The 57,671-nt window shown below is 52.6% G+C and carries 53 protein-coding genes (1 of these 53 running past the window's edge); 50 read left to right on the top strand and 3 right to left on the bottom strand.

What is annotated here, in order from left to right; all coding sequences use genetic code 11:
- The 10 genes from spoVG to spoVT form a co-directional block, all read left to right on the top strand.
- Positions 1–256 carry the 3' portion of a septation regulator SpoVG gene (spoVG, locus tag EV294_RS27895; RefSeq protein ID WP_012772036.1) on the top strand. The gene continues 29 nt to the left of window position 1, outside the view, so 256 of the gene's 285 nt are visible here — the last part of the coding sequence; the start codon falls outside the window, past its left edge; its stop codon occupies positions 254–256.
- Between the two features lie 253 nt (positions 257–509).
- Entirely contained in the window at positions 510–1,910 is a 1,401-nt protein-coding gene (glmU, locus tag EV294_RS27890) for a bifunctional UDP-N-acetylglucosamine diphosphorylase/glucosamine-1-phosphate N-acetyltransferase GlmU (RefSeq protein ID WP_132312967.1), read from the top strand.
- Positions 1,911–1,970: 60 nt separating this feature from the next.
- On the top strand, positions 1,971–2,624 hold the full coding sequence (locus EV294_RS27885) for a 50S ribosomal protein L25 (RefSeq protein WP_132312965.1): 654 nt from the start codon (positions 1,971–1,973) through the stop codon (positions 2,622–2,624).
- 126 nt (positions 2,625–2,750) lie between these two features.
- Positions 2,751–3,311, top strand: coding sequence for an aminoacyl-tRNA hydrolase (gene pth / locus EV294_RS27880; RefSeq protein ID WP_132312963.1), 561 nt, complete (start codon positions 2,751–2,753; stop codon positions 3,309–3,311).
- A gap of 63 nt (positions 3,312–3,374) precedes the next feature.
- The gene (fin, locus tag EV294_RS27875; protein ID WP_132312961.1) at positions 3,375–3,605 is read left to right on the top strand and encodes an anti-sigma-F factor Fin; all 231 of its coding nucleotides are present in this window, start codon (positions 3,375–3,377) and stop codon (positions 3,603–3,605) included.
- A 127-nt stretch (positions 3,606–3,732) separates the two neighbouring features.
- Positions 3,733–7,260 (top strand): transcription-repair coupling factor, encoded by a 3,528-nt coding sequence (gene mfd / locus EV294_RS27870; RefSeq protein ID WP_132312959.1) that lies wholly within the window; start codon positions 3,733–3,735, stop codon positions 7,258–7,260.
- 139 nt (positions 7,261–7,399) lie between these two features.
- Entirely contained in the window at positions 7,400–8,524 is a 1,125-nt protein-coding gene (locus EV294_RS27865; RefSeq protein WP_132312957.1) for a peptidylprolyl isomerase, read from the top strand.
- Positions 8,525–8,650: 126 nt separating this feature from the next.
- Positions 8,651–9,523 carry an SPFH domain-containing protein gene (locus EV294_RS27860; RefSeq protein WP_132312955.1) on the top strand — a complete coding sequence of 291 codons (873 nt, stop codon included), beginning with the start codon at positions 8,651–8,653 and terminating at the stop codon, positions 9,521–9,523.
- A 12-nt stretch (positions 9,524–9,535) separates the two neighbouring features.
- Entirely contained in the window at positions 9,536–9,721 is a 186-nt protein-coding gene (locus EV294_RS27855; protein ID WP_132312953.1) for a type II toxin-antitoxin system antitoxin, read from the top strand.
- A 489-nt stretch (positions 9,722–10,210) separates the two neighbouring features.
- Complete coding sequence (gene spoVT, locus EV294_RS27850; protein ID WP_132312951.1) at positions 10,211–10,750, top strand: stage V sporulation protein T; 540 nt, start codon at positions 10,211–10,213, stop codon at positions 10,748–10,750.
- A 70-nt stretch (positions 10,751–10,820) separates the two neighbouring features.
- On the opposite strand, the gene EV294_RS27845 is transcribed toward spoVT, so the two are convergent.
- Complete coding sequence (locus EV294_RS27845; protein ID WP_132312949.1) at positions 10,821–11,678, bottom strand: AraC family transcriptional regulator; 858 nt, start codon at positions 11,676–11,678, stop codon at positions 10,821–10,823.
- 186 nt (positions 11,679–11,864) lie between these two features.
- On the opposite strand from EV294_RS27845, the gene melA reads away from it, so the two are divergent.
- Positions 11,865–13,163, top strand: a complete 1,299-nt coding sequence (gene melA, locus EV294_RS27840) for an alpha-glucosidase/alpha-galactosidase (RefSeq protein WP_132312947.1) — start codon at positions 11,865–11,867, stop codon at positions 13,161–13,163.
- Positions 13,164–13,664: 501 nt separating this feature from the next.
- On the opposite strand, the gene EV294_RS27835 is transcribed toward melA, so the two are convergent.
- A complete protein-coding gene (locus EV294_RS27835) occupies positions 13,665–14,288 on the bottom strand; it encodes a GyrI-like domain-containing protein (RefSeq protein ID WP_132312945.1) in 624 nt (207 codons plus the stop codon).
- Positions 14,289–14,308: 20 nt separating this feature from the next.
- Positions 14,309–15,448, bottom strand: coding sequence for a glycerate kinase family protein (locus EV294_RS27830; protein ID WP_132312943.1), 1,140 nt, complete (start codon positions 15,446–15,448; stop codon positions 14,309–14,311).
- Positions 15,449–15,622: 174 nt separating this feature from the next.
- Between EV294_RS27830 and yabN the strand changes: the two genes are divergently transcribed.
- The 39 genes from yabN to EV294_RS27635 all read left to right on the top strand — a co-directional run bounded on the left by yabN (position 15,623) and on the right by EV294_RS27635 (position 57,462).
- Positions 15,623–17,101, top strand: a complete 1,479-nt coding sequence (yabN, locus tag EV294_RS27825) for a bifunctional methyltransferase/pyrophosphohydrolase YabN (RefSeq protein WP_132312941.1) — start codon at positions 15,623–15,625, stop codon at positions 17,099–17,101.
- A gap of 202 nt (positions 17,102–17,303) precedes the next feature.
- Positions 17,304–17,576, top strand: coding sequence for an HU family DNA-binding protein (locus EV294_RS27820; protein WP_012772051.1), 273 nt, complete (start codon positions 17,304–17,306; stop codon positions 17,574–17,576).
- A 3-nt stretch (positions 17,577–17,579) separates the two neighbouring features.
- Positions 17,580–17,858 carry an RNA-binding S4 domain-containing protein gene (locus EV294_RS27815; RefSeq protein ID WP_132312939.1) on the top strand — a complete coding sequence of 93 codons (279 nt, stop codon included), beginning with the start codon at positions 17,580–17,582 and terminating at the stop codon, positions 17,856–17,858.
- A 156-nt stretch (positions 17,859–18,014) separates the two neighbouring features.
- A complete protein-coding gene (locus EV294_RS27810; RefSeq protein ID WP_132312937.1) occupies positions 18,015–18,752 on the top strand; it encodes a hypothetical protein in 738 nt (245 codons plus the stop codon).
- Between the two features lie 162 nt (positions 18,753–18,914).
- On the top strand, positions 18,915–19,730 hold the full coding sequence (locus tag EV294_RS27805) for a DUF817 domain-containing protein (protein ID WP_132312935.1): 816 nt from the start codon (positions 18,915–18,917) through the stop codon (positions 19,728–19,730).
- A 108-nt stretch (positions 19,731–19,838) separates the two neighbouring features.
- Positions 19,839–20,123 (top strand): sporulation protein YabP, encoded by a 285-nt coding sequence (gene yabP / locus EV294_RS27800; RefSeq protein ID WP_127496999.1) that lies wholly within the window; start codon positions 19,839–19,841, stop codon positions 20,121–20,123.
- The gene (gene yabQ, locus EV294_RS27795) at positions 20,120–20,725 is read left to right on the top strand and encodes a spore cortex biosynthesis protein YabQ (protein ID WP_132312933.1); all 606 of its coding nucleotides are present in this window, start codon (positions 20,120–20,122) and stop codon (positions 20,723–20,725) included. The genes yabP and yabQ overlap by 4 nt, the downstream gene beginning before the upstream one ends.
- An 87-nt stretch (positions 20,726–20,812) precedes the next feature.
- Complete coding sequence (locus EV294_RS27790) at positions 20,813–21,124, top strand: FtsB family cell division protein (RefSeq protein ID WP_165930831.1); 312 nt, start codon at positions 20,813–20,815, stop codon at positions 21,122–21,124.
- 97 nt (positions 21,125–21,221) lie between these two features.
- Positions 21,222–21,710, top strand: a complete 489-nt coding sequence (locus EV294_RS27785; RefSeq protein WP_127496997.1) for a S1 domain-containing RNA-binding protein — start codon at positions 21,222–21,224, stop codon at positions 21,708–21,710.
- A gap of 713 nt (positions 21,711–22,423) precedes the next feature.
- On the top strand, positions 22,424–24,922 hold the full coding sequence (gene spoIIE / locus EV294_RS27780; protein WP_132312929.1) for a stage II sporulation protein E: 2,499 nt from the start codon (positions 22,424–22,426) through the stop codon (positions 24,920–24,922).
- 226 nt (positions 24,923–25,148) lie between these two features.
- A complete protein-coding gene (locus EV294_RS27775; protein WP_132312927.1) occupies positions 25,149–25,877 on the top strand; it encodes a vWA domain-containing protein in 729 nt (242 codons plus the stop codon).
- Complete coding sequence (locus EV294_RS27770) at positions 25,861–26,778, top strand: serine/threonine protein kinase (protein WP_132312925.1); 918 nt, start codon at positions 25,861–25,863, stop codon at positions 26,776–26,778. Before EV294_RS27775 ends, EV294_RS27770 begins: the two co-directional genes overlap by 17 nt.
- A gap of 54 nt (positions 26,779–26,832) precedes the next feature.
- Positions 26,833–28,260 carry a tRNA lysidine(34) synthetase TilS gene (gene tilS / locus EV294_RS27765; RefSeq protein ID WP_132312923.1) on the top strand — a complete coding sequence of 476 codons (1,428 nt, stop codon included), beginning with the start codon at positions 26,833–26,835 and terminating at the stop codon, positions 28,258–28,260.
- 54 nt (positions 28,261–28,314) lie between these two features.
- Positions 28,315–28,854: a hypoxanthine phosphoribosyltransferase gene (hpt, locus tag EV294_RS27760; protein WP_012772064.1), complete on the top strand. Its 540-nt coding sequence runs from the start codon at positions 28,315–28,317 to the stop codon at positions 28,852–28,854.
- Positions 28,855–28,957: 103 nt separating this feature from the next.
- Complete coding sequence (gene ftsH / locus EV294_RS27755) at positions 28,958–30,970, top strand: ATP-dependent zinc metalloprotease FtsH (RefSeq protein WP_132312921.1); 2,013 nt, start codon at positions 28,958–28,960, stop codon at positions 30,968–30,970.
- A 328-nt stretch (positions 30,971–31,298) separates the two neighbouring features.
- Positions 31,299–32,366, top strand: coding sequence for a BMP family lipoprotein (locus EV294_RS27750; RefSeq protein ID WP_132312919.1), 1,068 nt, complete (start codon positions 31,299–31,301; stop codon positions 32,364–32,366).
- A gap of 110 nt (positions 32,367–32,476) precedes the next feature.
- Complete coding sequence (locus EV294_RS27745) at positions 32,477–34,024, top strand: ABC transporter ATP-binding protein (RefSeq protein ID WP_132312917.1); 1,548 nt, start codon at positions 32,477–32,479, stop codon at positions 34,022–34,024.
- A gap of 6 nt (positions 34,025–34,030) precedes the next feature.
- Positions 34,031–35,125, top strand: coding sequence for an ABC transporter permease (locus EV294_RS27740; protein ID WP_132312915.1), 1,095 nt, complete (start codon positions 34,031–34,033; stop codon positions 35,123–35,125).
- The gene (locus EV294_RS27735) at positions 35,122–36,084 is read left to right on the top strand and encodes an ABC transporter permease (protein WP_132312913.1); all 963 of its coding nucleotides are present in this window, start codon (positions 35,122–35,124) and stop codon (positions 36,082–36,084) included. The genes EV294_RS27740 and EV294_RS27735 overlap by 4 nt, the downstream gene beginning before the upstream one ends.
- Positions 36,085–36,335: 251 nt before the next feature.
- Positions 36,336–37,274: a quinolinate synthase NadA gene (gene nadA / locus EV294_RS27730; RefSeq protein WP_132312912.1), complete on the top strand. Its 939-nt coding sequence runs from the start codon at positions 36,336–36,338 to the stop codon at positions 37,272–37,274.
- Positions 37,275–37,320: 46 nt separating this feature from the next.
- A complete protein-coding gene (gene nadB / locus EV294_RS27725) occupies positions 37,321–38,937 on the top strand; it encodes an L-aspartate oxidase (protein WP_132313010.1) in 1,617 nt (538 codons plus the stop codon).
- Complete coding sequence (gene nadC / locus EV294_RS27720) at positions 38,930–39,814, top strand: carboxylating nicotinate-nucleotide diphosphorylase (protein ID WP_132312910.1); 885 nt, start codon at positions 38,930–38,932, stop codon at positions 39,812–39,814. Before nadB ends, nadC begins: the two co-directional genes overlap by 8 nt.
- Complete coding sequence (locus tag EV294_RS27715; RefSeq protein WP_132312908.1) at positions 39,811–40,581, top strand: type III pantothenate kinase; 771 nt, start codon at positions 39,811–39,813, stop codon at positions 40,579–40,581. The genes nadC and EV294_RS27715 overlap by 4 nt, the downstream gene beginning before the upstream one ends.
- 2 nt (positions 40,582–40,583) lie before the next feature.
- On the top strand, positions 40,584–41,483 hold the full coding sequence (hslO, locus tag EV294_RS27710) for an Hsp33 family molecular chaperone HslO (protein WP_132312906.1): 900 nt from the start codon (positions 40,584–40,586) through the stop codon (positions 41,481–41,483).
- Positions 41,484–41,501: 18 nt separating this feature from the next.
- The gene (locus tag EV294_RS27705) at positions 41,502–42,476 is read left to right on the top strand and encodes a peptidylprolyl isomerase (RefSeq protein ID WP_132312904.1); all 975 of its coding nucleotides are present in this window, start codon (positions 41,502–41,504) and stop codon (positions 42,474–42,476) included.
- 162 nt (positions 42,477–42,638) lie between these two features.
- Positions 42,639–43,577: a cysteine synthase A gene (gene cysK / locus EV294_RS27700; protein WP_132312902.1), complete on the top strand. Its 939-nt coding sequence runs from the start codon at positions 42,639–42,641 to the stop codon at positions 43,575–43,577.
- Between the two features lie 104 nt (positions 43,578–43,681).
- Complete coding sequence (locus EV294_RS27695; protein ID WP_132312900.1) at positions 43,682–45,247, top strand: anthranilate synthase component I family protein; 1,566 nt, start codon at positions 43,682–43,684, stop codon at positions 45,245–45,247.
- 33 nt (positions 45,248–45,280) lie between these two features.
- Positions 45,281–45,862: an aminodeoxychorismate/anthranilate synthase component II gene (pabA, locus tag EV294_RS27690; RefSeq protein WP_132312898.1), complete on the top strand. Its 582-nt coding sequence runs from the start codon at positions 45,281–45,283 to the stop codon at positions 45,860–45,862.
- Positions 45,859–46,740: an aminodeoxychorismate lyase gene (pabC, locus tag EV294_RS27685; protein ID WP_132312896.1), complete on the top strand. Its 882-nt coding sequence runs from the start codon at positions 45,859–45,861 to the stop codon at positions 46,738–46,740. The genes pabA and pabC overlap by 4 nt, the downstream gene beginning before the upstream one ends.
- Positions 46,737–47,624: a dihydropteroate synthase gene (gene folP / locus EV294_RS27680; protein WP_132312894.1), complete on the top strand. Its 888-nt coding sequence runs from the start codon at positions 46,737–46,739 to the stop codon at positions 47,622–47,624. The genes pabC and folP overlap by 4 nt, the downstream gene beginning before the upstream one ends.
- Before the next feature lie 109 nt (positions 47,625–47,733).
- Positions 47,734–48,120 carry a dihydroneopterin aldolase gene (gene folB, locus EV294_RS27675; RefSeq protein ID WP_132312892.1) on the top strand — a complete coding sequence of 129 codons (387 nt, stop codon included), beginning with the start codon at positions 47,734–47,736 and terminating at the stop codon, positions 48,118–48,120.
- A complete protein-coding gene (gene folK / locus EV294_RS27670; protein WP_132312890.1) occupies positions 48,098–48,649 on the top strand; it encodes a 2-amino-4-hydroxy-6-hydroxymethyldihydropteridine diphosphokinase in 552 nt (183 codons plus the stop codon). The genes folB and folK overlap by 23 nt, the downstream gene beginning before the upstream one ends.
- Positions 48,601–48,810 carry a helix-turn-helix domain-containing protein gene (locus tag EV294_RS27665; protein ID WP_012772083.1) on the top strand — a complete coding sequence of 70 codons (210 nt, stop codon included), beginning with the start codon at positions 48,601–48,603 and terminating at the stop codon, positions 48,808–48,810. Before folK ends, EV294_RS27665 begins: the two co-directional genes overlap by 49 nt.
- Before the next feature lie 84 nt (positions 48,811–48,894).
- Entirely contained in the window at positions 48,895–49,911 is a 1,017-nt protein-coding gene (gene dusB / locus EV294_RS27660) for a tRNA dihydrouridine synthase DusB (protein ID WP_132312888.1), read from the top strand.
- 260 nt (positions 49,912–50,171) lie between these two features.
- Positions 50,172–50,648, top strand: coding sequence for a transcription elongation factor GreA (gene greA / locus EV294_RS27655; RefSeq protein ID WP_132312886.1), 477 nt, complete (start codon positions 50,172–50,174; stop codon positions 50,646–50,648).
- Positions 50,649–50,831: 183 nt separating this feature from the next.
- Positions 50,832–52,358 (top strand): lysine--tRNA ligase, encoded by a 1,527-nt coding sequence (gene lysS / locus EV294_RS27650; RefSeq protein ID WP_207918202.1) that lies wholly within the window; start codon positions 50,832–50,834, stop codon positions 52,356–52,358.
- Positions 52,359–52,579: 221 nt separating this feature from the next.
- Positions 52,580–56,020 (top strand): glycosyltransferase family 39 protein, encoded by a 3,441-nt coding sequence (locus EV294_RS27645; RefSeq protein WP_243711823.1) that lies wholly within the window; start codon positions 52,580–52,582, stop codon positions 56,018–56,020.
- Positions 56,021–56,042: 22 nt separating this feature from the next.
- Positions 56,043–57,026: a glycosyltransferase family 2 protein gene (locus EV294_RS27640; RefSeq protein WP_132312884.1), complete on the top strand. Its 984-nt coding sequence runs from the start codon at positions 56,043–56,045 to the stop codon at positions 57,024–57,026.
- Complete coding sequence (locus tag EV294_RS27635; protein WP_243711822.1) at positions 57,016–57,462, top strand: GtrA family protein; 447 nt, start codon at positions 57,016–57,018, stop codon at positions 57,460–57,462. The genes EV294_RS27640 and EV294_RS27635 overlap by 11 nt, the downstream gene beginning before the upstream one ends.
- Positions 57,463–57,671: the final 209 nt, after the last annotated feature.

Raw genomic sequence — 57,671 nt, 5'->3', positions numbered from 1 at the left:
TGTAAATTCGGAAGGGCGTATGAAAGCTATTGCTTCCATCACGATTGACAATGAATTCGTCGTTCACGATATTCGCGTCATCGATGGTAACAACGGCATGTTTGTGGCTATGCCTAGCAAACGTACGCCGGATGGAGAATTCCGGGATATCGCTCACCCAATCTCTTCGACGACCCGGGAGAAAATCCAAGCTGCTGTACTCGCTGAATACGAGCGTGCGGCAGTGGAAGAAGTGGCAATTGAAGAAGGAGCTTAAGCCTATCCTTTAAGTAACGGAATTGCGTCCTTTTGCCGGGACGGCGCGTGCCGTTCCGGCAAAGGGATAATAGAAAAGAGGGCCGCGAGGCTCTCTTTTCTTTTTGTGTATAATGGGATATAGTCTTTAACAAGGTGAACCGATGACGCCCAACCATGCGGCGTAACGCGGGTTGCATGCGTAAGTTATTCATAGGATATCAAAACTTATAAATATCAATTATTCAAATCAGGTCGTGTAGGAGGAATTACAGTTGAAGGTAATGACGATTGTATTGGCTGCCGGTCAAGGCAAGCGGATGAAATCGAAACTATATAAGGTTCTTCATCAAGTGAGCGGCAAACCGATGGTTGGCCATGTGCTCGATACGGTAAACGAAGCAAAGAGCGAGCGGACCGTAGTTATCGTTGGCCACGGGGCGGAAATGGTAAAAGGCTACCTCGGCGACCGCGTGGAATACGTACTGCAGGAGCAGCAGCTTGGCACTGGCCATGCTGTACGCCAGGCAGAAGCGCTGCTTGGTTCGGAGGAAGGCACAACGATCGTCATTTGCGGCGATACTCCGCTTGTACGTGCGGAGACGATCCAATCGATGCTGGCGCTTCATGCGTCCAGCGGCGCGGCGGCAACGGTTCTGACGGCATCCTTCGATAACCCGACGGGTTACGGGCGCGTTATTCGCGGCGCAGACGGTGCTGTACAGCGCATTGTCGAGCAGAAGGATTGCTCGGCCGAAGAAGCGGCCGTGAAGGAAATCAACACGGGTACGTATTGCTTCGACAACAAGAAGCTGTTCGCGGCCCTGGCGCAAGTAAAGAACGAGAACGCGCAAGGCGAATACTATTTGACCGATGTCATCGGTATTTTCCGCGGCGCGGGCGATACGGTTCAAGCTTACTGCACGCCGGACCTCGCGGAAGCGATTGGGGTAAATGACCGCGTAGCGCTGGCGGATGCCGAGCGTTTCATGCGCGAGCGCATCAACCGCAGGCATCTGATCGAAGGAGTAACGATTATCGACCCTGCTAATACGTACATTGAAGCCGATGTGCGAATTGGAGCAGATACGGTTATATATCCGGGCACCGTTCTGCGCGGCAATACGGTTATCGGCGAGGACTGTGAAATCGGACCTCAGGCCGATATTACCGATTCCGAGATTCAAAGCGGCGCCGCCGTAAAATATTCGACGGTTGCCGATTCCGTTGTGGGCAAGGACAGCACGGTTGGTCCGTACGCGAACCTGCGTCCGGGCTCGAAGCTTGGCGAGGGCTGCAAAGTCGGCGATTTCGTTGAGCTGAAGAACGCAACGCTTGGCGATGGAAGCAAAGTGTCGCATTTGAGCTATGTTGGGGATGCCGTAGTCGGCAGAGACGTTAACATCGGCTGCGGAGCGATTACGGTCAATTACGACGGCTTCAACAAAGCGATTACGGAAATCGGCGACAACGCTTTTGTAGGCAGCAACGTCAATCTGATCGCGCCGGTGAAGCTTGGCGATGGCGCGTATGTCGTGGCGGGCTCGACGATTACGCAGGATGTTCCATCCGGCGATTTGGCTATTGCGCGGGAGCGCCAGGTGAACAAGCCGGGCTATGCGGACAAGATCCGCGCCCGCGCGAAAGCGAAGAAAGAAAGAAGCAAGAAAGAATAGGTTTTCCAGCAGTTGGGCAAAGTGATATGGAAATTGACTTTTTAGGAGGTTCCTATCCCGATGTCCATAGCAATGACGGCAGAACAAAGAAATACAACCATGAAGAGCGAACTCCGCAGCTTGAGGGCAAGCGGCCGGGTGCCCGGCGTCGTTTACGGCAAGCAGCTTGCTTCCCCGGCTTCCGTTGCCATTGAGGAGAAGCAGCTGCTCGCTTTGCTGCGTTCCCACCCGAATGCGGTTATCGACCTGGACATTCCGGGCGCGGGCAAACAGTCGGTCATGATTGCGGGCATACAGCGCGAGAAGCTGTCGCATAAGCTGCTACACGTTGATTTCCAGCAAATCAATATGAATGAGGAAGTAACAACGCATGTCCGAATCGACCTGGTTGGCGACTCGCAGGGCGAGCGCGAGGGCGGTATCGTGCAGGCTTTGCTGCATGAGCTGGAGGTGCGTTGTCTGCCGGGGAGCATTCCGGATTCGATTCCGGTCGATGTAACGGGCCTTCTGATGGGTAGCAGCTATCTGGTCGGAGACGTTCAGACTCCGGCTGGCGTAACGATCTTGACCGATCCTTCGGCGGTGCTCGTGACGGTCCTGGTACCTCAGAAGGACCTGACGGCCGAGGAAGCGGAGGCGCAGGAAGTGGAAGCGAAGGAAGCGGTATCGCGTTCCACGGAAGCGCAAATGCACGAGGTTGATTTCGCAAAATAGAGCAATGGATAAACGGTATCTGCCCTCCGCGGGAAGATACCGTTTCTTCCTTTCGTGCAGGGAATATTGTCCATCGTGTAGAATGAATAAAGACATACGCAAAATGAGATTGGAGAGCAGGATAGCATGAAGTGGATTGTAGGGCTGGGGAATCCCGGCACAACCTATCAAAGCACGCGGCATAATGTAGGCTTTATGGTCATAGACGAATTGGCTCGGCGTTGGAATATCCAGGTGACGCAGAGCAAGTGCAAGGCTTTGATTGGCGAAGGAAACGTACAGGGTACGAAGGTTGTCCTCATCAAGCCGATGACTTATATGAACCTGTCCGGGGAATCGGTACGGGGGTTCATGGATTACTTCAAGGCTGATCTGGAAGACGGACTTATTGTTTACGATGATATGGATACGGAGGTCGGCAAAATCCGGCTTCGTTACCAGGGCAGCGCGGGAGGCCACAACGGCATCAAATCGCTTATTCAGCATTTGGGCACGCAGCAGTTCAACCGGATCCGCATGGGCGTCTCGCGTCCGCAGCCGGGCCGCAATATTGCCGACTACGTGCTCGATAACTTCCCGAAGAGCGAGCAGGAAGCTTTGAAGAGCATGATTGAACAGGCCTGCGACGCAGTGGAGTTTAGCCTCAAGGCAAGCTTCGACAATACAATGGCCAAGTTTAACAAGTAACCGCCTAAGCTTGGGCAAAACGGGCATACTGAAGGGTATAACTATTCTTCAGGAGGCATACATATGGCTGTAAACTATATTTGCCGGCACTGCCGGACGCCGATGGGGACGATAGAGGAAAAGGAAATCTCCGAGTCGAGGCTTGGTTTCCATTTCTTGACCCCCGAAGAGCGCAGCGATATAATAGCGTATAACTCGAACGGTGATATTACGGTTAAAGTGGTCTGCGATTACTGCCGCGAGGCACTGGAAGCAAACCCGGAGCTTGTGCTCGTCGTAAATCCGCTGCAGTAACGGGAGCACAATAGCGTGCGTAGCCTTGGCATTCGGCTGAGGCTTCTTTTCGATGGTTCCTATAGTAAAATAATGCTTCTATTTCTTTGCCTTTTGTCTTGTGTATAGAAACGGGGTGCCTTCACGATTGAAAGCGTTAGTACAGGCTTTTGCCGCGGATCCGGATGTACAGTCGATTATAGCCGGCGTCCGCAAAGGAATGCGCGAACAGATGATATCGGGACTTGCGGGTTCTTCCAGGCAAGTACTCGTAGCGGCGGTGAAGGATGATCTGGACCGTCCGCTGCTTGTTGTCACGCATAATATGTATGCCGCACAGAAAATTGCAGAAGATTTGCAGGAATGCATCTCTGCCGATGATGTATTGTTATATCCCGCGAATGAGCTGGTAGCTGCCGAAGCGGCGATCTCGAGTCCCGAGACGCTGGCGCAGCGCATGGATGTGCTGATCAAGCTGTCCGAAGGCTTCCGCGGGATTATTGTCGTTCCGTTCTCCGGTATTCGGCGCTATCAGCCGATTAAAGGGGTTATGTCGAACGCAAAGATTTCGGTAAAGGTTGGCGACACGCTGGAACTGGATGATTTCCTGCGCCAGATGACCGGACTTGGCTACGTCCGGGCGGACCGGGTGGAATCCAAAGGCGAGATGAGCGTACGCGGCGGTATTGTCGACTTCTATCCGCTTACGGAGGAGCTCGCGTACCGGATCGAGTGGTTTGGGGACGAGATCGATTCGATCCGTACGTTCGATCCTTCCGACCAGCGTTCGCTTGATAACCTGCAGTCCTTTACCGTAACGCCTTGCCAGGAGATCGTTGCCGACCAGCAGCGCTTTAGCGCTGCAGCGGAGCATGCGGCAGCACTTCTCGCCCAGCAGCTCGACAAAATGACGGACCGCATGGCAAAGGACCGCCTCCGTCAAGAAATCGGCGGCGAGATCGAGAAGCTGCGGGAGCAAGTCTATTTTCCTGAAATTTATAAATATATATCCATGCTGTACCCGGAAAGACAGACGATTCTGGACTATATGCCGGAGGATACGGTTCTTATCCTGGATGAGCCGACAAGGCTGATCGAGACCGCGCGGCAGCTGGAGCGGGATGAGGCGGAATGGTCGACCCATCTGCTCTCCAACGGCAAATCTCTGTCAAGCTTTACGCTTGCCCGGGAATCGGATGAGATTCTGCATCACCGGAAATTCCAAACGCTGTTTATGTCGCTCTTCCTGCGGCAGATCCCGCATTCGCAGCCTCAAAATATCCTGAATATGACGAGCCGCGCCATGCAGAACTTCCACGGACAGATGAACGTGCTCAAAGCGGAGATGGAGCGGTGGAAAAAGACGGGCGCGAAGGTGATGATGCTGGGCGGCAACGCCGAACGGCTCGACCGGATTAGACGCGTGCTGCAGGATTATCATATTGAGCCTCCGATCCTGATTGAGGGTAATCTTCAATCCGGCTTTGAGCTGCCTTCCTCGCATCTTGTCATTATTACGGAAGGCGAGATGTTCTCTCAGAAGCAGCGGAAGGCGCGCCGGATGGATAAGAAGATCGATAACGCCGAGCGGATCAAGAGCTATACCGAGCTGAAAGTCGGCGATTACGTCGTTCACCAGAACCACGGCATCGGCAAATACGTCGGGATCGGCACGCTCGAGATCGGCGGCATTCACAAGGACTACCTGCATATCCTGTATGCCGGCGGCGATAAGCTGTCCGTGCCGGTTGAGCAGGTCGACATGATTCAGAAGTATGTCGGTTCCGAAGAGAAGGAGCCGAAGATCAATAAGCTGGGCGGCAGCGAATGGGTTCGGGCGAAAAATAAAGTCCGCGCTTCCGTCCAAGATATAGCCGATGACCTGATCAAGTTGTATGCGGAGCGCCAGTCGGCGCCCGGATTTGCTTTCGGTCAGGATACGGCCTATCAGAACGAGTTCGAAGCGATGTTCCCTTACGATGAGACGCGAGATCAGCTGCGGGCTATCGAAGAGATTAAGAAGGATATGCAGAAGCCCCAGCCGATGGACCGGCTCCTGTGCGGCGACGTCGGCTACGGCAAGACCGAGGTGGCGGTTCGCGCCGCTTTCAAGGCTGCAATCGAAGGGAAGCAGGTAGCTATTCTTGTCCCAACGACCATTCTCGCCCAGCAGCATTACGAGACCTTCCGCGAGCGTTTCTCCGGCTATCCGTTCAACATTCAGGTATTAAGCCGGTTCCGTTCCCGCAAGGAGCAGAATGATACGATGAAGGGCCTGAAAGCGGGTACGGTTGATGTGGTGATTGGCACGCACCGCTTACTGTCGCAGGACGTCATCTTCAAAGATCTGGGATTGCTGATCGTCGACGAGGAGCAGCGGTTTGGCGTATCGCATAAGGAGAAGCTCAAGAAGCTCAAGACCAATGTCGACGTGCTGACGCTGACCGCTACGCCTATTCCGCGGACCTTGCATATGTCTATGCTGGGCGTTCGCGATTTGTCGGTCATCGAGACGCCGCCGGAGAACCGTTTCCCGGTGCAGACTTATGTCGTCGAATACAGTACCTCGCTTGTGCGCGAAGCCATTGAACGGGAGCTGGCTCGCGGCGGGCAGGTATATTACCTGTATAACCGCGTGCAAGGGATATATCAGATGGCCGAGCAGATCAATGCGCTTGTGCCGGACGCCAAGGTTGCGGTCGGCCACGGCCAGATGTCGGAGCAGGAGCTTGAGAAGACGATTCTGGATTTCCTGGACGGCGAGTCCGACGTGCTTGTCAGCACGAGCATTATCGAGACCGGCGTCGATATCCCTAACGTAAATACGCTGATCGTGCACGATGCGGACAAAATGGGCCTCTCCCAGCTGTATCAGCTGAGGGGCAGGGTTGGCCGTTCGAACCGGATTGCCTACGCCTACTTCACCTACCAACGGGACAAGGTACTCACCGAGGTGGCGGAGAAGCGCCTGCAGTCGATTAAGGAATTTACGGAGCTGGGCTCCGGCTTCAAGATCGCAATGCGCGACCTTTCCATCCGCGGAGCGGGCAATCTGCTCGGTGCGGAGCAGCACGGCTTTATTGCCTCCGTCGGCTTTGATCTGTATTCGCAGATGCTGGCTGACGAGATCGCCAAGCGTAAGGCGGAGATGGAAGGCGTGGAGGTGAAGGAAGAGCGTCGCGTCAGCACGCTGATCGATGTCAGCATCGACGCTTATCTGCCTTCCGACTATATTTACGACAGCATCCAGAAGATCGAGATTTACAAGAAGGTGGCTACCGTTACGTCCATAGACGATGCGGAGGATTTGGCGGAGGAGCTGATCGACCGTTTCGGCAATCTGCCGCAGGCCGTCGACAATCTGCTCTCGGTTGCGCGGCTTAAGGTTTACGGCTCCCAATACGGCATTGAACAGATCAGCCAGAAGGGCGATGACCTTATCGTCCGCTTCAACGAACGCGAGAAGAAGCGGATTGACCGCAAGCTGGTGGACCAGCTATGCATGCAGTACGAGAACCGGTTCCGCCAAGGAGCGATACAGGATGAATATCCGACGCTTCTGCTGCGGGGCAAAGGGCTCGAGATGGATCAGAAGGTTCAGCTTCTGGAGGGCTTCCTGAAGAAGTTCAAGGATGCAAGAAAAGGCGAAGAAGCGCTGCAGGACGCAAAAAGCTAAGGATAGATTAGCGTGTTATTCGCTCGATAATTGACGGGCTGCTCCTCCTTGCGCGGGGCAGCTGTTACAACCTTGTGGTCAAGCCTTGTCGTTTTCTGTTACAATACAATAAACTTCTCAAATTGAAAGGGGATTCAACATGTTGCACACAAAACGCAAATCGACATGGCGCAGAAGCGCACTGCTCGTAATCGCGGCAGTGCTGGTCATGACGATCATGGCGGCTTGCGGTGGCAAGAAAGATAACGAGGGCGGCTCCTCGGGCCTCACTTTCGCAGGGGCGGGCAAAGGTACTGTCGTTGCAACCTACAAAGACGGCACCGTCACAGAAGCGGAGTTCAACAAGTACCTGGATATCTTCAACATCATGCAGCCGGGCTACGAGCAAGTGATTGCAATCCCGCAGTTCAAAGAACAATTGCTCCAGCAATTCGTTTCGTATAAGATCCTTGCCAAGCAAGCTACAGAAGCAACGCTTAAAAAAGCAGGCGATGAAACGAACGATCAGATGAAGAGCTTCGAAGATACGCTCAAAACGAACGCCGACGTGAAAAAGACGCTCGACGAGAAAAAAGTATCTACAGCCGACGTAAGAACCTACCTCAACCTGATGCTGGTTGTGGTTGAGCATATGAATTCGAAAGTAACGGAAGACGAGATGAAAGCCGAGTACGAGAAAAACATCGGCAACTACAACCCGGTAACCGTTCGCCATATTCTCGTAGCAACAACGGATCCAGCGGATTCCACGAAGACGCTTCGCACGAAAGAGGAAGCTCTCGCCCGTGCAAAAGAAGTTAAAGCGAAGCTTGACGCTGGCGGAGATTGGACAGCCCTTGCTAAACAGTACTCCGACGATACGGGCTCGAAGGATAGCGGCGGCGAATACAAGGACGCGAAGGCTTCCGATTGGGTGGAGGGCTTCAAAAATGCGGCCCTGACTCAGCCTGTCGGCAAAATCGGCGATCCGGTCGAGACCGAATACGGCTATCATGTGATCCTGGTTGAGAAACGGGACCAAGTAGCTTACGACAAAATTACGGACGAGCAGAAGCAAGAGGTACAAAGCGTGGTGGCTTACAACCACATGAATACGTTCATGACGGATGAAATGCCGAAGCAAGACGTGAAAATCACGCTTCCGGAAGCTTCGGCTTCGCCAGGCGCATCCGCATCGCCAGGCGCTTCGGAGTCGCCAGCGGCGTCCGAATCTCCGGCGGCATCGGAATCCCCGGCAGCCAGCGAGTCTCCTGCAGCCAAATAAACACCTTTAATGAAGAGCTGGTCCATCATGCAAATGATGGGACCAGCTTTTTTCTGTAATGGGACTTTCTTGTTTTTGTAAAAAGTGATATCATAATTATATCAAAACAATATAAGGGGTGTACTTATGAAGGAATATAAAGCCTGGCACGTCAACGGATTCCTCGCATTGCTCGCCGCGATTATTTCCTTTGCCGGAGGAATCGCACTTATTATATTTGGCTCGGATCAGTTGGATCCGAACGTATTTCTGATCGTGCTCGGCATATTGCTTGAGGTGATCTTTATCGTAGCCGTATCCTCGCTCACAATCGTTCAGCCAAACGAAGCGAAGGTTATTACGTTCTTCGGCACGTATGTAGGTACGGTTCGCGACAGCGGCTTGTGGATTGTAGTACCGTTCACGAACAAGAAGAAGGTATCGATGAAGGTCCGCAACTTCAATAGCCAGACCCTGAAGGTGAATGACGCGGAGGGCAATCCGGTGGAGATTGGCGCCGTTGTTGTATTTAAAGTAACGGAGACGGCGAAAGCCTCCTTCGACGTGGATAACTACGAGCGCTTCGTGGAAATCCAGAGCGAGACGGCCGTTCGCCATATCGCGGCCCAATATCCTTACGATACCTTCTCCGACTCTGCGCAGCAGTCGCTGCGCGGCAATGCGGATGAAGTAGCGGCGGAAATGATGAAGGAGCTTCAGAATCGTCTGGCCGTAGCCGGCGTGGAAGTGCTGGAGACCCGCCTCACGCATCTGGCTTACGCGCCGGAAATCGCAAATGCGATGCTCCAACGCCAGCAGGCGATTGCCATCGTTTCGGCTCGCCAAAGAATTGTGGAAGGCGCGGTTGGCATGGTGGATTCCGCTTTGAAGCAGCTGGCGGAGAACGGAATCGAGCTGGATGAGGAGCGCCGCGCGGCAATGGTGAACAATCTGATGGTTGCCATTGTATCCGACCGCGGAGCAACGCCGGTTATTAATACGGGCTCGCTGTACTCCTAAGGGGACAGTCCAATGGGGAAAGAAAAGAAAGCTTTCGCGCTCCGGCTCGATCCAGATTTACACCGTGCCATCGAGCAATGGGCAAATGATGAATTTCGCAGCGTAAACGGACATATCGAGTTTCTGCTTCGGGAAGCGCTTGGCAAAGCCGGAAGGCTGCCTAAGCGGGCGCCAAATAATCCGGTTGATAGCGAGTGAGTGTGGCAGCCGTCGTTCCATCCTTTTAGGGGGGAATGGCGGCTTTTTGAATGAAGATTTTTTTCACGTGGAACAATTAGCGGGGTTAATTATTAAAAAGAAGGAAATGAAGCAAGGTTTTTGGCATAGAAGGGAATGCTTTAAATGGTGCTTTACGGATTGCCTTACCACATCTGTCCGATATTGCCTGGCTTCAGCAGGAAACCCGCGGGAAGCGGCGGATAGCCGTGCATAAGAAATTGGGAGCCGATGAATACTATGGTCAGAATCACAAAAGAATTCGTTATCGAACGCGCTAGACATAAGAGCAGCCGAATCACAACCAGCATAACGGCAGCTTTAGAATAGGCGCTCCGCTAGCTGAATCATTCTTTTTCCGCGAGAACGCTTTAATCCTTGACTTATAACGGGGACGGCGGCAATCGCTTGTTATGAAGGCTAATCGTATCCAGTGACTTAAAATCCTCTAGGAAAGTGGGGCAACAAGAAATGAAAGCAACTGGAATTGTACGTCGCATCGATGATCTCGGGCGTGTGGTGATTCCGAAGGAGATCCGCCGTACTTTACGTATTCGTGAAGGAGATCCGCTCGAAATATTTGTTGACCGCGATGGCGAAGTAATCCTGAAGAAATACTCTCCAATCGGCGAGCTTGGTGACTTCGCCAAAGAGTATGCCGAATCCTTATTCGAGAGCACCAACCATGTTACCCTCATTACCGACCGCGATACGGTTATTGCCGTAGCCGGCGCTTCGAAAAAAGAACTGCTGGAGAAGCAGATCGGATCGATTCTGGAAGGATGCATGGATAACCGCAAGACGATTGAAGGCACTTCCGGCACATACGAGATCGTTAAGGATATGCACGACACATACTCCGCTTACGTAGCAGCACCAATCGTTGCAGGCGGAGATCCAATCGGCACCGTGGTCCTGCTCAGCAAAGACGATGCGGTAAAAATGTCGCAGATGGAAACCAAAATGGTGGAGACGGCGGCAGGCTTCCTGGCGAAACAAATGGAACAATAATAAGGCGAAAAATAAGGCTTGGTTCCCGTTAAACGATTGCAGGTTGCATCGTAACGGAAACCAGGCCTTTTCATGTGGTGGTCGCGCGGTTGATATGATCCCGGGATGCCCGGGGGGAGCTGCCGATCACTCTTTTGAACATTTTCGAGAACAGGAAAGGGTCGGTATAGCCGACGGAGCGTGCAATATCGCCAATGGTAAGCTCCTGATGATGCAGAAGCTCAACGGCCCGGTTCATCCGGAAACGGAGCAGGAAGGCCTGCAACGAGACACCCAGCTGCGCTTTGAATAAGCCGGACAGGTACGTGCGGTCGAGCCCGACGAAATTCGCGATATCCTGAACGGAGATCGGAAGGCTGTAGCTGTTCTCGATAAAAGCAACCGCCTTGTTGATGTAGGCTTCTTTCGTATTGACGGCATGCGCCGGAGCAGAGGGCTGCTTGTTGCAGGCAACCAGCCGGGCCATGTACTGGTACAGAAGGCTTTGACTGAATAGATCACCGCTGCCGGGAAGATCATCAAGGGCCTGATGAAATTGCTCATAGACGGTTTCGAAAAAGTCCTTCTGCTCCGTTGCGTCGAATATCGGATTTGCAGGATTAAGGCCGGCCCTCTGCAGCAGAGATTTCGCATGAAGCCCTTTGAGTCCGACCCAGGAGTAGGTCCAGGGGTCGGACTCATCTGCTTTGTAATACACAAGCGTACCCGGAATAATAAGAAAGCCTTGACCGGCATGCAGCTCATAGCTGAGCTCGCCTAACCGGAATTGACCGGTGCCGCTGTGGATGTAATGAACGATGTACATATCGCGAAGACCAGGACCCCAATAATGCCCGGGATCGCAATCCTGCTTGCCCCAAAAGAGCAGGCTTAAGTCCATATAACGCTCTGTTGCCGGACTGGGCAGATAAATTTCGGATAACGGCATAGGGCGGTTCCCTCCAGTATGGATGGTACACAGCTTATATCTTTATTATAAACCCGGCAGCCCGGCTCGTCATAAGGAAATGGGATTATGACAAATAAATAAGAGGCTTTGCCATGTTCGCTTATCCGCTTCGGAGATATAGTGGAGGAGTCAATTCCTTTTTAGAAAACGGAGGCGGAAGCTAAGATGTCTAAAATTACTTTTCTAGGTGCGGGAAGCACGGTATTCGCGAAAAATGTACTGGGTGACGTAATGTTGACGGAGCCGCTGCAAGGCTTCGAGCTTGCCTTATTCGATATTGATGCAGGGCGTCTGCGCGATTCCGAGCAGTTACTGTTGAATATGAAACAATCGCTTGGCAGCAACTGCGCGGTGAAGGCTTATTCGGACCGCAAGGAAGCGCTGCGCGGCGCGAAATATGTAATCAACGCTATTCAAGTAGGCGGCTACGATCCTTGTACGATTACGGATTTTGAAATTCCGAAGAAATACGGGCTGCGCCAGACGATTGCCGATACGGTTGGCATCGGCGGTATTTTCCGCAACCTGCGCACGATTCCGGTTGTTCTTGATTTTGCGAGGGATATGCGCGAGGTTTGTCCGGACGCTCTGTTCCTGAACTATACGAATCCGATGGCGGTACTGACGAATGTGCTGTCGACGGCGGGCGGCGTTAGAACGGTTGGCTTGTGTCACAGCGTGCAGGTATGCGTGTCCGATCTGTTCAAAAACCTGGGGATGGACGCTACGGGCGTGGAATCCAAGATTGCGGGCATCAACCATATGGCTTGGCTGCTTGAAGTGAAGAAGGACGGCGTGGATCTGTATCCGGAGATCAAACGCCGCGCGGCGGAGAAGCAGAAGGAGAAGCATCATGACATGGTTCGCCTCGAAATGATGCTCAAGTTCGGCTATTACATCACGGAGTCGTCCGAGCATAATGCCGAGTATCATCCGTACTTCATCAAGCGTAATTATCCGGAGCTGATCGACCGCTTCAATATTCCGCTGGATGAATATCCGCGCCGCTGCATCGAGCAGATCAAAGGCTGGAACAGCATGCGGGAATCGCTGCTCGCGAACAGCAATATCGAGCATAAGCGCAGCCATGAGTACGCGTCGCATATCATGGAAGCGATTGAAACCGGCAAGCCGTTCAAAATCGGCGGCAACGTCATGAACACGGGCCTGATCACCAACCTGCCGAAGGAAGCCTGCGTAGAGGTGCCGTGCCTAGTAGACCGCTCGGGCATCAACCCGACGTACGTCGGCGATCTGCCGCCGCAGCTGGCTGCGCTCAACCGCACGAACATTAATACGCAGCTGCTGACGATTGAAGCGGCGCTGACGCAGAAGAAAGAGCATATCTACCATGCCGCTATGCTGGATCCTCATACTTCGGCGGAGCTTTCAATGGATGATATTGTGGCTTTGTGCGACGATTTGATCGAGGCTCACGGGGATTGGCTGCCCGCATTCAAATGATGCTTAGTGATCGATGGCGGGCGGGGGCAGGGTATGTAGCTCCTTCCGGTTGCTGTTGCGGCCCCGAATTTTGAATGAACTCGTATAACGAGTATTCGGGGCCACAAAGGCAAACGCTGCGCTCCTCCACGAGCTACATACCCTTTCCCTATCTATCGATCGCAACCCGATCAAAACCGCGCAAAGCGCGGTTTTTATAGGAAATAAGGCCGCCCACTCCATATTGGGGCGGCCTTATTTTTTGTCATGATGGCCTGTTCGACCTCAGGCCACCTCTAAAACAGCTAGGCTGCCTGGGTTAGTGGGCAGCCTATTGCGGTTTATATAGCAATTGATTGAGGGGAGGAAATGTATCTCTGGAGGAGCGGAGCGTTTGCCTTTGCTATTTTAAAGCCTCGTATAATCAAGTTAGTTCAAGCTTTAAAAGGGCAACAGCAACCGGAAGAGATACAATTCTGAACTGAGATTGTCATGCGTCCTCAGGAAAGAACGAAACGTGAGTCAGTTGCGTCCCGCCTGAAAACGGAGAACGGTTTTGAGCTTGTCCGGTTGCGTTCTTCTAGCATCCGAGATGTAGATTTCTTTATGCAGCTTGGAGATTCGTTTCAGCCCTTGTTCCTCGCAATATTGCTCCATCTTTTCGAAGCTGGCAGGTTCTTCATCGTAAGGACCGCGATGCATCATTTGAACGCAGAGGCCTTCCTCCAGCTTGCCAAACGCTACGTTGCTTAGGAGAGGATGAGGCTTTTTCTTGCTGACGGCCTCAATGACTTCTTGTGCCAATGCCTCCGTTACGAAGTCGGGTTGTCTGATCATGATGGTGTAGATAAGCTTATCCTTATCGAGAACGGCAGCTTGTCTGGCCTCTTCTTCCAGATCCCATATACCCTCCAGCGGAAAAACGGTGTAATCGTAATATCTCTCTGGCGCAGCTCCTTTTTTGGGCAGCATTTTTACCGTGTAAGCCAAGGAGTATAACGCTCCTACAGCTTCTACGAATTCCGAATGATTAGGATTGCCTTTGCCTTTTAGCATGAAGTAGTTCATTGCGGGCACCTCGATGACGGAAGGGACATTTTTGGGCAGATAAAGCGGTTTGTCATTCTTTTTCCACTCATATTTCATTTTAAAATACCTCCGGTCTTTTACAGTATGCGTACGCGCCCCGCAAGGAAGGTGCGGATAACTTGCTCAGCTGCCTGCTCAAGCAGGACGGGAGCATACTCCATCGCTTCCTTCAGGGTCATCGGCGAGCTTATGATGCTGTGCACGCTGTGGATACCCTCCGCGTATAAAGCTTCAATGCCGGTTCCCACTGATCCGGCGAGCGCAATGGCGGGGATACCGTGCTTTCTGGCCAGTTGGGCGACGCCCATCGGCGCTTTGCCGGAGGCCGTCTGATGATCGATACGGCCTTCTCCGGTGATGACCAGATCAGCCTCCTTCAGATGCTCCTCCAGACGGACATGCTCCAGAACCACATCGATGCCGCGGCGAATGGAGGCGGGGAAGAAGGCCAGATAGGCGCCGCATAAGCCCCCAGCGGCCCCAGCGCCTGGACGGTCGTGGAGTCGGATTCCCGTTTTCTCTTGGATTCGATCAGCCCACGCCGTCATCCCATGCTCAAGCTGGTTCACGATCGTGGTAGTCGCGCCTTTTTGCGGACCAAAGACGCGTGATGCCCCTTGTTCGCCGATAAGAGGATTTTGCACGTCGGTGGCGATAACAAAAGAAGATTCCGCTATTCGCGGATCCCATGAGCTGTCGTCGATCGTTACGATATCCACCAGATTTCCTCCGCCAGCAGGGACGGGATTGCCCAGCCGATCCAGCAGCCGCATCCCAAGCGCCTGGAGCATGCCGGTTCCTCCGTCATTAGTGGCGCTGCCGCCAACGGTAAGCAGAAAACGCCGGCAGCCCCGGTCAAGCGCATGGCGGATAAGCTCGCCAGTCCCGTATGTCGTCGTAAGTGACGGATTGCGCTCTTCCTCCTTCAGCAAGCACAGGCCGGATGCCTCCGCCATTTCGATGACGGCCGTTTGCCCAAGCAGCCCGTAGGAGGCCTCCACGGGCCTTTCAAGCGGACCGGCCACGCTAACGTTCACGCGCTCGCCGCCCGCAGCGGTGAGAAGGCTGTCGAGCGTTCCTTCGCCGCCGTCGGCGATCGGAAGCTTGATGATTTGGGCATCGGGCACACATCTCCGGACGCCTTGAGCGATTGCTTCCGCCGACGAGGCGGCGGACAAACTGCCTTTGAAAGAATCCGGAGCTACAACGATTTTCATGGACAGCCATCTCCTTCCAACTCTTTGTGCTTTTATTATACCTAAAGTTCCGGTCGCCGAGATGTCTCGCCATCCATGAAATTGTACGCCACGCCCTCGAATTATTAATCCTCATGCAAGAAATGGTATACTACACTGTAGAATCTGCATGTAGCAGGGAGGAGCATTGCGAATATGGCACAAACGATAACGGTAGTTGGCCTGGGATCGGGCGATCCCGATCAATTAACGCTTGGCGTGTGGCGGAGGCTGCAGGAGGCGGGGACGATTTATGTCCGTACGGAGCGGCATCCGGTGATGTCGCTGCTGCGGGAGCATCAGCTGGCTTATACGTCGTTTGACAGCGTTTATGAACAGCATGACACCTTTCCGGAGGTTTATGATACAATAGCGGATACGCTTGTCCGCAAGGCGCAGGAAGCATCCGCGCCAATCCTGTATGCCGTGCCGGGGCATCCGATGGTAGCGGAGCGCACGGTGCAGCTGCTGCGCGAGCGCTGCTCGCCGCTCGGTATAACGCTCGAGATTATCGGCGGCGAAAGCTTCCTTGACCAGGCTTTTACCCGTCTTGGCATTGATCCGATAGAGGGCTTTGCGCTGCTTGATGCGGCTGACCTGAAGGCGTCTCATGTGCAGCCGCGCGTACATACGATTATCGGGCAGGTCTATGACGCTTACACGGCATCGGATGTAAAGCTTGCGCTGATGGAGCGTTACCCGGATGACTACGAGGTTGTCGTTGGCCATGCGCTTGGAGTAACGGGCGAGGAACAGATTCTCAAGGTTCCGTTGTACGAGCTCGACCGGACGCCGGGCTTCGGCAATTTGTCGCTGATCTGGGTGCCGCGTACGGAGGATGATGCCGTTCTTAACCGTACGTTCGACCGTCTGCACGAGATCGTTGCTATTCTGCGCAGCCCTGAAGGCTGTCCATGGGATCGTGAGCAGACGCATCAGTCCATCCGCAAGAATTTCATCGAAGAGCTGTATGAAGCACTTGAGGCCATCGATAACGATGATCCCGACCATATGCGGGAGGAGTTTGGCGACGTAATCCTGCAGGTGATGCTGCACAGCCAGATGGAAGAGGAGACGGGAGCCTTTTCCGTCTATGACGTGATCGAAAGCCTGAACGAGAAGCTGATCTTCCGCCATCCGCATGTGTTTGGCGACCGCAGCGCCGGAGATGCCAGCGAGGCCCTTGGCAACTGGGAGCAGATGAAGGCGGAGGAGAAGAAGCGCAAAGGCGAAGACGATGCCCGCAAGTCGCAGTTGGACGGCATTCCGAAGGATCTGCCGGCGCTTATGAAGGCCTATCATCTTCAGAAGAAAGCGGCGAAGGTTGGCTTTGATTGGGACGAGCTGGAACCGGTTCTGACCAAAATAGAAGAGGAGCTGCGCGAGCTGCGCGAGGCGATAGATTCGAAGGATTCGGAGGAGCAGGCCGGGGAACTGGGAGATTTGCTGTTTGCGGTCGTGAACGCTTCCCGCTTTATCCACGCGGATCCCGAGGAGGCGCTCTCTCGCACGAATGCAAAATTTAAGAGCCGATTCTCTTATATTGAGGAACAGCTTCGTATAAACGGCAAAACTTTTGACCAGACTGATTTAACAGAAATGGATCGTTGGTGGGAGGAAGCGAAGCGACAATAGAGCCTCGGATTCGCCACGAATCGCAACATTTCTGCATCTTTCGGTAAATTTTTTTACTCGTGCAGCAGGATTTTTTTACTGACAAGCAGAATAAGTATCAACGTGTTTGTGTTTATGCTTAAAATTACCAAACAAACGGCAGCGCCCATTAGGAGCGTTGACCGAACAAAACAGGCGAATTGAATTTAGGAGGATATTAATAATGAACAAAACAGATCTGATCAACAACATTGCAACAAAAAGCGGTTTGACTAAACGTGACGTAGAAGCGGTATTGAACGGCTTCCTCGGCGAAGTGACTGACGCGCTTGCAGGCGGAGACAAAGTACAACTGATCGGCTTCGGTACTTTCGAAACTCGTAAACGTTCCGGCCGCGTTGGCCGCAACCCGCAAACGGGCAAAGAAATCTCCATCCCAGAATCCAAAGTTCCTGCATTCAAAGCAGGCAACAAGCTGAAAGACGCTATCAAGTAATTCATGCGTCTGGATAAATTCCTCAAAGTATCCCGGTTGATCAAGCGCCGTACGGTGGCAAAGGACGTGTCCGAGCAAGGACGCGTATGGATCAACGGCCGTGAGGCGAAAGCTAGCAGCACGGTTAAACCAGGGGATGAGCTTACGATCCAATACGGACAGAAGACGGTAACCGTTCGCGTCGAACGGATTGCCGAAACTACCCGCAAGGATGAAGCCGGTGAGCTTTACACTTTGATCAAGGAAGAACAACGCCCGCGCGAGGATAATCTCGGCTGGTAAACAACAAAGGGCTGTCACCTCAAGTGGCAGCTCTTTTTTTCCATTCTAAGAGTTAATATTTCTTCTCATACATAGCATAGAATTCTCCGGACTGAAACGCTCCCCGTCTAAGGACGGCGAAGCCGGTTCACCTTGATGCTCAGGAGGTAGGCACCTTTGATTGCAACCATGACGAATTTGCCCGAAATCCGTCCTTCAAAAGGCGGCGTATTAGGGATGACTTTTTCTCTCTTTGTTAAAAATGCCGCGGTGCTGCTGCTCATAACGGCCATTACGATTGTACCGGTCGAACTCATCGTCTGTTACGGTTTTTCTAACCTGTCTATTGATAGTATCCTCAAGGACATTGTTATCTCTCAGCTCTTTCTAACCTTATTGACCCCTGTTGCGGTTCATTATCTGGTTGAGAGACTTCGCGGAGGCAAGGGCAGCGTTGCCGATGCTTACCGCTGGGGGCTTCGCAAGTGGCTGCGGATGATCATGTATAATTTTTTGCAAGGCGTCATTTTTACGGCGGGGCTTCTGTTGTTCGTCATTCCGGGTTTGTTCATGTACGTAAGGCTTCTGCTGCTTCCCGCCGTCGTCTCCATCGAGAATACTTCCGTGACGAATCCGCTCGAGAGCAGCCGCAATATGGCCGCAGGGCAATTCTGGCGTTTTATCGGACTTGGCGTTGTAGTCAATCTATTTAGCTTTCTCATAGGGCTTGGCGCAAGCAAATTGCTGCTAGAGTCGGGGATGATCAACGGGATTACGGTTACGCTTTATTATTTGTTCATAGATTGGGTATCGCTGATTAGCGTTATTCTATCTCTTGTGTTGTATCTCACGATCAGAACGGAGCAATTTGGAGCGTCCGCTCGGGCGGCTGAAGAAGCTGCCGTAACAGCGTAACCGAAACGGCAAAGAGTAAGAGCGTTTCTCTCAAGGGAGATACGCTCTTTTTGTTTTCTATAAACAAACATATCAATGATATCATTAAAAATTTATTGTAAAACGATAAATACTGTGATACTTTAAGGGTGATTTTTCACTATGCAGAGGAGGGGCACACTTATGGAATTGCAGCCCTTATGGAATGCCGTTTGGTTACGCCGCATCCGGCAGCTTTTTATTTTTGGTTATCAGCAGGCCATGTCCTGTATTTTTCCGGTTATTATATTCGCGTCGCTCGCTTTAACGAAAGTTATATCCATACCCTACGTTCATCGTTACGATCTGCTGCTGCTGATCTGCCTGGTTGCCCAAGTTGGTATGGTTGCATTGAAATTGGAGACCGTCGACGAACTCAAAGTAATATGCATGTTCCATCTTATCGGATTGATGCTTGAACTGTACAAAGTGCACATGGGCTCCTGGTCTTATCCGGGCGAAGGCTGGTCGAAGCTGTACGGAGTGCCGCTCTACAGCGGATTTATGTACGCCAGCGTTGCGAGCTACATCTGCCAGGCGTGGAGGCGGCTGTCGATTTCCGTCTACGGTTGGCCGAGGCAGCGTTATGCCGTCATGGTCTGCGCAGCTATTTATTTAAACTTTTTTACCCATCACTATTTATGGGATTTGCGGTGGGTGCTGACGGTTCTTTTGGTTGCCGTCTTTTACCGGACATCCTTTACGTACAAGGTGGGGGGCAGGGAATACCGCATGCATGTTGTGCTGTCCTTCCTGCTAATCGGCTTCTTCATCTGGCTCGCGGAAAATATTTCGACGTTTATGGGGGCATGGGCTTACCCGGATCAGGAGCATGCCTGGCATATCGTCCATCTGGGGAAAATCAGCTCCTGGTTCCTGCTCGTTGTCATCAGCGTCATTATCGTGGCGCAGCTAAAGCGCGTAAAAAGCGCGAGGGACGGAGGCAATCCCGCGCTCTAGCGAAAGCGAATATGAAAGAGTAGAATTGCCCCGCGCGGATGTTCTAAAGTTCGTCCAACCCCCATAAGCTAGTCTCAAGCTATGCTTTCGAAGTGGAGGGACGGGTCAATGGTTGAACAAAGCAAAGGGCAGAAGCGGCAGGAAGTCAAAATGCTGAACCGCAAGCTGCTTGAAATCACCGGTGTGCTGAATGTGGAAAGTTTCGACAGCGAAGAGTTTCTGCTCGATACCGATCTTGGCTTCCTGATGATAAAAGGGCAAAACCTGCATATCAAGCATCTCAATCTGGAGCAAAACCTCGTTGCCATCGAGGGGTATGTCCATTCACTCGCCTACTTGGACGCCAATACCTCTACCAAAACAAAAGGCTTATTCGGAAAGCTGTTTAAGTGACCTCCTTAAGCCTTCAGTTCCTCACGATGGGGATGATGCTGCTGTCAGGCATCGGGATGGGCGTAATCTTCGACGGCTACCGGGTGGTGTCGAACGAATTGCGCTTTCCGCGGTGGACGCTGCCGGTACTCGATATGGCGTACTGGCTGGCCGCATCGCTCCTTGTGTTTCGTGTGCTGTACGCCAGCAACTATGGCGAGGTGCGGGCGTATGTATTCCTCGGCTTGCTTATTGGCGTGCTATGCTACTATTGGCTGCTGAGCAAACCGGTCATCCGTACGGTAAAATGGCTGATTGATGCGGTACGAGCCCTCATCCGGTTCACTGTGCGGACATTCGACCTTCTAATTGTGAAGCCGGTCGTTCTGTTATACAGGTTTATCCGCGTATTAATCGGATTTGGGACTGCACTCACTATATTCCTTCTAAAAATTGTGCTACAATTGGTTCGTCCGTTCTGGCTTTTGCTGCGTTTTCTGCTTGGTCCGCTTACGCGCCCGTTATGGCGATGGCTTGGACCAAAGCTTTCCAGCCTGCAGCTGAAGGAAAGAGGGGACAAGATCCTATCAGGCGTTATAAAATTATGGAAACGCCTGTTTTAACGTAGCCTAAGCTTTCCAACCATGAATCATCGCAAGGGTCCGGAAACGGCCGATGGGGTGATCATTCATTTTAGGAGGATTACCGTTATGACGACTGCCACAGCCAATCAATCGACAGGGAACGCAGGATCCAAACGCCGTCTGCGCATATGGGCCATGTGCATCACTCTATTTTTGTGCTGGGCGGCTTATACCTTTATTGGTCAGATCAAGGATGCGCGTGCCACGCAGGCGCAATTGACGGAGATCAAGAAGCAGGTAGATGAATCCACCTTGCAGTCCAAGCAGCTTCAACAACAGATCGATCGGCTTAACGATCCGGAATATATCAGACAACTTGCAACGAAGGAACAAGGAATGGTAACACCTGGAGAACAGCAGATTCAGGTCATTAAATAGACGCTACAACGGGTGAACGTCTGTTGACCTTACTTTGACGATTCGGTTATAATCACGATAGTAACGCTATTTAGCTTAGGGAGGAACATTTTATTTTATGGCAATTGAAGTAGGGGCCAAGTTAGAAGGCAAAGTGACAGGCATAACGCATTTCGGAGCATTCGTTGATTTGTCCGGGGGTGTCACAGGGCTCGTTCACATCTCGGAAATTGCCGATAACTACGTCAAAGACGTGAAGGATCACCTGAAAATTGACGATGTTGTTAAAGTCAAAGTGATCAACGTTGATAAAGACGGTAAGATCGGACTTTCCATTAAACAGGCAGTTGACCGGCCTGAGGGCCAAGCAGCGCCACAGCGCGAACCACGCGCAGGCGGTGGCGGCGGTTTTAACCGTGGAGGCGGCGGCGGTCAAGATCGCGGTGGACGTCCTTTCAACAAGCAGTCGGCTGGCAGACCGTCTTACAACAAACCGTCATTCGAGGATAAAATGTCTCGCTTCCTGAAAGATAGCGAAGAACGTATCTCCTCCCTCAAGAAAAATACCGAAGGCAAACGCGGCGGCCGCGGTGCTAAACGGGTCTAAGCTGGATTTTATACAATCATATGAGGGCAGAACCTAAACGGTTCTGCCTTTTTTACCACAAAAGACCTTATAAATTCCGAGAGTCGGAATTTATAAGGTCTTTTTGGCGATAAAACCTACAGCTAAACGCGGTCGCCCATCTTCGAGTTGCATCGATCCGGGATTTCTCACGGCAGCACGCCTTCTCGCTACTCCCCAAAATCTGTGTTTATCAAAAACGCAAGCAGGGTATTAAAGCTCATCCCGTACGGAGCGACAAACTTCCTCATAAAAGCAGGCTCCAGCATTTCTGACGAAGCAGCTCAATGGTGTTTATCTGCGCCCAATTCGGTCCCGCAAGCAAGCAAAAGACGACTAATCCCCGTTTTTTAACCCCCGCTATGCGCTTTTTTCAAAAAATATACCTCATTTCAAAAAAAGTTTCAGCTTGTTTCCCCGATACTCCCTGCAATCCCGACAGCAGAAAACAAAGATTTCGCGTGCAGTCCGCGGCGCGGCGCGACGGTTTTTGTTGAAGCGGCAGTAGTGCCAATAGTCACGTGTCAGGTTTAAACCCAGTAACGGCGCGGATTTGAAAGCGTTGACAATTTGTGGATGAAGGATTTGGCTTTTGTCGGAAAAAACTTCGGCACACCCACGGTAAACTGACAAACTTCATACGGACATGCTCCTATAATGAGAACCACAACAAAACGAAATGGGTGGTGTTCGAAATGAAAAAAGAAAATGTCATTATGTTTCCTGCGGGTGAGCAACAAATGGGATGGGGACGTTCCATGATGGAGAAGGGCCGCGGATGGTTATCTTCGAGAAGGCTGGTTCAGCTGGTGCTCGCGAAAAAATGGACAATCATGCTCGTGGGGCTTGGCTTCCTGCTCGGAAGGGCGGTGATCTTGGAATCCCTGATGCCCTTCGCTGCGGCTTACTTTGCGGTCGTCTACTTTCTTCGAAAAGACGCGTTCGCCTGGACAGCCGTTTCGCTGGTCGCCGGGAGCTGGTTCGCGGTTACGCCCGCACCCTTATGGATCGGGATGGAGCTCGCCGTTCTATTCTTATTATTTAAAGGCCTGGAGGCTTACGAGAAGGCGGAGCTCGGGACTGCTCCCTTACTCGTCTTTATCTCCACCTTACTTGTGCAGCTATTTGGACTCTTCATAGGAGATACGATGAGCTGGTATGGATTCATGATGGTGGTGGTGGAGGCAGCGCTCAGCTTTGTGCTTACGCTTGTCTTTATTCAGGCCATACCGGTTCTGACCATGGCGAAGAAGACCGCCTCTCTCAAGAATGAAGAGATTATCTGCCTCATGATTCTGCTTGCCTCCGTTATGACCGGAGCGGTAGGCTGGCAAATTTACGGTCTGTCCGTTGAACATATTATGTCGCGCTTCCTGCTCTTGTTGTTTGCCCTTGCGGGCGGTGCTCCGCTTGGGGCCTGTGTAGGCGTAGTTGCCGGACTCATCCTTAGTCTCGCCGACTTTAACGCGGTTGTGCAAATGAGTCTGCTTGCTTTCGCGGGGCTATTGGCCGGCCTTCTGCGCGAAGGCGGCAAAGCGGCGGTTGCCTTCGGCATGCTGCTCGGCACTTCAATCCTTGCCATCTATGTGGGAAGCGGATCGGATGTGATGACCTCGACATGGGAGTCGGTCACCGCGGCTGTCCTGCTTATGCTTACCCCCAAAATTATGATTCGAACCATCGCCCGCTATGTTCCGGGTACAAACGAGCATGCCAAATCGCAGCATGAGTATGCCAAGCGCGTGCGGGACGTAACGGCGGAGCGGGTATCCCAATATTCGGAGGTGTTCCGCCAGCTCTCGAAGAGCTTTGGCCAGCTGAATAACAACAACACGGCAGGGGCCGTGAAGCAGGAGGAGGAGCTTAATCATTTCATGCAGGCGGTATCGGCGCGCAGCTGCGCGGACTGCCATAGGAATAAAGCTTGCTGGGAGGGCAAGTATTTCCAAACCTATCAAATGATGAAGGACATGATCTCGGCGGTGGACGAGGACCGCATTCCAACGCATAATATGCCGCGCACATGGGCGTCCCATTGCGCTAAGCCGGCTCAGGTGCTTGGCATTATCGAGCAGGAGTACGAGCTTTATAAGAATGATATGCACTGGAAAAAACAAATATTCGATTCCCGCCAGCTTGTCGCGGATCAATTATCAGGCGTATCGCAGGTGATGGAGGACCTGGCGCACGAAATTAAAAGGGAGGGGCAGACCCTGCATCTGCAGGAGGAACAGATCCGCGAAGCATTGGAGGGACTAGGATTATCCATACAGGAGATTGAGGTTATTAACCTGGAGGAGGGGAACGTGGAAATCGAGCTGTACCATCATTTTGCCAGGGGGTATGACGAATGCCGCAAAATTATCGCTCCGCTCTTATCGGATATACTGGGCGAGCATGTGGCCGTCAAATCAGAGCGTCCGGCGGAAAAGAATGGGGAACCAACCCTTGTCGTATTTGGTTCGGCCAAGGAATTTGAGGTAGAGACAGGCATTGCCGGTGCCGCCAAAGGTGGCGATCTGCTGTCGGGAGACAGCTTCAGTATGCTCGAGCTTGGCAATGGCAAATTCGCCGTAGCCATTAGTGACGGCATGGGCAATGGAGAACGCGCGCGCCAGGAGAGCAGCGCTGCCCTGTCGATTTTGCAGCAGCTTCTGAAGTCCGGGATGGATGAGAAGCTTGCCATCAAATCGGTTAATTCGATTCTTCTCTTAAGGTCGCCGGACGAGGTGTTCGCGACGATCGACCTGGCGATGATCGACTTATATACGGCGAGGACGACCTTCATGAAGATTGGCTCGACGCCAAGCTTTATTAAACGCGGAAACGAGGTGATTCCGGTAACGGCGAATAATTTGCCGGTCGGTATTTTGCAGGATATCGAATTCGACTTGATTTCGATGCCGCTGCAGCCGGGCGACACGATCGTCATGATGAGCGACGGCATTTATGATGCGCCGGGCCATGCGGTTAATAAGGAGATGTGGATGAAGAGGATTATCCAGGAGCTTAAGACCGATGAACCGCAGGACATGGCGGATGCCTTGCTGGAGACGGTGGTGAGGTACCATGAGGGCGATATTAAAGACGATATGACGGTGCTTGTCGCAAGGATCGATAAGCATTTGCCGGAGTGGGCGTCATTCCGTTGGCCGGGAATCAACCGGATGGAGCGGCCGCGGACGGTTAGCTGAAGGAGGCAGATGACAAATGGGCGGATGCAGGCTCTTAGACCGAAGCGCGGCAGTTTGCGCTTTGGCTCAAGAGCCTTTTTGCGCGGTTAAAGCCCGAATAATAAATTTTTCTTTGCAAAGGCTGCATAATTTCTCGGGAAATAGGGCAATCTAGCGGTTTATCCCTCGCTCCAAACGGCAAAACTGATAGAGAGGTCATGCTTGTTTGAAGAGGAGGCAAGAAATAATGAAACAAATATTGCTGGTAACGGACGGCTGCTCCAACGTCGGAATGAGTCCGGTTGTAGCGGCGGCGCACGCGAAGGCGGAAGGCATCGCGGTCAACGTGGTAGGTATTCTTGATTATGGTGATGTGGGAGAGCTTGGCGCATCGGAAATAGAAGAGATTGCCCGTGCCGGAGGCGGTCTGAGCAGGCTTGTGAATATGCGGCAGCTGTCGCAGACGGTTCAAATGATGACGAGAAAAACGGCGGTTCAAACGATTCAGCTGGCAGTCCAAAAGGAATTGAAGCAGGTGCTTGGCAACGGTTCGATCGAGGCGCTCCCACCCGAGAAGCGGAGCGAGGTCGTCCGCGTTATCGACGAGCTTGGCGAGACGTCCAAGCTGCAGGTTGCCCTGCTGATTGACGCAAGCGCCAGCATGAAGCCGAAGCTTCGCGCGGTGGAAGAAGCGATTCATGACCTTATGCTAAGCCTGCAGGCGCGACAGGGGCAAAGCGAGATTGCCGTATTCCATTTCCCAAGCAGCAAGCACGGCGAGGACTGCAAGCTGGATCTGGATTGGACCGATAATCTGAAAGGCATTTCTTCTATATTTACGAAATTCCCCATGAGCGGGACAACGCCAACGGGTCCGGCAATGATGCAGGTCATTGATTTTTACCGGCAGGGGGATTATGGTAAGAAGAGCAGAAACGATGAAACGGATGGGATGATGAGTGACTACGTCGTTTAAGTTGAATCTCCGACGCGGTGCGGTTGTAACGGGGAAATGGAATCATTCCCGTTATCGAGTCGAGCGGCTGCTTGGAGAGGGAGCGAACGGCAAGGTTTATCTCGTTCATGCTGACCGCGGCTGGTGCGCGCTAAAGGTAGGGATGGACGCCGTTGATTTGCAGTCGGAGATTAATGTTCTGCAGGCGCTCGAGAAGCAGGACCGGAAGCAGACCTACCTTTATGAAGTAGATGACCTGCTTGGAGAGGGTGGCAAAGAGTATCCTTTCTATATTATGAGATACGTGCGCGGCGTAACGATTTCCGAGTTCCTGGAGAAAAACGGGCCCGAGTGGTTTCCGCTCATTGGTCTTAACCTGCTTGGCAAGCTGGCCGAGCTTCACCGTAAGGGCTGGGTGTTTGGCGATCTGAAGATCGATAACGTGCTGGTTGCCGATTACGGATACGTAGAGCTGGTTGATTACGGCGGCGTTACGGCGATGGGCAAAGGGATCCGCCAGTTTACCGAAATCTATGACCGCGGGTTCTGGAATGCAGGGTCGCGATCGGCGGATGCCAGATACGATCTGTTTTCCTTCGCCGTGCTATGCATCATGCTCCATGAGCCGAAGAAGCTTCACGCGCTGACGGGAGGGCTGCCGCAAATCCGTTCAACCGAAGAGCTGGAACGCTTAATTGGCGAGTGCAAAGGGCTGGTTCCCGTAGCGGGCTGGCTGAGGCAGGCGCTCGGCGGGCAATTTTTTGACGCTTCGGAAGGAGCGGAGGCCTGGCGAAGACTGCTGCACCGCAAGGATACGCGGGTGAAGAGCGCGAAGACGCCAGGCTGGCTGAAAGGGCTCGCCGCCGTTTCGGCGGTTGTGCTCGGCCTTTCGGTTTACTGGCTGCTTCGAAGTGGTATATAGCTGATATATAGAAGAAACATATACTAAAAGGGGAATGGGGAGATACATACGCATATGGAAACGGGAGACCATAAGCTGCTGACCGACATGATGAAATACGCAGCAACCGAACAGCTATGGTCAAAGGGCGACCGGATCGTGGCTGCCGTATCCGGCGGTCCCGATTCGATGGCTCTGCTGCATCTGCTTTGGCTGGCAGCCCGGCAGGATCAGCTCACGCTTATTGCGGCTCATGTTAATCATGGCTTCCGCAAGGAGGCTTCCCGGCAGGAGGCGGAGGTTGTCCGCCGATATGCGGAGAGGCTGGGCGTACCCTTCGAGATGATCGAGCTCGACATGCCCGCATACATAGAGGAAACGGGAATGAACGCGCAATCCGCGGCGCGTGAGAGGCGTTATGCCTTTCTGCATGAAATTGCGGTAAAATACGGAGCATCCGCCATCGCGCTTGCCCATCATGCGGATGACCAGGCGGAGACGGTGCTGATGCGCGTCATCCGCGGAGCGGGCTTAACCGGACTCGCGGGAATAGCCGCGAAACGGAAAGAAAAAAACGTGGAACTTATTCGACCATTACTTCGTATGAACAAGTCAGACATTGTGCGCTACTGCTCCGGGCAGGATGTTCCGTATTGCCTCGACAGCAGCAACAATGAGCGATATTACTTTCGGAATGTCGTTCGGCTGGATGTTATTCCCTATCTTTCACGATTTAATCCTCAGCTTAATCAGTCTCTAAGGCGGATCGCCGATGTGGCGGGGGCGGAGGACGAATGGATGGAGCTGGAAGGACAGCGGCTCTTTACATCGCTTGTTACGTTGGCGCCGGATGAATGCAAGCTTAATGCCGGTGAACTGACCGGTCTTCATGTCGCTTTACAAAGAAGATTGATTAAACTAATATTAAATTATCTTTCGAAGGATGCAGATATTGCCTCCTTTGACGCGATTGAGACGATGAGGCTTGCGGCAGCCCCTGCAGCCCCGAGTACCTGGCGATACGATGCAGGCTCGGGTGTTCGGTGCATCCGAGAGTATGGCAGCATCCGATGGGTGCGAGTGCTTAACGCATCGGGAACGTCCGAAGACGGCTATGCCTTTTCCATTTCCGGGGATTCGAGGTCGGTGCGTATGACAGCCGGCGGAAGAGTACTTCATATCGAGCGGCTGAAGCGGGGTGAAGCGGTAAAACCTGCGGGACGGAGCGAGGTGTGCTTTGACGCAGATCAGCTTGTATTTCCGCTTACGGTGCGTAATCGGCAGCCTGGCGACCGAATTCAGGTTTTAGGATTAAATGGGTCCAAAAAAGTGCAAGATATGTTCGTTGACGAAAAGATCGCGCCGTCCGAGCGTGAGCGATATCCGCTGCTTGTTGATGCGAATAACCGCCTGCTCTGGATTCCGGGGATACGACGTTCAAGCCATGCTCAAACCGGCCATGAGACAACGGACTTCCTGTTCATTCGGATGGAGAACGAATAAGAAGCACTGCTGTATTCATAATTATAAAGTGAAAGATATGGGAGGATTTACATTTTGTTGAACGATATTAAAGAGGTGCTCTACGACGAAGGACAAATCAAGGCGAAGGTGAAGGAGCTTGGCGAAACGTTAAGCCGCGACTTCGATGGGCGTAATCCGCTCGTTATTTGCGTCCTCAAAGGTGCATTTATTTTCATGTCTGACCTGGTCAAAGAGATGCCGATTAAACTTGAGATCGATTTTATGGCGGTATCGAGCTACGGGGCTTCGACCAAATCGTCGGGCGTCGTAAAGATTATTAAAGATCTTGATGCTTCCGTGGAAGGGCGCGACGTCCTGATCGTCGAAGATATTATTGACAGCGGTCTGACGCTGAGCTACCTGATCGATGTGCTGGAGCGCCGCAATGCCAAGTCGGTTACGGTTGCCACGCTGTTCGACAAGCCTGCACGCCGTTCGGTTGATCTCGAAGCGGACTACACCGGCTTCTCGCTGCCGGATGAGTTTGTTGTCGGCTACGGCCTCGATTACGCAGAGAAATACCGCAACCTTCCGTTCATCGGAATTCTGAAGCCGGAAGTTTACGAGAAATAGAATTTGCGGTTAAACCGGCATGTCTCCCCTCACTCTTGGTTCTATTGAGATGGAAAGTCATGCTATGTTAAAATATTAAAAGCGTCTTGAGAGGAGGTAGGGGATGAATCGGATCATCCGTAATACTGGATTTTATTTGATCATCTTTTTAGTAACGGTTGGGATTATTCAGTTTATCAGCAGCCAAAATAATACTACCGTCGGAATTCGATACGATCAGCTTCGCCAAGCAATCAGTTCCAACAACGTGGAAGAGCTGACCGTGAAGTACGATGGTTATACTTATTTGGTTTCAGGTAAATATAAAGAACCGCCTGCGGACTCCAAAAACGGAGAAAAGAACTTCTCCTCGCGTATCGGTCTAGAAGCGGGGCAGGATATTCTTGATGCAGAGAAGCAATACGGATTTAAGCTGAACTACAAGCCAATGGATACACCCAGCATCTGGCTTACGTTCCTTACTTCCATAATTCCGTTTGTGATCATATTTATTTTGTTCTTCTTCCTGATGAATCAAGCTCAGGGCGGCGGCGGCAAAGTAATGAACTTTGGCAAAAGCCGTGCAAGGCTGTACAACGAAGAGAAGAAGCGCATTACATTTGAGGATGTGGCGGGTGCCGACGAAGAGAAGCAGGAGCTTGTCGAAGTCGTTGACTTCCTGAAGGATCCTCGCAAATTCAACGTCGTGGGCGCGCGTATTCCGAAGGGCGTATTGCTTGTGGGTCCTCCGGGTACCGGTAAAACGCTCCTTGCCCGCGCGGTAGCCGGCGAGGCTGGCGTACCGTTCTTCAGCATCTCCGGTTCGGACTTCGTGGAAATGTTCGTCGGCGTCGGCGCATCCCGCGTCCGCGACTTGTTCGAGAATGCGAAGAAAAACGCTCCGTGCATCATCTTTATCGACGAGATCGATGCGGTTGGCCGTCAGCGCGGCGCCGGACTTGGCGGCGGACATGACGAACGCGAGCAAACGCTCAACCAATTGCTCGTTGAGATGGACGGCTTTGGCGCCAACGAAGGCATTATCATCGTCGCTGCGACGAACCGTCCGGATATTCTTGACCCGGCGCTTCTTCGCCCGGGACGCTTCGACCGCCAAATTACGGTTGACCGTCCAGACGTGAAAGGCCGCGAAGCGGTACTGAAAGTCCATGCGCGCAACAAGCCGCTGGCAAAAGACGTGAAGCTAGATGTGATTGCGAAACGTACGACAGGCTTTACCGGCGCGGATCTCGAGAACCTGCTGAACGAAGCAGCGCTTCTTGCAGCCCGTCGCAATAAGAAAGACATTGCCATGCAAGAGGTTGACGAGGCGATTGACCGCGTAATCGTTGGTACGGAGAAGAAGAGCCGTGTCATCAGCGATCGCGAGAAACGCATCGTCGCTTACCACGAAGCAGGCCACACCATCGTCGGCTACTTCCTGGAGCATGCGGACATGGTACACAAAGTCACGATTATTCCGCGCGGCCGTGCCGGCGGTTACGTCATCATGCTTCCGAAGGAAGACCGTATGCTCGTAACGAAGCAGGAGCTACTTGATAAAGTAACGGGTCTGCTTGGCGGACGCGTTGCGGAAGAATTGTTTATCGGCGAGATTGGTACTGGCGCATACAGCGACTTCAAGCAAGCGACCGGTATCGTTCGCAGCATGATCATGGAATACGGTATGAGCGACAAGCTTGGCCCGATGCAGTTCGGCCAATCGCAAGGCCAAGTATTCCTGGGCAGAGATCTTGGGCATGAGCAGAACTATTCCGATAAGATCGCTTACGAGATTGATCAGGAAATGCAATTCTTCATTAATGATTGCTACAACCGTGCGAAGCAGTTATTAACGGAGAAGAGCCGAGAAGTACATCTGATCGCTCAAACGCTTCTTAAAGAAGAAACGCTCGAGCTTGAGCAAATCAAGAATTTGATTGAATCCGGCGGCCTTGAAGGCGGAGATGAGTCTGCAGGAGAAGGCAGCGGTGCGGCGGAATCCTCTTCCGAACCAATCGTTGATACGATCGGCGGCGTGAAGGTCCGTATTCAGACCCGCGATGCAGGCGAGATTACACCTCCTGAGCTGGATGAACAAAAACCAGACGACGAAGATCCGAACAAAGGATCTTAATAAGAATCAGCTGTCCGATGTTTGCCTGATAGCAAACGAAGGACAGCTGTTTTTGTTTGCCGTTTGGGTTTTAGGGGTATTAACCAGAGACGTATCCTGGAGATGTAAGATTCTTATCCGAAAATTCAGAAAATTCATAGCACAAATGTTACATAAACAGCGTGGTTCCTTTTGAACAAAATTTCTGTGTCAAATTAGTTGACATAATATGATTGACGGCTGTTAGATTGTAATTATAATTAAGGAGAATAGTGGCGCTGGACATCAAGAATAATAAAGATAGTGCATTTGCCCTAAACACAAATAAAAAGCAGGGGAGAGAACAGGTATGAAGAAACAAGTTGGTTTAATGCTTATGATCATCCTGGCGTTGACATTCGTCTTGTCCGCATGCGGCAGCAAGAGTCATGACAACACCAATAACTCTAACAAAGGCAGCAACGAAGGTGCTGCATCCCCGGGAACTTCTGGAGCGGCCTCTAAACTTAAAATTGGCATGGCAACGGACGTTGGTGGCGTTAACGACAAATCCTTTAACCAAAGCGCTTGGGAAGCTCTGAAGAAAGTAACGGCTGATACCGGCGCCGAAACAAAATACCTTGAATCCAAAGGCGATGCCGACATGGAGCCGAACCTGAAGGCTTTCGTATCGGAGAAATATGATCTGACTTGGGGGATCGGCTTCCTGTTTACGGATGCGATGACCAAGGTTGCAACCGAAAATCCAAACTCCAAATTCGCGCTTATCGATGCCGAAGTGGATCTGCCTAACGTTGAATCCGTATCTTTCGCGGAAAATGAAGGCTCCTTCCTGGTTGGCGTTGTTGCCGGCTTGATGACGAAAACAAACAAAATCGGTTTCGTAGGCGGCATGGAAATTCCGGTTATCAAAAAATTCGAAGCCGGCTTTAAAGCAGGCGTAGAAGCGGTTAACCCTGAAGCTGCGAAAAGCATGAAAATCAATTATGTAGGCGACTTCTCGAAGCCTGACCTTGGCAAGCAAGCCGCTGCAACGATGTATGACGCTGGCGTCGACATCATCTTCCACGCTTCCGGCGCATCCGGCAACGGCGTATTCAACGAAGCGAAATCCCGTAAAGACGCTGGTAAAGACGTATGGGTAATCGGCGTAGACAAAGACCAATCGCTTGAATTCGGCGACGAAATTACGCTGACTTCCATGATGAAGGGCGTAGAAGCGGCTGTATATAAAGTCTCGACGGATCTGATTAACGGTACATGGCAAGGCGGTAAAGTGGTTACGCTTGGTCTGAAAGACAATGGCGTAGGTTTGCCTGAGACTTCGACGAAAAACGTTCCGGCTGATGTTCTTGCGAAAGTGGAAGAGTACAAACAAAAAATCATCAGCGGCGAGATTACGGTGCCAGTTAAATAATTTTCCTTGCGAAAATGATTTAATGTCGCTGTGTCAAGGCAAGGCCGGCAGTAAGCCGGTCTTGTCCTTTTTTGCCATACAGGTAGAAACCCCGGGGGGATGATGAAAGAATGGACCGGAGCACAACGGCTGTTGAACTAAAAGGGATAACGAAACGTTTTCCAGGGTTAGTGGCCAATGACAACATCAATTTTGAATTGAAAAAAGGCGAGATTCATGCACTGCTCGGCGAGAACGGGGCGGGCAAATCGACGCTGATGAACATTCTGTTCGGCTTGTATCAGCCTGAAGAAGGCGAGATTTGGGTTAACGGCAACAAGACCGTCATTGACGGAGCGGGCAAAGCAATTGAACTTGGGATCGGCATGGTCCATCAGCATTTCAAGCTTGTGCAGCCATTTACGGTTGCAGAGAATATCGTGCTCGGCAACGAGCCGTCGAAATTTGGGTTTCTGAAATATAGACAAGCAAACCACAGAGTTCGGGAGCTCTCCGAACGTTACGGATTGAAAGTAGATCCGCAAATGCGGATTCAAGATATTACGGTTGGCATGCAGCAGCGGGTAGAGATTCTGAAAACCTTGTACCGCGGCGCCGATATTCTGATCTTCGATGAACCGACAGCCGTACTGACGGTTCAGGAAATCGAAGAGTTGATCGAAATTTTGCGCAACCTGTCGGCGGAGGGCAAGTCGATTATTCTGATTACCCATAAGCTGAAGGAAGTTATGGCGCTGGCGGATACGGTAACCGTTATTCGCAGAGGCAAGGTTATTCGCACCCTTCCAACGTCGGAAACAAACGAGCGGCATTTGGCCGAGTTGATGGTCGGCAGAGACGTCACCTTCGAGATCGAGAAATCGAAAAAGGAGCCTGGCGAGGTTGTGCTGTCCGTTGATTCGTTGCGCATGAAAGGCGATCAGGGCAAGCAGGTTCTCGATGGCCTCAGCTTTGATGTTCGCGCCGGCGAGATTCTTGGCATCGCAGGGGTTGACGGCAACGGCCAAAGCGAGCTTATCTACGCGATTACGGGAATGCGCGGCGTAAACGGCGGAAGCGTAAGCCTGAACGGCAAGGATATTACAAATCGAACGCCGCGCGAGATATCTCTAGCCGGGGTAAGCCATATTCCGGAGGATCGGCACAAGCATGGTCTCGTCCTTGATTTCACGCTAAGCGAGAACATGATTCTGGGCAATTATTTCGACCCGCAGTTCGGCAAGAACGGTTTTATCGATTTTAAGGCAATGGATACGCTGGCCGATAAGCTGGTCAACGAGTTTGACGTTCGCGGCTCCGGTATCCATGCGAAAGCGCGCTCGCTCTCCGGCGGTAACCAGCAGAAGGCGATTATCGCCCGTGAGCTGTGGAAGAACCCGGATTTGCTTATTGCCGTTCAACCAACGCGCGGTCTCGATATCGGCGCGATTGAATACGTACATAAGCGGCTGGTCGAAGCGCGGAATGAAGGCAAAGCGATTCTGCTCGTTTCCTTTGAGCTCGATGAGCTGTATTCCTTGTCCGATCGGATCGCGGTTATGTACGAAGGCCGCTTGATGGGCGAAGTGGATGCCGATCATCGCGATGATCAGCAGCTTGGACTCATGATGGCGGGCGATGCATCCGCTGCCGCCGCTACTGCAGAAGGGAGGAAGTAGAACGAAATGAACACGATGAGAAAAATATTCGACAAGTCTTCCTTCCTTGTGCCTCTTGTGGCGATCATCCTAGGTCTCATCTGCGGCGCGCTTGCGATGCTCGCGGGCGGATACGATCCTTGGATGGCTTATACCGCTTTGGTGAAGAAGCTGTTCGGCAGTCCTTACGATATCGGTGAAGCAATCCGTGCGATTACGCCGCTTATCTTTACCGGTATTGCGGTAGCCTTTGCTTTCCGTACGGGTCTTTTCAACATTGGTGCCGACGGTCAGTTCCTGATGGGGATGACGGGGGCCACGATTATCGGGGTAACGCTTGATTTGCCATGGTATATCCACGCGCCGCTTGCGATTATCGTAGGCGGACTGTTTGGCGGCCTGTGGGCGGCGCTCGCCGGTTACCTGAAGGCGGCCCGAGGCGTTAACGAGGTTATCTCCTCCATTATGCTGAACTGGATTGCCCTCTTCCTGTCCAACTATATCGTAGGCACGTATCTCGTTATGGAAGGCCAGCAGAAATCGAAGCCGGTTCACGAATCGGCGCTTGTATCGATCAAGTGGCTGTCCGAAAGCATGGGCAATGCCCGCATGCATTGGGGGACGCTCATCGCAATCATCGGTTTGATTGTGTTTTACGTCATTTTGTGGCGCACGAAGAAAGGCTACGAGCTCCGGGCGGTTGGCCTCAACCCGAATGCCGCGCTGTATGCGGGAATGAACGTAAACCGTACGATCATTACCTCGATGTTTATCAGCGGCGTATTCGCCGGACTTGGCGGCGTATTCGAGATTCTTGGCGTCTTTGGTTACCAGACGGTTATGGCCGCGTCATGGGGTTATGGCTTCGACGGCATCGCGGTTGCCCTTCTTGGCGGCAATACGCCAATCGGCGTATTCCTTGGCGCCGTGCTGTTCGGCGGTTTAAGCTACGGCTCGGCCGGCATGAGCTTCGGAGCGAATGTGCCACCGGAGATCGTACGGATCGTTATCGGATCCATCATCTTCTTTGTCGCTTCGCACGGTCTCGTGAAGTTCTTCCTGAAGCCGTTTATGGCTCGCCGTTCGAATAAAGGCAAGTCGGAAGGAGGCAGTGCCCTGTGAACGCACTAGATACAATCGGACAGTTAATCAGCATTACGCTTGTCTTCTCAACCGCTTTGATCTTCACCGGACTAGGCGGCGTGTTCTCGGAGCGATCCGGGGTCGTGAACATCGGTCTTGAGGGACTTATGATCGCGGGCGCTTTTGGGGCTGCCGTATTCGCCGATCAAGCCATTCAGGGCGGAATGAAGCATGGCGCGCCATGGATCGGACTGCTTGCCGGTCTGGTGCTTGGACTTGTGGTATCTTTGCTGCACGCGGTTGCCACGATAACGTTCAAAGCCGACCAGACCATTGTAGGCGTCGTTATTAATATTTTGGCGGCGGGTCTTGCCATCTATCTGACGAAGAGCCTCTATGAGGGCTCGGGACAAACAACCACGCTGGAATATGTATTTAATCCGGTCGCCATACCGGGGCTGTCGGATATTCCTTTGCTCGGCAAAGGTATTTTCACCGCTTACCCAACCACTTATATCGTGATCGGGGTTGTTATTCTCAGCTATATCGTGCTATACCGTACAACATTCGGCCTTCGCCTCCGAGCGGTGGGCGAGCATCCAAGCTCGGCTGATACGGTTGGCATCAGCGTAACGAAGTACCGTTATATCGGCGTGATGCTGAGCGGCGCTTTGGCCGGTCTTGGCGGAGCAACGATCGCCCTGACAACAACAAGCAACTTTGCCCATAATACGATTTCCGGGCAGGGCTTTATCGCGATTGCGGCCGTTATTTTCGGCAAATGGAATCCGCTTGGCGTAGCCGGAGCGGCGATCTTCTTCGGGATGGCGCAGGCGCTCCGGAACTGGGCGCAGCTGTTCGAATGGTCGCATCATATTCCGAATGAATTTTTCTACATGCTGCCGTATCTGCTGACGCTTCTTGTGCTTGCGGGCGCGGTGGGACGCTCGGCGGCGCCGGGCGCGCTTGGCGAGCCGTACGATCCGGCCAAAAGGTAGCCGAAAATCGTATTCCGGCAGCGGTTTACGTCCTCTTCTCCACTTCATGCAAAATTTGCTGTGGAGAAGAGGTTTTTTTATTGTCTAAATACATTGACAGCATCCTGCGCCTGGAGTAAATTAAACCTTAACAAAAGAATCATAAATAGCCATTGACTTTGAAATAGTTTGTGCATCAATTCACAAAGTCTGGGTAGCCATAATCGGAATGGGACTTATCGCCCATCCCTCATAAGAGGAGAGGATCAACTGTGGAAGCACTGGCGCTGGAACGCAAGGCGGAACAGAATCGTGAACTGCGTGAAAGGCTCATGCAATTGAAGAAGGAACGCAATGCCATCATTCTTGCCCATTATTATCAACGAGACGAAATTCAAGAGGTGGCCGATTTCCGCGGGGACTCGTTCCTGCTTGCGCAAAAGGCTGCACAAACCGACGCGGACGTTATTGTTTTTTGCGGCGTTCATTTTATGGGAGAGAGCGCCAAAATTCTGGCTCCTAACAAAACCGTCATTATTCCCGACGAACGCGCCGGCTGCCCGATGGCCGACATGGTTAACGTGGACGGTCTGCGCAAGCTGAAGGCGCAGCATCCGAACGCGACCGTCGTTACGTATATTAACTCTTCCGCGGAGATCAAGGCGGAAACGGATATTTGCTGTACCTCGGCCAACGCCGTTAAAGTGGTGAACTCGGTTGAGGGCGATGAAGTAATCTGGGTACCGGACAAAAACCTTGGCCATTACGTGCAGCAGAACACCGACAAGAAAATGATTATCTGGGAAGGCTACTGCAACACCCATGATATGCTTACCGTGAAAGACGTTGAAGAAATGAAGGCGAAGTATCCGAACGCGCAATTCGTCGTGCATCCGGAATGCCGCCCCGAGGTTGTGGAGCTTGGCGATTTCGTCGGCAGCACGACAGCCATTATTAAATATTGCAAGGAGTCGGATTGTCAGGAGTTTATCGTCGGCACGGAAGACGGTACCGGCTACCAGCTGCGTCTGGACAGCCCGAACAAGACCTTCCATTTTGCATCCAAATATTTGGTTTGCCCGAACATGAAAGTGAACAACTTGAAGAAGCTGGTGAAATGCCTGGAAACCATGCAGCCTCAAATTTACGTTCCCGATCATGTAGCGGAACAAGCTCGTAAGTCCCTGGAGCGCATGTTACTCGTTAAATAGGAGGAGCATGCGCTACTCCTATGCTTGGAGGCGCATTACGAAGATGATGATACCAAGATATCTTGTTGATCTGTCGCTCGAGGACTTGCCGGTAATAGAGAAGGACGTTATCGTGATCGGGGCTGGCATCGCCGGTCTTTTCACCGCGCTCCGGGCAAGCGAGAATAATCAGTCCGTCTTAATGATTACGAAAAAATCACTGCTCGACAGCAATACGCGTTACGCGCAAGGCGGAATCGCGGCCGTAATCTCGGATGACGATTCCCCGGCTTATCACCGCGAGGACACGCTTATTGCGGGGGCAGGCCTCTGCTCCGAGGATGCCGTTAACGTTCTGGTTCACGAAGGACCGGAAGGGGTTAACAACCTGATCCGAATGGGGACGCAATTCGACCTGGAGAACGGCGAGTTCGCGCTGACCAAGGAGGGCGCGCATAGCCAGCGCCGCATCCTTCATGCCAATGGCGATGCGACGGGTTATGAAATTGTACGCGCTCTTTCCGAGAAGGCGACCGCCGACCCGGGCATTGACGTGTGGGATGATCACTTTGTGATCGATCTGGTCACGCAGGACGGCGAATGCTGCGGGGCTATCGTGCAGAAGCCGGACGGACACCGCTTGTACGTGCGCGGCAAAGCGACGATTCTGTGCTCCGGCGGGACGGGCCAATTATACCGGTACACAACAAACCCGGATGTCGCAACCGGCGACGGAATTGCGATGGCGTATCGGGCTGGCGCGCTCATTCAGGATATGGAGTTTGTGCAATTCCATCCGACTTCGCTATGTTATCCGGGCGCTCCGCGCTTTCTGATCTCGGAAGCCGTTCGCGGAGAAGGCGCGTATCTGCGAAATATCCGGGGCGAGCGGTTTATGGAGCGTTATCATCATCAGCTGGAGCTGGCGCCGCGCGATGTCGTGGCACGCGCTATTGTCAGCGAGATGGAAGAGACGAAGTCGACCTTCGTCTATCTGGATATTACGCATGAATCGCCTGAAATGGTGAAGCATCGTTTCCCTACGATTTACGAGTTCTGCCTGCAGTACGGGCTGGATCTGGCAACCGACTGGATTCCGGTTGCGCCGGCCGCCCATTATATGATGGGCGGAGTCAAAACCGATCTGTTCGGGGAAACCAATATAAGAAGACTGTTTGCTTGCGGGGAAGTATCCTCAACCGGCGTTCATGGCGCGAACCGTCTTGCCAGCAACTCGCTGTCAGAGGCTATTGTGTTTGGCAAACGGATTGTGGACAGCATCATGAAGCTGCCTAAGCTGCAGACGAAGCCGGTCCTCGTGAACGACCAGCCGCGCAGCAGCGCGCCTATGCAGGCGGTAGTCGAGAAGAGACTGAAGCTGCAGAAGGTGATGGTGCGGTATGCGGGGCTTCGCCGCGACGCGCACGGTCTTGAGAGAGGGCTTGAGGAACTGAAGCGGCAGCTGCCGTTCTTCCAATCCGTTCTGACCAAACGCGAGGAGTACGAATTCGCTAACCTGCTGACCTGCGCGATTCTGACCACGGAATCCGCGTTGCAGCGGGAGGAAAGCCGGGGCGGGCATTACCGGGAGGACTTTCCGGAGAAGAATGACGAGGTATGGCGCAAGCATACCGTGATGCAACGGCTGCAAGGAATGACGGAGGAGCGAATTATTCATGTTTGATACAACGTTTGGCACATATAACCATGCCCTGCGCGAGCAAATCCGCGGCTGGCTGGCCGAAGATATCGGCAGCGGCGATATTACGACGGCAACGACCATTCCGATGGGCTCGCAGTCTACGGCGGTGATCCATGTGAAGGAGAGCGGGATTATTGCCGGTCTCCCGGTTGCGCGGATCGTTTTCGAGATTGTGGATCCGTCGCTTCGGTTTGAAGCAAAAGTGATAGACGGGGAGCGCGTAGAGAAGGGGACGGTCATCGCAACCGTGGAAGGCAGCACTCACAGCCTGCTTACGGGCGAGCGACTGGCGCTGAACCTGATGCAGCGTTTGTCCGGCATCGCAACAAAGACCAATGCTTTTGTAACGGCGCTGGAAGGCTTGCCTGTCCGTCTCGTGGATACGCGCAAAACAACGCCCGGCCACCGCATGCTGGAGAAGTACGCAGTCCGTGTCGGCGGGGGAGCGAATCACCGCTTTGGTTTATACGACGCCGTAATGATCAAAGATAATCATATCAAGGGCGCGGGCGGCATCCGCCAGGCTGTTGAGGCATCCCGCGCGGCGATTCCACATACAATGAAAATCGAAGTAGAGGCGGAGTCTATTGAGCAGGTGGAAGAAGCGCTGGCCTGCGGAGCGGATATTATCATGCTCGACAATATGGCACCGGCGCTGATGACGGAGGCAGTAAGCCTCATTAAGTCGCGCTCGCCTCATGTTATAGTAGAAGCGTCCGGCAACGTGCGTTTGGATACGGTCCGCAGCATTGCGGCCTGCGGCGTGGATGTCATTTCCGTCGGGGGCTTGACCTATTCCTTTAACGCTCTTGATATCAGTCTGGATTTGAATGAGAAAAAAGGAGGCGCGCGGGCGTGATTTTAGTAATCGATGTGGGCAACACAAACATCGTTCTGGGCGTCTATAAGGGCAAGGACCTGCTGCATCACTGGCGGCTCAGCACGAACCGCTCGGCGACCGTTGACGAATACGGCATGAATATTCATAATTTGTTCCACTATGCGGGTATCCGGATGGAGCAGATCGAAGGAGTAATTATCTCCTCCGTTGTGCCGCCGCTCATGCGCGCCCTGGAACAGCTTTGCATGAAATATTTGCGCAAAACGCCGCTTGTCGTTGGACCCGGCATTAAAACCGGGCTTAATATCCGCTACGAGAATCCGCGCGAGGTTGGCGCCGACCGGATCGTAAACTCCGTTGCCGGTATCGTCAAATACGGCGCGCCGCTGATCGTTGTTGATTTCGGCACGGCCACAACGTTTGATTATATCGATGCTTCGGGAAGCTATCTGGGCGGAGCGATTGTGCCGGGCATCGGCATTTCCACGGAAGCCTTGTACCAGCGCGCGGCTAAGCTGCCGCGCATTGAGCTGGTCAAGCCGAAGAGCGTTATCGGCCGCAATCCCGTTACGTCCATGCAAGCCGGTATCATCTATGGTTATGCGGGACAAGTTGACGGTATCGTGAACCGGATTAGAAAAGAGTTTCAGGTAAGCCCCCGCGTTGTGGCAACGGGAGGGCTGGCGGAGTTAATTAGCACGGAATCGGAAACGATAGAAGAAGTCGATCCACTTCTGACGTTGGAAGGATTGCGCATTATTTACGAACGGAATCAGGAGGGATAAACATGGAGCAGTTACCAGACGTTCTCGTCCGGGGGACGGCGTGGGGAGGCAAGATCCGCGTATTCGCAGCCTGCACAACGCAGCTTGTAAATGAGCTTCAGCGGCGCCACCACACAATGCCCACCGCAACGGCAGCCTTCGGGCGCACGGCAACAGCCGCCGCGATTATGGGCGCAATGCTGAAAGGCGAAGAGCAGCTGACGGTTAAAGTAAAAGGCGACGGTCCGATTGGACAAATCGTGGTTGACGCGAATGCGCACGGCGAAGTGCGCGGGTATGTCGATAATCCCGATGTCCTGCTGCCAAGCAACGAACAGGGGAAAATCGATGTTGCCGGCGGCGTTGGCCGTAACGGCTATCTTCACATTATAAAGGATCTCGGCCTCAAGGATCCTTATCTCGGCAGCGTCCCGATTGTATCGGGCGAGCTGGGCGAGGATTTCACTTATTACTTTGCCGTATCCGAACAGACGCCTTCCGCAGTTGGACTTGGCGTGCTTGTTGAGCCGGAAGGAAGAGTCACTCATGCGGGCGGCTTTATTTTACAGCTTCTGCCCGGTCTTACCGATGAGGAGATTACACGTCTTGAGCAGACTATCGGCTCCATTCCGCATGTGACCAAGCTGATGGAGCAGGGCGAAACGCCGGAGGGCATCCTTCGCAGGCTGGTAGGCGACGATCTGCAAATCCATGATACGCTGGAGCTGAAGTTCCAATGCAAATGCTCGCGGGATCGGGTGGAGCAGACGCTGATTAGCCTAGGGGCATCGGAGCTGGAGCAGATTATCGAGGAAGACGGCAAGGCAGAGGTTGTCTGCCATTATTGCAATGAGGCTTACACGTTTGACCGGGAGCAGCTGCAAGAGCTGCTTGAACAGGCGAAGCCAAAGCTTGTGCAATAACGCCGGAGGCATGGGGGAATGAAGAAATACGGGGTATTAAAAGCTGTTGTTGTACTTCAAGCGATCTGCATGATCGTCCTAAGCGTGGCGGTTATCGTGAAGCTGTCTCCGTTCTCGGACGATCCCGAGAAGCATGATCCCGATTCGGAGACAAAAGCGCAAGCCGGGGATACGCCTAGCGATTCCGATCCTTCCCGGAGCGAAGGAATTGCTGCGACGGTAGGAGGCTTCCCGATAACGGCCGCGGAGCTGGCCGATCAGCTTAAACGGCAGTATGGCGATAATGTGCTGAGGACATTGATGGTCCATAAGGCGATAGATCTGGAAGCAGAGGCGCAGCAGCTAACCCTGTCCTCCGAGGAGGAGGAGCGGGAGCTTGCCGCTATGATGGACGGCTATGACAGCGAGGAAGTTTTTTATGAAGTAATGAAAGAACAGCTTGGCATGACGAAGAGTGATGTAGAAGAAGACGTAAAGTACCGTCTGCTGCTCGAGAAGATTGCCATTCTGACCGTTAATCTGTCCGAAGTGGAGATCGAGAATTACATAGCGGCTCATCCGGAGCAGTTTGCGGACCGGCTAAGGCTTCATTTGCAATGGATTGTCACGGATACGAAGAACGAAGCAAGCGATGTTCTCGATAAGCTCGCTGCCGGCGATTCGTTCGAACAGCTTGCGCTGGAGTATTCGAAGGATGCGAATACATCGGGTTCGGGCGGCGACCTTGGACTTATCGATTTGGACGATCCGTTTTACGATGCCGATATGCTGGAGGAAGCGGGCAGGCTGCAGACCGGCGAGTCAACCGGTCCCATCAAGGTTCCGGAGGGCTATGCGGTTATCCGCGTACTGGAGCGGCAGAAGACCGAGGGGCTGACGGGACATGTCCTGTACGATACGGCCCGCAAGGAGCTGGCGCTGTCCAAAGCCAAGCCGCTTAGTGAGATCGAGGATGATTTGCTCAAGAAATACAACGCGGAGATTACCCCTTAGAGCACTTATCGATTATCAGGGAGAAGTCGCCTACCGGGCGGCTTCTCCCTTTTCCTGTCAATTCAAGAAAGAAACTATTGACAACGGATGCGAGAGATTGATAAGATGTTAGTAGTGAAAAAACCAACTGAATTAGTCGGAATAAGGGAGGCAATTATTCTCATGGCTAGAATCGTTAACAGCGTAACTGAACTTATTGGTGATACACCGCTTGTCCGTTTGAACCGTCTTGTACCGGAAGACAGCGCGGAAATCTATGTGAAGCTTGAGTACCAGAACCCTGGCGCAAGCGTTAAAGACCGTATCGCGATCAGCATGATCGAGGTAGCGGAGCAAGAGGGCATTCTGAAGCCCGGCGATACGATTGTCGAGCCTACAAGCGGCAACACGGGTATCGGTCTTGCAATGGTAGCTGCGGCAAAAGGCTACAAAGCGATCCTCGTTATGCCTGAAACAATGAGTATCGAGCGCCGCAACCTGCTTCGCGCTTACGGTGCCGAGCTTGTTCTGACTCCAGGATCCGAAGGCATGAACGGTGCCGTTCGCAAAGCGGAAGAGCTGGCGAAGGAGAACCCGTCTTACTTCATCCCGCAACAATTCAAGAACCAAGCCAACGTGAAAGTACACCGCGAAACAACAGGTCCGGAGATCGTCGAAGCGATTAACTCGCTGGACGGCAAGCTGGATGCTTTTGTTGCCGGCATCGGTACTGGCGGAACAATCTCGGGCACGGGCGAAGTGCTGAAGAAGAACTTCGAAGGCATCAAGATTTACGCGGTTGAGCCTGCTGCATCCCCGATCCTGTCGGGCGGCAACCCGGGTCCTCACAAAATCCAAGGCATCGGCGCTAACTTCGTGCCGGATATCCTGAATCGCGAGATCTACGACGGCGTTATTACCGTTGAGAATGAAGAAGCTTTCGAATTTGCACGCCGTGCTGCAAAAGAAGAAGGTCTTCTGGTCGGTATTTCTTCCGGTGCAGCAATCTATGCCGCTCTCAAAGTAGCGAAGGAACTCGGCAAAGGAAAACGCGTTATTGCGATTATTCCATCCAACGGCGAGCGTTACCTGTCTACGCCTCTGTTCAACTTCGAGAACTAATATTGTCGCCAAAAAGCCCCCCGTTCTTAGGAACGGGGGCTTTTTGACGTTTGTTGAGGCTTTTTGTATACTTAGCAAATCATACCTGATCGGAGGAAATTGACATGTTCACCGCACTAGGGCAGTGGGCTTTATGGCAGGCAGAGCGCAAATACACCACCTTGCCGCTGCTGAAGCGCATTCCGCTTCATGCCATTACGGTTGATTCATGGGAGTCGGCATGGCGCGAGGCTTCCCCGCATGCATTCGTTTTGGAGAGCGGTAAGGATGGACGTTATACCTATTTGGGGCTTCATCCGGAAGGGGTTATCCGCGGCAAAGGACACCATGCCCAGTCATCGGAATGGGACCGGGAGGGACAGGTTCTCTCGGAGCAGCTCTGGGAGGGCAAGCCGCTTGAGGTTGTCCGGCGCTGGATGGAGCCGCACCGCGCACCTAAGCTTGCTGGGGGACCAAAGTGGACAGGGGGCTGCGTAGGCTTCTGGAGCTATGATGTGATCCGTTCTATCGAACGGTTGCCCGAGCTTGCGGCGGACGACACGGGACTTCCGGATTATCTGTTCCTGCGGATGAACCGGATCTGGATCGTGGATCAGCAGGAGAAAATGCTGTACTGCGCGGTCCATAAGGCGGTTACCGGGGAAGAGAACGAAGCGCAGCTGCAGGCCAAATACGACGAGGCCGTAGTTGAAGCTGAGGAGATGGAGGTATTCTGGCAGCAGCATATTCAGCCTCAGGGCGGCGAGGCGTCAGCCGTGCGCGAGGAACGAAGACAATTCACAGCAGGCGACAGTCTTCACATTGACGTAGAGTCGGTAGAAGGCATCACTTCTCCATTCCGGAAGGAAGCATTTATGGAGGCAGTACGCCGGATTCAGCAGTATATCAGCCAGGGAGACGTATTCCAGGTGAACCTGTCGCAGCGGCAGAGCAGGCGGGTCAGCTCCCCGCCGGAGGAGCTGTACGAATGGCTGCGTATTTTCAATCCGTCGCCTTATATGGGCTTTCTCCGCTGTCCGGACTTCCAGCTGGTTTCTGCCTCTCCGGAGCTTCTGGTCGAGCAGAACGGCGACAAGCTGGCAACACGACCGATAGCGGGCACTCGACGCCGGGGACGCTCGGAGGCGGAAGACCGCGTGATGGCAGCGGAGCTACGAGCTAGCGAGAAGGAGCGGGCCGAGCATATTATGCTGGTTGACCTGGAGCGGAACGATCTTGGACGAATATCGGAATTCGGAACCGTTAAAGTGGAAGAGCTTATGGTTATCGAATATTATTCCCACGTGATGCATCTGGTCTCGCAGGTGGAAGGACGCCTTGCCGAAGGAAAGGATGCCTTTGACGTCATTGCCGCAACTTTCCCGGGAGGAACGATTACCGGCGCGCCGAAGATCCGGACGATGGAGATCATCGAGGAGCTTGAGCCCGTGCGGCGGGGAGCTTATACGGGATCGCTCGGATGGATTGACTATAATGGCGATATGGAATTTAATATAATAATAAGAACGATGGCGGTGAAGGACGGTATCGTTAATATTCAAGCCGGAGCGGGCATCGTTATTGATTCCGATCCGGAACGGGAATATTACGAATCGTTAAATAAAGCAAAGGCGCTGTGGAAGGCCATTCAGTACAGCGAAAGGTTTGCGGAGCGGGCGAGCCGGACATAGCGCGGAGCGACATACAAAGGGGGAGCAGGAGCGATGATTCTAGTAATTGATAATTATGATTCGTTTACGTACAACTTGGTGCAATATTTGGGTGAACTGGGCGAAGAGGTTGTCGTGAAACGGAATGACGAGATTGATCTTGCGGGCATTGAGGCGCTGAAGCCCGACCATATCCTGATCTCGCCAGGGCCTTGCTCTCCGAACGAAGCGGGGATTAGCCTGTCAGTCATCGAGCATTTCAAAGGCGTTATTCCGATCTTTGGCGTGTGTCTTGGTCACCAGTCGATCGGACAAGCCTTTGGCGGCGATGTAGTGCGCGCGGAAAAGCTCATGCACGGCAAGACATCCGAAATTCTGCATGACGGCAAAACGATTTTTGAAGGGATCCCATCGCCGTATACGGCTACTCGCTACCACTCTCTTATCGTGAAGCGCGAAACGCTTCCGGATTGCCTGGAGATCACCGCGGAAACGGCCGAAGGCGAAATTATGGGGCTGCGCCATAAGGAATATCCGATTGAAGGCGTACAGTTCCATCCCGAATCGATCATCACGCAGCACGGTCATGACATGCTGCGCAATTTCTTGAAAATCCGAACGGGCGCGGCGCGATGAAGATCGGGCTGAACGGAGCGGTAATGGAATCTGGCGAAGCTGTGATCTCGGTATACGATCACGGCTTTTTGTACGGTATGGGGTTATTTGAGACGTTCCGCACGTACGGCGGCAAGCCGTATTTGCTGGAGCGGCATATGAAGCGCCTGGCGGAGGGCTGCGAAGCGATCGGTATCCGTTACAAGCCGGATCCGGATGCGGTCCGGGGGATGATAGACGCTCTGTTGAGAGAGAACGGGCTTGCGGAAGGTTACATCCGTCTGACCGTTACGGCGGGAACCGGGGAACTGGGACTTCCGCCGGGGGATTACGAGCAGCCTACGGAGTTTATGCTCGTTAAGGCGCTTCCGCCCCATAGCGAAAGCCTGTACAGTGAAGGCAAGGAATTGCGGCTGCTTAATACGGCAAGAAATACCCCGGAAGGTACCATTCGATTAAAATCGCTCCATTATATGAACAATATAATTGCAAAGCGGGAATTGCTGGCAAGCGATGCTTCGCCTTCGGCGGAGGGACTTATGCTGAGCCACGAGGGACTCCTCGCGGAAGGCATCGTCAGCAACGTGTTTTTCGTGCAGGAGGATACGATTTATACTCCTTCGACAGATATCGGTATATTACCGGGGATTACCAGACAGCGGGTTATCGAGCTGGCACGCGGGCTTGGCTATGCCGTGAGGGAGGGGCATTATTTGTTTGAGGAGCTTCTTGCCGCGAATGAAGTGTGGCTGACGACTTCTATACAGGAGCTTGTACCGGTAACGCGAGTAACCGATCATCACGGCGGCAGTACGGTGGTTGGTTCCGGAACGGCAGGACCCGTTCTGCGGGAGCTGCTGCTCGCCTACCGCGAAGATACGGAGGAACAACAACGATGAGCGAACAAGAACAGGGACAGGAACTTAGAGGTTATAAGCCGACCTTTTGGAATAGAAGCTATGAGCTTGACGGCGGAATGAAGCTGGAGCTTGGGAAGCGGACGCTGATTATGGGCATTCTGAACGCCACGCCGGATTCTTTCTCGGATGGCGGCCGGTATAACCATGCGGAGGCAGCTTCTGCCCGCGCAGCCGCAATGGTCGAAGAAGGCGTGGACATTATCGATATCGGCGCGGAATCGACCCGTCCCGGCTTTGAGCCGGTCAGCGTGGAAGAAGAGCTCCGCCGTCTGCTGCCCGTTATCCGGGCCGTACGCGAAGCGGCGCCACGCGTGCCTATCTCCATCGACACGTACAAAGCCGAGACGGCGCGCCAGGCGCTTGAAGCGGGCGCGCATATCATCAACGACATCTGGGGTCTGAAGCATGACCCCTTTATGGCGGCCGTGGCGGCCGAATACGGCTGTCCGGTTATTATCAGCCATAACCGCCCTGCCCGGGACTACGGCGACCTCGTCCCGGATGTGCTCGCCGACCTGCGGGCGAGCGTGGCTATTGCTCTTCAGGCTGGCGTTGAAGCGAGCCGGATCTGGCTCGACCCGGGTCTTGGCTTCGCCAAGGACCATGACGACAACCTCGAATTTATGGGCCGGTTGTCGGAACTGACCGCGCTTGGCTACCCGGTGCTGCTTGGCACCTCGCGCAAACGGTTTATCCGGCAGACGCTCAACCTGCCGGTGGACGATCTTGCGGAAGGCACGGCGGCTACTACGGCGCTTGGCATTGCCCAAGGCTGCCAAATCGTGCGGGTGCATGATGTGCGCGCGAATAAGCGGACTGCGATGATGACCGACGCGATTATGTACAATTCTAAGAAAGTATAAGTTACTGTGCTTATATTATATTTGATTGGCGAAACGTCTGCTGCCCCTCTAAGGACCGCAGTCGTTTACGCTTGAGCCACTCTACCTAGAAAGCGGGGAAGCTAAAAGCATGGACAGCATGATCATGAGGGGCATGCAATTTTACGGTTATCACGGCGTTTTTCCGGAGGAGAACCGGCTGGGACAGAAGTTTATCGTTGATCTTGACCTGAAGCTGGACCTGGAGAAAGCGGCGGAAACCGATGATTTGGATGCAACGGTCAACTATGCCGAGCTGTACGAGCAGGTCAAATCCGTCGTGCAGGGAGAGCCTTACAAATTAATCGAAGCTTTGGCCGGCGGCATTGCAACTCGGGTTTTGGAAGCTTATACTATGATAAATGAAGTGACGGTTCGCGTAACGAAGCCAAATCCGCCGTTCGAGATCCATTTTGACGGGGTTACGATTGAGCTTCGCCGCAAGCGGGACGGGAATGGGCGTGTTGTCCGTGCCTAACATCGCGACGCAGGCGTACATTGCTCTAGGCTCCAATCTTAACGATCGCGAGGGACTGCTTCGGCAGGCGGTGGAACACCTCCGGCAACAGCCCGGCGTTCAAGTTTTAGGGATATCCGGTATTTACGAGACAGCCCCTGTCGGGTATACGGATCAGCCGGCTTTTCTGAATATGGCGATGGCCGTTCTGACTACTCTTTCGCCTATTGAGCTTCTTCACGTGTTATTCAAGGTCGAACAGCTTCTTGGACGAGTAAGAGATATACGCTGGGGACCGCGCACCATAGATCTAGATCTGCTGTTATATGGAGATGTTGCGATGGATGGCGAGGAGCTGACGCTTCCTCACCCCCGTATGATGGAGCGGGCTTTCGTGCTTGTTCCGCTTGCGGATGTCATCGATCCGTCGCATCCTCTGCAGGACCTTGTTTCGGCTTCTGCGGCAGCGGCGCTTCAGGATGGAAAGGAAGGCATCACGTTATGGAAAATCACCAATTGGCTCAGCGGGTCCGGGCATTCCGGAAGCTGAAGGGCTACACCCAGCAGGAGCTGGCAAAGGTATTAGGCGTATCGGTTGCGGTCCTTGGATCGCTGGAGCGGGGAACCCGCAAGCCCGATGCCCGGCTTATGATGAATATAGCGAATACGCTTGGCATCAGCTATGAAGAACTAATGGATACGGAATCATAACGTACCTTTCATATGACGCGATAGAACTTCATTACGTCGTCAATAAGGCGGTCAATCGGTTTAAGAAGGAGGAACAAAAGCAGCATGTTGAAAATCGGAGACATCGAGATGAAAAATAAAGTCGTGCTCGCGCCGATGGCCGGTGTCTGCAACCCTGCTTTCCGTCTGATTGCCAAAGAATTCGGAACCGGCCTCGTATGCGCGGAGATGGTCAGCGATAAAGCGATCCTGCACGGCAATAAGCGTACGATGGAAATGCTGTTTGTAGACGAGCGCGAAAAACCGCTTAGCCTGCAAATTTTCGGCGGCGACCGCGAGTCGCTCGTCGAAGCGGCCAAGGTCGTGGACCAGCAGACCAATGCCGATATTATTGATATCAATATGGGGTGCCCGGTGCCAAAGGTTACAAATTGCGACGCTGGTGCGCGCTGGCTGCTTGATCCCAACAAAATTTACGAGATGGTGTCGGCGGTAACCGCCGCAGTCAGCAAGCCGGTAACCGTAAAGATGCGGATCGGCTGGGACGACGAGCATATTTACGCGGTAGACAACGCGAAGGCTGTCGAAAGCGCGGGCGGCAAAGCGGTCAGCGTTCATGGCCGCACCCGCGAGCAGCAATACACCGGCAAAGCGAACTGGGATATTATCCGCGACGTGAAGCAAGCCGTCTCCATTCCGGTCATCGGCAATGGCGACGTCTTCTCGCCGGAGGACGCCCGCCGGCTGCTAGACCATACCGGCTGCGACGGGGTTATGATCGGACGCGGAGCGCTCGGCAACCCTTGGATGCTGTACCGGACGATTCAATACCTGGAAACGGGCGAGCTGCTGCCGGATCCGCTTCCGCGCGAGAAGCTGGAAGTTGCGATTTTGCACATGGACCGTCTTATAGCCTTGAGAGGCGAAGCGACAGCCGTACGCGAAATGCGCAAGCATATGGCCTGGTACCTCAAAGGGCTTCCGGGCGCGGCACGCGTGAAAGATGTCATTATGGAAGAGACAGGACGCGACAAGCTTGTCGAAATTATGGAGCAGTACATCGCTTCTTTGGATGAGGAAGCTCTTGCCGGCATGGCCGGAAGCTCTAACAAAGCACATTAAGAGAGCGAAGAGGATTATCGGTCTGCAAACCGATAATCCTCTTAAGTCTCTTTCCGATAAAGCGGTTACACCACAAATTTGGCTTTGATTGACATTCGGGGTGTCTTTGAAATATAATCTTGCAATATACATCAACGACATCGTCGTTTCCGCGCTGGCTGCCCCGCAACTTGGCATGAGGAACGGGGAATGCAATATATTAAATACAGTGAATTCATACGCCGTATGAATAATATGTCACACGACAGGAGAATCGGAAGATGAGCGATAAGGAAATCATTCTGACTCAGGACGGGTTAAAGAAACTTGAAGAGGAACTGGAAAACCTCAAGTCGGTCAAGCGTCGTGAAGTAGCGGAACGTATTAAGGTGGCCATTGGCTACGGCGACATCAGCGAGAACTCGGAATATGAGGACGCCAAGAATGAACAGGCTTTCATCGAAGGCCGTATCATTACGCTTGAGAAAATGCTCCGCAACGCGCGGATTATTAATAATGATGAGATTGATACCGATACGGTAAGTATTGGATCGGTCGTAACGGTGGAAGATTTGGAATTCGGTGATACAATGGAATATGCAATCGTAGGAACAGCCGAGTCCGACCCTCTTCACAATAAAATCTCGAATGAGAGCCCCGTAGGCAAAGCGATACTGGGCAAGAAGAAAGGTACTGTCGTGGACGTTAGCGTGCCTGCCGGCATCATTCAATATAAAATCGTCGATATTAAAAAATAAGGTCTGCACTGCCATTTGCGCATATTTTTCGAAAGCTTCCTTATCGGAAGCTTTTTGAACGTTAAATATAAGAAAGTATAGGTTTTCTCTATACTGTGCTTATATTTCACTCGCGAAGCGTCTGCTGCCCCTCCCCGGGACGGCGCAGCCGTTTACGCTTGAGCAGTGCCTTTCATTTAGGAGATGAATAAAGTGGATCAGCAAAACACGGGAGTGGAACAAGAACAAGAACTAAGCGAACTTCTGCAAATCCGCAGGGACAAATTGGACGAGCTGAGAGCCCTTGGCGTTGACCCGTTCGGCGTCAAATTCGAGCGTACGCACAATGCGAAAGACATTGTGTCCGCTTATGAAGAACTCAGCAAGGAAGAGCTGGAAGAGAAAGCAATCAAGGTAAGCATTGCGGGCCGCATTATGCAAAAGCGCGGCATGGGCAAAGCTTCTTTTGCGCATATTCAGGATCTTTCCGGCAAAATCCAGATCTACGTCCGTAAGGATACGGTTGAAGCGAACAAATACGCGGCTTTTGAACTGCTTGATATCGGCGATATCGTTGGCATCACGGGCGCCGTGTTCAAGACAAACACCGGCGAAGTATCGGTAAAAGCTTACGAAGTGGAAGTGTTGACGAAGTCTTTGCTTCCGCTGCCCGATAAATATCACGGCTTGAAGGACGTAGAGCTGCGCTACCGCCAGCGTTACGTCGATCTGATCGTGAACCCTGACGTACAGCAAACGTTCATTACGCGTTCCCGCATTATTCAATCGATGCGCCGTTACCTTGATTCGAAGGGCTATCTCGAAGTGGAAACGCCAACGCTGCATTCCATTGCCGGCGGTGCTGCGGCTCGTCCGTTCATCACTCACCACAATGCGCTTGATATGCAGCTGTACATGCGTATCGCGATTGAACTTCACTTGAAACGCCTTATCGTAGGCGGTCTGGAGAAGGTATACGAGATCGGCCGCGTTTACCGGAACGAAGGCATCTCGACGCGCCATAATCCGGAGTTTACCATGATCGAGCTGTACGAGGCTTATGCCGATTACAAGGACATCATGGCGCTGACGGAGAACCTGATTGCCCATATCGCGCAAGAGGTTCTAGGCACGATGAAAATTTCTTACCAAGGCCAAGAGATCGATCTGACGCCGCAGTGGCGCCGTGTTTCCATGGTAGACCTGGTTAAAGAGGTTACCGGCGTTGACTTCAGCGTAGAGATGAGCGACGAGGAGGCTCATGCCCTGGCGAAGGAGCATAAAGTACCGGTTGAGCCTCATATGACGTTTGGCCATATTTTGAATGCATTCTTCGAAACGCATTGCGAGCATACTTTGATTCAGCCGACATTCGTTACGGGACATCCGGTTGCGATCTCGCCGCTGGCGAAAAAGAACCCGGCAGACCCGCGCTTTACGGACCGCTTCGAGCTGTTTATCGTAGCGCGCGAGCATGCGAACGCGTTCACCGAGCTGAACGATCCAATTGACCAGCGTCAGCGCTTTGAAGCTCAGCTCGTCGAGAAGGAACAAGGCAATGACGAAGCGCATGAGATGGATGACGACTTCATCCGCGCCCTCGAGTACGGCATGCCGCCTACAGGCGGACTTGGCATTGGCGTTGACCGCCTTGTTATGCTGCTTACCGATGCGCCTTCCATCCGTGACGTACTGCTGTTCCCGCATATGCGCGAGCGTGCGGGCGAATAAGAGGCTAACGACAGCACCGCTTGGACTAACAGGTCCGGGCGGTGTTTTTTTTATACCGTGCTTCGATTTCATTCGCGAAACGCAAGCTGCCTCTCCTATGGAGGGCGCAACCGTTTTCACTTGGATAGGAGTACACATTGACTTTTGATAGGGAAAGTGAGAATGTATTTTACAGGAAAAACAAGCTCGAGAAACTTAACGTTTGAGGTGAACCGCGGAAAATGTGGAAGAGTGGCTTGCGTGCAATCATTTGTTTATTATTTGTTCTCGTTGTTGGTCTTTTGCCTGCCATGAACGGTTATGTTTCAGCTGAGGGGAGTCCCGGCGCGGAAACTAACGCCTTAGGCAATATTGCGACAGAAGCTTTCTCGCCTGTCATTACTCTGCAGTCGGAACAGACCGCCTCGGCGACACCTCAAAATCAGGAAAAAATAGACCCGAAGAAAATATCGGCCTTTTCGGTATTATCGATATCGGCTTTGTTTGGCGCCTTATTCGCATACCTGTACAGCAGATGGCTGCGTGCCCGGGAATTCGCGGCGAGCGGCAAGCCTCTAGCTGCCGGCGACAAATCATCCCTGAACGGACTGTGGATTGCGCTTTTAGCGGCATTCGCTTTCCGTTTCTATATAGCAGCCACGAATCCCGGCTATACGAATGATATTAATACGTTTATTTATTGGGCGAATCATGCCTTCAAGGACGGCCTCGGCAACTTCTATCAGGAAGGCCTCTTTGCTGATTATCCGCCCGGCTATATTTATGTGCTTTATGTCATGGGGGCGCTGCAATCGTGGTTCGGCATCGGGTCTACCAGCGATGCGGCGATAGTGTTTTACAAGCTTCCGGCTATTTTCACGGATCTTATTACCGGTTATCTCATTTATCGCACGGCCGTAAAAAAACTCGATCACCGGGCTGCCTTCGGCCTGGCGATGATTTTCGTCTGGAACCCTGCCGTCTGGATCAATTCCGCCGGATGGGGGCAGGTGGATTCCTTTTTCGCACTGATTCTGGTGTTGGGTATTCGAGCCATTACGGACGGCAAGCTGGAGCGTGGGTCGGTCTGGTTTGCGCTGGCCGTGCTTGTGAAACCGCAGGCGCTGATTTTTACGCCGGTTATGCTGCTCGCTTACGGTTACAACCTCAGGCACTGGAAGCGTGTTGCCGCGGGTGTCGGCTACGGGGCTGTTGCGTTCCTGCTGCTTGCCGCACCGTTTATTTGGAAGAACGGCGGATTGTCCGCGCTCTATCATCTTTATAAATCAACCCTGTCTTCTTATCCGTACGCCACGTTGAACGCGTTTAATCTCTATGCCTTAACCGGCGGCAACTGGGCGAAGCTGGATGCGCATTGGCTTGGTCTGGAGTACTCCTCCTGGGGGAACATCGGAATCGTCCTTGCGACGGTGGTTTCGGTCCTCTTCTTTGCCTTCCGCAAGCAGCAAAAGGACCTTACGGGCTCCTTCTATATGGCTTTGATTCTAATCGTTACGGTTTTTATGTTTGCTGCCAAAATGCACGAGCGCTACATGTTCCCGGCACTCCTTCTGATGATCTTCGCTTACATAGAGGCGAAGGGCCGCCGGATTCTGCAGCTGCTGCTTGGCTTTAGCATCACCCATTTTATTAATGTCGGCTATGTCCTGGCCTTCAGTCAGGAGAACACGTTCCTGCCTTCTTCGAACGGCATTATGATCGTGACTTCGCTTGTTAATATCGGCTTGTATTTGTACATGATTTATATTGGCTATGATAGATATATCAAGGGTCGCCTGCAGCCGGTTCCCGCTTTGACGAAGGACGAGCTAGCCTTGTCCGAGGATCGGCTGCTTCAGAGCGTAAGGGCGCAGGAACAGCCGGCTCGCAGGCTGCAGCGGAGGGATTGGCTGTGGATGTCCGCCATTACGGGGATTTATGCCGTTATCGCGCTTGTAAATCTGGGCTCCACGGTTAGCTTCGACAGCGGCTGGAAGGCTGACCGGGATGGCCAGAGCTTTTACGTGGATTTTGGCAAGCAGGTTCAAATTGGCCAGATCAACAGTTTTAATGGGGTTGGCGTTGGCAAATACAAATGGGAATTCAGCGGCAGCACGCCGGATCAATGGAGCAATCCCGTTGAGATCGAGCAGAAGGTTGGCGACGACCTGAAGTGGACGGTTAACCCGGTCAACCAGACGGTCAGGTATGCAAAGCTGACGGTAACCCAGTGGGGCTTCTCCATGCAGGAGGTTGCTTTCTATCCGGAGGGCAGCGACAAGCCGATCCCAATCGAGCGTGTTGTTGATCTTGGAGATGCAAGCGAGGTGAGGGAGGACGCGGCTCTTGCGGGCAGCCGGTTGTTTGATGAGCAGCAGGATGCCGTGTATAAACCGAACTATTTGAACAGCTCTTATTTTGACGAGATTTACCATGCCCGCACCGCTTACGAGAATCTTCATAGCATGAAGGCTTACGAGAATACGCATCCGCCGCTCGGCAAGCTGCTCATAGCGGTAGGGATAAAAGTATTCGGGCTTAGCCCGTTTGGCTGGCGGATCGTAGGGACGCTGTTTGGCATTGCAATGCTGCCCATTATATATCTGTTTGCCTTGCAGTTGTTCCGGAAAACGGGCATCGCGGCAACCGCAGCCATCCTGTTTGCGGCAGACTTTATGCATTTCACGCAGACGCGGATTGCAACCATTGACGTATACGGCGTCTTTTTCATTATGCTGATGTTCTACTTCATGAATAAATACAGGGAAATGAGCTTCTACCGCTCTCCGCTGCGTAAAACGTTAGTACCATTATTCTGGGCCGGGCTGATGTTCGGAATCGGGGTGGCTTCCAAGTGGATTGTCATCTATGGCGGCGCAGGACTGGCGGTTATGCTGGCGCTTGTCCTGATTGAACGTTACCGGGAGCATGCAGCGGCTAAACGCGTTTTGGCGGACGGGGAAGAAGGCTATCCTTATGAAGATAACGAAGCTTATCAAAAGGCTTCCCGCGGGTTTATACGCAACACGGTACTGACTCTTGCAAGCTGTCTAGTCTTTTTCGTCGCGATCCCGCTAGTTATCTATTGCTTGTCTTATATTCCCGTTCTCCACGTTAAGGGAGATACGTATACCGCGGAACGGCTTATCGAGTACCAGGAGCATATGTACGATTACCACAGCAAGCTTGTCGCTACTCATCCGTATTCGTCCCAGTGGTGGGAGTGGCCGTTCATGAAGCGACCGGTGTGGTACTACAACGGCAAGAACCTGGAGCCGGGACAGGTCTCCTCCATATCGGCGTTTGGCAATCCGTTGATTTGGTGGACGGGGATCTTCGCCGTAATCGCTGCTTTGTATATAAGCGTGAAGCGCAAAGATAAGAGAATGTACGTGCTATGGATCGCTTACTTATCGCAATACCTGCCATGGATGCTCGTGCCGCGGCTGACGTTCTTGTATCATTATTTTGCAATGGTGCCATTCATGATTCTGGCTATCGTTTATATATTTACCCGTATCGAAGAAGGCCGCGACAATAAAAAATGGATTCGATGGGTCTATGCCGGCATAGCGGTCGTTCTCTTTATAATGTATTATCCGGTCATTTCCGGTATGGAAGTAAGCAAGGAATATGTGATGATTGCTTTAAGACATTTTGACTCATGGGTCTTTTACAGCTGATGAACGGAAGGGGTAGACGGGCGTGAAGGCGAGATACAGCATTATAGTGCCGATGTATAACGAAGAAGAAGTGATTCGCCATACGTATGCCAAGCTGAAAGAAGTGATGGACGGTTACGGAGAGCCTTACGAGCTTATATTCGTTAACGATGGCAGCAAAGACCGTACGGTCGAGATCGTGGGAGTCATCTGTCAGGAGGACGGCAATGTCCGTCTGGTCAATTTTTCGCGCAACTTTGGCCATCAGATTGCCATTACCGCCGGTATGGATTTCGCGCAAGGCGAAGCCATTATCATTATAGATGCGGATCTTCAGGATCCGCCGGAAGTGATGCTCGATATGATCGCCAAGTGGAAGGAAGGCTACGAGGTTGTCTACGGTAAGCGGCTGAAGCGCAAAGGCGAAACGGTCTTCAAGAAGCTGACGGCGATGATGTTCTACCGCACGATGCGGAGCTTGACGAATTTCGATATTCCGATGGACACCGGCGATTTCCGCCTGATCGACCGTAAAGTTTGCGATGTACTGCGCGGGTTGAAGGAGAAGAACCGTTTCGTGCGTGGTCTTGTCAGCTGGGTAGGCTTCCGCCAGACGATGGTGGAGTATGTACGCGAGGAGCGATTTGCGGGCGAAACCAAGTATCCGCTCAAAAAAATGATTAATTTTGCGGTGGACGGCATCACCTCCTTCTCTTATAAGCCGCTCAAAATCGCCAGCTATATCGGCTTTACCCTGTCGGCAACAAGCTTCGTTTACTTATTGGTCGTACTGTGCCAGCGTCTCTTTACCTCAAGCACGGTAGCGGGATGGACAACCATTGTCGCCATTAACCTATTGTTTAACGGTATTATTCTGATGCTGCTTGGACTCATCGGCGAATACATTGGCCGAATCTATGACGAATCCAAGAACCGTCCTCTATATATCGTAAGAGAAGCAAGAGGGTTCGGAGAAGAGAAGGAACAAGAGGAGAAGCAGGAGAAGGATCGCGAATATGTCCATTGAGCAGCCTCGGCAGCAAATTAGCCCTAAAAAACAAAAGCTTGGCGCGTTAAAGCAATTCGTCTTATTTAATATGGTCGGTTTGCTCAACACCCTCGTAGACTTTATTGTCTATAGCATACTGGTGTGGGCGGGACTGTACGTCCTTCCCGCGCAGGTTATCTCTTATAGTGCCGGCATGGCGAACAGCTATGCGCTCAATTCTCTCATTACCTTTAAAGGGGCTTCAAAAAAAGAGGGAGCAGTCAAAGCGGGAAGCGGAAGAGCCGTACGCTTTATTCTGCTGAACGCAGCCGTACTGGGAGTGTCTATGCTGCTCCTCTATGAGTTGACGGAAACAGTAGGATTAGGTCCGTTAACGGCCAAGCTGCTAGCAACGGTAGTAACCGTTGTGCTTAACTTCGCGGGCAGCAAGTGGTGGGTATTCAAGGAGTCTTAAAACGCGAGTTAGCTAGTCTCAAAAAAACTTTAAAAAAATGCTTGCAATCCAATAGGCGTTCATGGTATATTATCTCTTGTCGCCGCTGAGAAACACGGTGATGAACGAAAAAAGAATTGTTCTTTGAAAACTGAACAACGAGCGAAACTGCCCCGTTAGAAATAACGGAAAAGCGATAAAACAAGTAATGAGCAAGTCAAACACCATTC

It is taken from the genome of Paenibacillus sp. BK033, assembly GCF_004345425.1.
GTDB lineage: Bacteria > Bacillota > Bacilli > Paenibacillales > Paenibacillaceae > Pristimantibacillus.
Note: the sequence above shows the minus strand (reverse complement) of the source record. Positions and strands in the feature narration are given on the sequence as shown.

Coding starts and splice junctions, on each gene's coding strand:
- EV294_RS27885 (WP_132312965.1), top strand. CDS start 1,971: ATGTCCATAGCAATGACGGCAGAACAAAGAAATACAACCATGAAGAGC.
- pth (WP_132312963.1), top strand. CDS start 2,751: ATGAAGTGGATTGTAGGGCTGGGGAATCCCGGCACAACCTATCAAAGC.
- fin (WP_132312961.1), top strand. CDS start 3,375: ATGGCTGTAAACTATATTTGCCGGCACTGCCGGACGCCGATGGGGACG.
- EV294_RS27865 (WP_132312957.1), top strand. CDS start 7,400: ATGTTGCACACAAAACGCAAATCGACATGGCGCAGAAGCGCACTGCTC.
- EV294_RS27860 (WP_132312955.1), top strand. CDS start 8,651: ATGAAGGAATATAAAGCCTGGCACGTCAACGGATTCCTCGCATTGCTC.
- EV294_RS27855 (WP_132312953.1), top strand. CDS start 9,536: ATGGGGAAAGAAAAGAAAGCTTTCGCGCTCCGGCTCGATCCAGATTTA.
- spoVT (WP_132312951.1), top strand. CDS start 10,211: ATGAAAGCAACTGGAATTGTACGTCGCATCGATGATCTCGGGCGTGTG.
- EV294_RS27845 (WP_132312949.1), bottom strand. CDS start 11,678: ATGCCGTTATCCGAAATTTATCTGCCCAGTCCGGCAACAGAGCGTTAT.
- melA (WP_132312947.1), top strand. CDS start 11,865: ATGTCTAAAATTACTTTTCTAGGTGCGGGAAGCACGGTATTCGCGAAA.
- EV294_RS27835 (WP_132312945.1), bottom strand. CDS start 14,288: ATGAAATATGAGTGGAAAAAGAATGACAAACCGCTTTATCTGCCCAAA.
- EV294_RS27830 (WP_132312943.1), bottom strand. CDS start 15,448: ATGAAAATCGTTGTAGCTCCGGATTCTTTCAAAGGCAGTTTGTCCGCC.
- yabN (WP_132312941.1), top strand. CDS start 15,623: ATGGCACAAACGATAACGGTAGTTGGCCTGGGATCGGGCGATCCCGAT.
- EV294_RS27820 (WP_012772051.1), top strand. CDS start 17,304: ATGAACAAAACAGATCTGATCAACAACATTGCAACAAAAAGCGGTTTG.
- EV294_RS27815 (WP_132312939.1), top strand. CDS start 17,580: ATGCGTCTGGATAAATTCCTCAAAGTATCCCGGTTGATCAAGCGCCGT.
- EV294_RS27805 (WP_132312935.1), top strand. CDS start 18,915: ATGGAATTGCAGCCCTTATGGAATGCCGTTTGGTTACGCCGCATCCGG.
- yabP (WP_127496999.1), top strand. CDS start 19,839: ATGGTTGAACAAAGCAAAGGGCAGAAGCGGCAGGAAGTCAAAATGCTG.
- EV294_RS27790 (WP_165930831.1), top strand. CDS start 20,813: ATGACGACTGCCACAGCCAATCAATCGACAGGGAACGCAGGATCCAAA.
- EV294_RS27785 (WP_127496997.1), top strand. CDS start 21,222: ATGGCAATTGAAGTAGGGGCCAAGTTAGAAGGCAAAGTGACAGGCATA.
- spoIIE (WP_132312929.1), top strand. CDS start 22,424: ATGAAAAAAGAAAATGTCATTATGTTTCCTGCGGGTGAGCAACAAATG.
- EV294_RS27775 (WP_132312927.1), top strand. CDS start 25,149: ATGAAACAAATATTGCTGGTAACGGACGGCTGCTCCAACGTCGGAATG.
- tilS (WP_132312923.1), top strand. CDS start 26,833: ATGGAAACGGGAGACCATAAGCTGCTGACCGACATGATGAAATACGCA.
- ftsH (WP_132312921.1), top strand. CDS start 28,958: ATGAATCGGATCATCCGTAATACTGGATTTTATTTGATCATCTTTTTA.
- EV294_RS27750 (WP_132312919.1), top strand. CDS start 31,299: ATGAAGAAACAAGTTGGTTTAATGCTTATGATCATCCTGGCGTTGACA.
- EV294_RS27745 (WP_132312917.1), top strand. CDS start 32,477: ATGGACCGGAGCACAACGGCTGTTGAACTAAAAGGGATAACGAAACGT.
- EV294_RS27740 (WP_132312915.1), top strand. CDS start 34,031: ATGAACACGATGAGAAAAATATTCGACAAGTCTTCCTTCCTTGTGCCT.
- nadB (WP_132313010.1), top strand. CDS start 37,321: ATGATACCAAGATATCTTGTTGATCTGTCGCTCGAGGACTTGCCGGTA.
- nadC (WP_132312910.1), top strand. CDS start 38,930: ATGTTTGATACAACGTTTGGCACATATAACCATGCCCTGCGCGAGCAA.
- hslO (WP_132312906.1), top strand. CDS start 40,584: ATGGAGCAGTTACCAGACGTTCTCGTCCGGGGGACGGCGTGGGGAGGC.
- EV294_RS27705 (WP_132312904.1), top strand. CDS start 41,502: ATGAAGAAATACGGGGTATTAAAAGCTGTTGTTGTACTTCAAGCGATC.
- cysK (WP_132312902.1), top strand. CDS start 42,639: ATGGCTAGAATCGTTAACAGCGTAACTGAACTTATTGGTGATACACCG.
- EV294_RS27695 (WP_132312900.1), top strand. CDS start 43,682: ATGTTCACCGCACTAGGGCAGTGGGCTTTATGGCAGGCAGAGCGCAAA.
- pabA (WP_132312898.1), top strand. CDS start 45,281: ATGATTCTAGTAATTGATAATTATGATTCGTTTACGTACAACTTGGTG.
- pabC (WP_132312896.1), top strand. CDS start 45,859: ATGAAGATCGGGCTGAACGGAGCGGTAATGGAATCTGGCGAAGCTGTG.
- folP (WP_132312894.1), top strand. CDS start 46,737: ATGAGCGAACAAGAACAGGGACAGGAACTTAGAGGTTATAAGCCGACC.
- folB (WP_132312892.1), top strand. CDS start 47,734: ATGGACAGCATGATCATGAGGGGCATGCAATTTTACGGTTATCACGGC.
- folK (WP_132312890.1), top strand. CDS start 48,098: ATGGGCGTGTTGTCCGTGCCTAACATCGCGACGCAGGCGTACATTGCT.
- EV294_RS27665 (WP_012772083.1), top strand. CDS start 48,601: ATGGAAAATCACCAATTGGCTCAGCGGGTCCGGGCATTCCGGAAGCTG.
- dusB (WP_132312888.1), top strand. CDS start 48,895: ATGTTGAAAATCGGAGACATCGAGATGAAAAATAAAGTCGTGCTCGCG.
- greA (WP_132312886.1), top strand. CDS start 50,172: ATGAGCGATAAGGAAATCATTCTGACTCAGGACGGGTTAAAGAAACTT.
- lysS (WP_207918202.1), top strand. CDS start 50,832: ATGAATAAAGTGGATCAGCAAAACACGGGAGTGGAACAAGAACAAGAA.
- EV294_RS27645 (WP_243711823.1), top strand. CDS start 52,580: ATGTGGAAGAGTGGCTTGCGTGCAATCATTTGTTTATTATTTGTTCTC.
- EV294_RS27635 (WP_243711822.1), top strand. CDS start 57,016: ATGTCCATTGAGCAGCCTCGGCAGCAAATTAGCCCTAAAAAACAAAAG.